We start from the raw sequence: 57,671 nt of genomic DNA, 5'->3' as shown, positions 1-57,671 counted from the left end.
GTTTTGCTGTTGCTCAGTTACTTTGGGGACCACTTTCTGACAAAATAGGTCGAAAACCTATTCTTCTTATTGGGTTAAGCCTTTTCTCTTTAGGCTGTCTTGGCATGTTGTGGGTTGAAAGTGCAACAGGTTTACTTGCGATGCGCTTCTTACAAGCTTTTGGTGTCTGCTCTGCAGCTGTTATTTGGCAAGCTCTTGTCATCGACCGTTTCGATGAATCTCGCGCTCAGCGCGTTTTTGCTTTAATTATGCCACTGGTTGCGTTATCCCCAGCACTTGCGCCTTTAATCGGTGCATCATTATTAAACCATGGTGGCTGGCGTATGATTTTCATGCTGTTAATGGCGGTAACTTTAGTTTTGATGTTACCGACATTAATGCTGAAAAACATTAAACAAACATCCGTCACAGATGCAAACCAATCTTCTGCCTCATTTATGACTTTATTAAAATCCCCGCTCTACACTGGTAACGTATTAGTTTACGCGTCTTGTAGTGCAGGTTTCTTTGCTTGGTTAGCTGGCTCACCAATCATTCTTGAAAAAATGGGCTACTCTCCGCAGGATATTGGTTTAAGTTATATTCCACAAACTATTGCCTTTATGGTCGGTGGCTATGGTTGTCGTATTCTACTATCAAAAATGACGGGTAAAACATTATTACCACTGCTATTAATTGGTTATGCTGTTAGTATGACTGCATTATACCTTGTTGCTAAATTCACTGAACCAACATTAACCACGATCTTAATTCCGTTCTGTATTATGGCCGCAATGAATGGCGCTTCCTATCCAATCGCTGTATCTAATGCTTTATCGGCTTATCCTGAAATCAGTGGTAAAGCAGCCGCATTACAAAATGCGCTACAACTGGGTCTTTGTAGTTTAGCAAGTTTTATCGTGTCTGCATTTATCAGCCAGCATCCCCTAATTAACACTACTGCAATTATGGCGTTAACAGCGATCCCAATGGCAGTTGGCTACTTTATTCAGCGTAATAAATCTGTTGTCAAACACACAGTTCAAGCAACTGAATAACCCCCCTTTTATTTTAAGATAATTCTTAAAACGGCTATTTTATAAAAAATGGCCGTTTTATTTTATAGAGAAAAATAATTCACATATCTATACTTATCTAAACGCTTAACTGCGCTTTATCTATTTTCTTTCGGATTTTGAGGCATTAAACAAATTATTCGCTGATTATGTGAGATTAGTTGTTTTATTAATTCTATCCGTTCAATTCATATTGAACACAATACTATTTTAATACTATCTATCTACGCACATTCTTTCTTAGTTTATGTCTCTAAACCCGCTTAGTTTACGCCGGAGAATTTATGAGTACATCTTGTGTAGAAGAAGGCCGAAAGACCTCCAATGATCCTTATAAAAGGATTGCTATCGAACTATTAACTCATGCTGATATTCGAGTTAATGGTTCAGAACCTTATGATATTCAAGTTAATAATCAAAATTTTTATAAAAGAGTATTACAGCAAGGTTCACTTGGGCTAGGTGAAAGCTATATGGATGGCTGGTGGGATTGTGAACGACTAGATATATTTTTTCATAAAATTTTACGTGCAGGCCTTGAAAACAAGCTTCCTAAAAATCTACATGATATTTTCAGAATTGCGACAGCACGCCTTTTCAATTTACAAACACAAAAACGAGCTTGGATGGTAGGTAAAGAACATTACGATCTCGGTAATGATTTATTTATCGCCATGCTTGATCCTAATATGCAATATTCCTGTGGATACTGGAAACAGGCCGATAATTTAGCCCAAGCCCAAGAACATAAATTAGATTTAATTTGCCGAAAATTAGATCTAAAACCAGGAATGACCTTACTAGATATTGGCTGTGGCTGGGGAGGACTTTCTGCTTATGCGGCAAAACATTTTGGTGTTTCTGTCACAGGGGTTACTATTTCTATTGAACAACAGAAATTGGCACAAGAACGATGCCAAGGACTTGATGTTAATATTATTTTAGAAGACTACCGCGATTTACATGAACAATTTGATCGTATCGTTTCAGTCGGTATGTTTGAACATGTAGGACCTAAAAACTATGAAACCTATTTTGATGTGGTTCGTCGTAACTTAAAGGAAGATGGTCTGTTTTTATTGCATACCATAGGTTCTAATCGCGATAAAGTGAATGTAGATAGTTGGATCAGTAAATATATATTTCCTAATGGTTGCTTACCCTCCATCCAAAAAATTGCAAGTGCGATAGACGGTAAATTCGTAATGGAAGATTGGCACAATTTCGGTGCTGATTACGATAAAACCTTAATGGCATGGTATCAACGATTTTTAGCCTGCTGGCCAGACATTGAGTCAAATTACACGCCTCGTTTTAAGCGCATGTTTAGCTATTATCTAAATGCGTGTGCAGGTGCATTTAGAGCCAGAGATATTCAATTATGGCAAATTATGTTAAGCCCTAAAGGACAGATTGGTGGCTTACAAATTCCACGTTGATTTTTTCTTAAAAAAGCCAGTTTAATCAATAAACTGGCTTTTTAGTACCCTTTTTAGCGCAACACGTTAATAGTTAATTATGTGCTTCTTATTCCTTATTTTCATTTTGTTCGGTTGCTACTAACAAAGCTTTCTGCTGTGCCTGTTGTGCCATAACGCGCTCTACTGTATCTACAATCGCCTGAGTTTGAGGATCAAGTTCAATATTGACCTTATCACCAAGACGCTTACAACCTAATGTTGTTCTATCACGCGTTTCAGGAATTAAGTGTACACAAAAACGGTTATTAACCACATCGCCAACAGTTAAACTGATCCCATCAATACCGATAAAACCTTTGTGTAAAATATACTTCATTAATGCTTTATCAAAGATACGGAACCAGATTTGTAAGTTATTTTCTGATGTAATAATTTTGGCAACTTCAGCCGTTGTCACAATATGACCAGACATCACATGCCCACCAATTTCATCACCATATTTAGCCGCTCGCTCAATATTTACTTCAGAGCCGACTTTTAATTCACCAAGGTTAGTTAAACGTAATGTCTCTTTCACTAAATCAAAGCTAATATGTGTGCCTTCAATTTTAGTAACCGTTAAACAGCAACCATTATTTGCAACAGAAGCACCTGTTTCTAAATTGCTGATTAACTCGTTGGGTAATTCAATGATATGGGTACGAAAATCGCCTTTATCTTCGATAGCAATAACCCGCCCTTTCCCCTGAACAATACCTGTAAACATCTTACATCTCCTTGGGTCGATAAACTGGTAAACTCAATTTAGGTTTTATGCTATTCAGGATAACATAGCTCGTATTAATCCAAAGGAACAATTACCGTATTTGTTCCTTATTAATTATTGCCGTTCAATATAGCGTAAAAACACCTAATAAATTATCAAAATTCTGTGTTTAAAAAGCCTAATTTCTTTCGTTGCTAATTAAACTTTTATCATTAGAATAAGCGGTCTTGAGGATCTCTTTACGTCATTTAACAACGCGACGTTTGTTCTCCCCCTTTCTCGTTTTCTTATAATAAATAAAGGTGTATGCGTGCAGAAGTATATAAGAGAAGCGCGTAGCTTACTTGCTCTCGGTATCCCCGTTATCATCGCGCAATTTTCCCAAACAGCAATGGGAGTGGTTGATACTGTCATGGCGGGTGCTGTAAATGCCACAGAGATGTCGGCAGTAGCAGTAGGTACGTCTATTTGGTTACCAACGATTTTATTAGGCCAAGGCATATTAATGGCTTTAACACCAATCGTTGCACAATTAAATGGTTCAGGACAACGAAAACACATTGCTAATCGTACACAGCAAGGTTTTTGGCTCGCCACTTTCTTATCAATCATGGTAATTGCAATTCTTTATAACTGCCGTTTTATTATTGAAGCGCAGCATGATATCGAACCTGAATTAGCCGAAAAGGCCATTGGATTTATCCATGCCATTATGTGGGGAGCCCCTGGTTGCCTCTATTATCAGGTACTAAGAAGCCAATGTGAGGGATTATCGAAAACAAAACCCGGCATGATCATTGGCTTTATTGGATTATTGATTAATATTCCTGTTAACTATGCCTTTATTTACGGTAAATTTGGTGCACCACAATTAGGAGGAATTGGTTGCGGTGTTGCAACGGCCTCTGTTTTCTGGGCGATGTTCTTAATGATGCGTTATTACGTGCGCCGAGCACCGACACAACGTGACGTTATGCCAAAGAAACGTTTAGTAAGCCCTGATTTCCACATAATAAAACGTATTACTATTTTAGGCTTACCCGTTGGCCTAGCCTTATTCTTTGAAGTAACACTGTTTGCCGTTGTTGCATTATTAGTTTCACCTTTAGGCGTTACTGCAGTGGCAAGTCATCAAATTGCACTGAATTTTAGCTCGTTAATGTTTATGTTCCCCCTATCATTGGGAATAGCGGCGACAATCCGTGTTGGTCACAACTTAGGACAACGATCTACAGAACAAGCCCGTACTTCAGCGATTACAGCACTTGCTGTTGGGTTAATGTTAGCAAGTTGTACCGCAATTTTCTCTATCATTTTTAGAGAAAAAATCGCGTTAATGTACAACGATAATATTGAAGTGGTGACATTAGCGTCTCATCTTATGTTATTCGCTGCACTTTATCAGTTATCAGATTCAGTTCAGGTTATTGGCTCGGGTGTATTACGTGGGTATAAAGATACGCGCTCTATCTTCTTTATTACCTTTATTGCCTATTGGGTCATTGGTCTGCCTTCAGGTTATATCTTAGGGCGTACTGATTATTTTGTTGAAGCGATGGGCCCTGCCGGTTTCTGGATTGGCTTTATTCTTGGTTTAACCGCATCCGCGATTATGATGGGTTCTCGTATTTGGTGGATCCAGCGTCAATCTGATGAAGTGGTGTTATTACGCTCAGAGCGTTAAACAAAAAAGGTTAATTTGGCAAGAGAATGACACAAATATCAACAAATAGCTTTAAATACGAGCAGTTGAGTATAAAATTGTGTTTTTCCTCTTGCCAGAATCAGATCATCTCGTTAATATTCGTTCCCGTTGTTACCCAGAATAGATAATGCGTCCATAGCTCAGTTGGTTAGAGCACCACCTTGACATGGTGGGGGTCGGTGGTTCGAGTCCACTTGGACGCACCATTTATTTTTCAACAACATCTCAATACAGTGCGTCCATAGCTCAGTTGGTTAGAGCACCACCTTGACATGGTGGGGGTCGGTGGTTCGAGTCCACTTGGACGCACCATTTATTTTTCAACAACATCTCAATACAGTGCGTCCATAGCTCAGTTGGTTAGAGCACCACCTTGACATGGTGGGGGTCGGTGGTTCGAGTCCACTTGGACGCACCATTTCTCTTTTTTCTAATTTTTACTCATCTTACCTACCCTACAAAATAATTAATTTTGCTTGCAATATTTTATTGCGCAACAAAACGTTTAAAAAACAAGCAGTCAGCACCGTATTTTGATCACATCACTTAAATTTACCTTTTTTCGATTTTCTTCATAGAAATTAACCTCTATAATACAAAACATAATTTTGTTGAAAGGTTTCAGCGTATTGATTTACGGGCATCTTTAGAAAACAGAACAAATGAATCGTGATAGACTATAATGTAAGATGTCTACCAACCTTCGATACAAAATAGTGACAAGTTTTTTATGATGTTGCTGAATCATTAACATGTTGCGCAACTTATCCATTAGAGATGAGTTTATATATTCTGTTTCGCACAGTTGATTAAAAATAGCGACATTAATCCTTATTCATCCATTACAATACAACCATTAAATAGACTGCCATGAAAAAGACAAAAATTGTTTGCACCATCGGACCAAAAACCGAATCTGAAGAAAAACTGAATCAATTACTGGACGCAGGCATGAATGTTATGCGTCTAAATTTCTCTCACGGTGACTATGAAGAGCATGGCAACCGTATCAAGAACCTGCGTAACGTTTGCGCTAAAACAGGCAAAAAAGCTGCTATTTTATTAGACACTAAAGGCCCAGAAATCCGTACCATCAAATTAGAAGGTGGTAATGATGTCTCTTTAGTTGCTGGCCAAACTTTCACTTTTACCACAGACAAAACTGTCGTTGGTAACAAAGACCGTGTTGCTGTCACTTATGAAGGTTTCGCTAAAGATTTAACTGTTGGTAACACCGTTTTAGTTGATGATGGTCTTATCGGCATGAAAGTAACTGCTGTAACTGATACTGAAGTTGTTTGTGAAGTTTTAAACAACGGTGACCTAGGTGAAAACAAAGGTGTGAACTTACCTGGCGTTTCTATCGGTTTACCTGCATTAGCTGAAAAAGATAAACAAGATCTTATCTTTGGTTGCGAGCAAGGCGTTGATTTCGTTGCAGCATCATTTATTCGTAAACGTTCTGACGTAGAAGAAATGCGTGCTCACTTAAAAGCACACGGCGGCGAAAACATTATGATCATCTCAAAAATTGAGAACCAAGAAGGTTTAAATAATTTTGATGAGATCTTAGAAGCCTCTGACGGTATCATGGTTGCCCGCGGTGACTTAGGTGTTGAGATCCCCGTTGAAGAAGTTATCTTCGCACAAAAAATGATGATCGAAAAATGTAATGCGGCGCGTAAAGTGGTTATCACTGCAACGCAAATGTTAGATTCAATGATCAAAAATCCACGCCCTACTCGTGCTGAAGCAGGTGACGTTGCGAATGCTATCTTAGATGGTACCGATGCTGTTATGCTGTCAGGTGAAAGTGCGAAAGGTAAATACCCAGTAGAAGCAGTGACTATCATGGCAACTATCTGTGATCGTACAGACCGTATTATGCAATCTCGCCTTGATTACAAACAAACAACTGCAAAATTACGTGTAACTGAAGCAGTTTGTCGCGGTGCGGTAGAAATGGCTGAGAACTTAGATGCGCCTCTGATTGTTGTTGCAACTTTCGGTGGTAAATCAGCGCGTTCTATTCGTAAATATTTCCCAACTGCACCAATCTTAGCTTTAACAAATAACGAAGAAACTGCACGTCAGTTACTATTAGTTAAAGGTGTTACCACTCAATTAGTTAACGAAATCGCTTCTACTGATGACTTCTACCGTATTGGTAAAGAAGCAGCATTAGCAAGTGGTTTAGCTCATGCTGGTGAGCGTGTTGTTATGGTTACGGGTGCTCTAGTTGATAGCGGTACAACAAATACTTCATCTGTTCACGTTCTGTAATTTAGTAGTACGTCAATAGCTCAAACGCCACGGTTATCGTGGCGTTTTTTCTTCTCTTCCTATATTTTCTTCTATTCTACTGATTTTTCCTCTCTTACTGTCCATATTTCTTCTATGCTTTTAATAAACTATTTTATTAATGTAAGTAAAATAAGGATGTAAAATGTCTGCAATAAATGCCCATGCTTTTGCTTGTACTACCCTTGCTATTAAAGACAAGAAAAATCGCATTTATCATGGTAGAACAATGGAATTTTCAGTCGACAAACCAGCCTCAATATTTGCATATTATCCTAAAGCTCATACCTTCCAACAAAATGCCCCCGATGGTACCCCAGGATTAAAATATGCCGTTAAATACCCTTTTATCGCCATTACAGCACCAATTAATTTAGAAGGAACAAAAGACGTACTTGAAGGAGTCAATACAGAAGGGCTTTCTTTTAGCTTGAACATGCTCCCTGATTCAAAACTCGATGATCTTAGTCCTGAAAACTACGCAACCTCAGTGCCTATCGCAGCAATTGGTGAATGGGCTTTAGCACAATATGCAACTGTTGAAGAATTAAAACAAAACATCCCTAAAACAGCATTTTGGTCACAAAAGTTACTTCTATTACACAATTTACCCAGCCCTTTCCATTATGCTTTTTATGATAAAACAGGAGCCTGCATTGTTGTTGAAATTTCAGAAGGGAAATTGCGTATTTATGATAATCCGACTTACTGTATGACTAATGGCCCATTATTTCCATGGCATCTGACCAACTTAAATAATTATACTCATCTTTCTAATATTAATATTTCCACCAGCACACTTGGACATATTAAGGTAAGACAACCAGATAGTGGAATTGCGTTAGCAACATTGCCAAGCTCTGATACTTCTGTTGATAGATTTATTCGTGCTGTCTACTACACAACGTATTATCATCAAGTTTTTGATCAAGACACACAACTTGTTGAACTGGCGCATATTATGAATCGTTTTGATCGCCCTAAAAATTCTACAATCGATCCTTTACTAGGTCATAACACATTAAAAGCTCTTCATACAAGTGAGTTTTCGGTATGGACAACACTCACCGATTTAGAACGAGGGATACTCTTCTTTAGGGGATATAACGATCTCAACTTCCAAAAATTTACACTTGAGTCGTTTAAAAATGAGGTAGAACCTATTTTCATAAAAGTAAATTTAGGTAGTACTTTATAGCGATAAAGGTAAGTGACAATAAAATAATGCAGATAAAATGTTTTCTATCAGACTTTTATGAATAAAAATCTTTTGTGAAATAACACGCATTTTTTGTACTGAAGATTTGCGTTTTAAGTGTTATTTTTTCTATTGTTCAACTAATGGTTCAGTAGAATGCGGTAAATAAATCCAGCATTTTCTTATATATGTGCCATACTTGTTAATGGTTTCATATAAATGCTACTTGTTCCTTTACACAAACTAATAATAGAGGTTGTAACTATGAAAGCGAAACTTGTACTAGGTGCGGTAATTCTGGCTTCAGGCTTATTAGCGGGTTGTTCTTCTAGTAATAATGCACAATTAGATCAAATCTCTTCTGACGTAAGCCGCCTGAACACTCAAGTTCAACAACTAAGTAGTGATGTACAATCTGCTCGCGCTGAAGCTAAATCAGCTTACGATGAAGCGGCTCGTGCAAATCAACGTTTAGATAACCAAGTCACCACTTATAAAAAGTAATTTGACACACCGATAGGCTGAAAGCAGCTTAAGGTTATCATTAATCACAAAGCCCTAACAGTGTTAGGGCTTTGGTTTGTATTTTATTCCAGATCGTAATCTTTGAGGTGTTTTTGACGTTGAGTATTTATTTTAATTTTATATTCTATTTTTTCCTTCATTTTTTCTATCTGTAACTCTAATTCATTTTTATATTTTTTATTCATATTTTTAAGTAACGTCATAGCCTTACTGTTTTCTGTCGATTCGCTATTACTTTCAATAGTAGGATTTTTTTCAAGTAACGTCATAGCGTTATCGTTTTCAGTCGCTTCGCTATTACTTTTAATAATCAAATTATTAATTAATTCCAGTATCTGAAATTTTAATGAACTGTTATTAGTATAATTATCTGCCTGTTGATACAATTGATATAGTGTCGCCAGCATTATATTGACTGAACTATCAGAGTAACCCTCAGTGATTGAGAGATTCTTATCAGGTTGATTTAAAAGTTCACTTTGGATAAGATTGAATAAATTATTGACATCTTTAGTCAATGTTTTATGGGTTAACCTAGTACTAATGCGCCCGCTACCACTATCATTCAATTTTGTTACGTTTAATCTTTCATCTTCATTATTTTCTGTTTGTGTTGAGATCCGACAAATAAACTCGCCACATATTTTATTAATATTCTGTTGTCTTTTCGCTTCACTTCCAACAAAAAAAGTTTGTGTACTATTTTTTAGTACAGTGATTACATCTGCTAATTGGCTATATTTTTTTTCAATATTAGAAATAATACGATTAAAAGTATTAGTCACATTAGAAGCAACATTTACATTACTTTGCATAATATCTATTACCTTATATCAATAAAGAATCTATTTACATTAAAGACAATAGCCTTGATTTAATGTCAAAAATACGCCTTTTATCTAATTAGTTTGTTTTAACCCTTCTCTTTACATAAAAAAACAGATATCTAACAATCTGTTTTTTTTATGTTTTTCTATAATCTTGCGAAAAATTTAATTGATAGTGACATCCACAGGTATACCCGAGCGACGAATAAGCTCTGCATTGGCTTTATCTTTATTGACTTTGCCACTTTCATACCAAGCATTAAATTGCTTCGTAAATGTAAAAGGCATGGTTTGCGGATCGTCATCTTCATTACGTGATAGTGGTTGATGAACTTCAATAAATTGTCTACCGTCTGCAGTTTCAGTAAATTTAATCGGTTTATTGATAACCTGAACACGACTTCCTTTAGGTACTACATTAAATAATGTCTCAATATCATTTGGACGTAAACGAATACAGCCTGAGCTTACTCTTAAACCGATACCAAAATCAGCGTTAGTACCATGAATAAGGTATTCGCCTCGACTATGTGCCAATCTTAACGCATAAGCCCCCATAGGGTTTTCAGGACCAGCAGGAACAACCGCAGGTAATGTTATCCCTTTTGCCGCATAGTTTTTGCGAATATTCGCCGTTGGTGTCCAAGTAGGATCTTTTATAAGTTGAGAAATAGAAGTTACCATTTCAGGTGTTTCTCGCCCTAATTGACCAATACCAATAGGGTAAACATCAACTGTACCACCTTCTTTGGGGTAATAATAAAGGCGCAATTCTGCAAGATTGATTACAATACCTTTTCGCACGGTGTCAGGCAAAATCATCTGTAATGGAATAGTTAATGTTTTACCTGCATCAGGTAAAAGAGGATCAATACCAGGATTTGCTTCCATCATATTGAGCAATCCCACTTGGTATTCAGACGCAATAGCTTCTAGTGAGCGTTTATCATCGGGAACTATATATGAAACGTTTTCACCAATAATACGCTGGTCATCAGCAGGTAGTAGATATTCTGTCGCATAAGATAAGTGGCTACTCATCCCTAACAGCGATACTCCCAAAAGAGTTAACCATTTTTTCATCGTTTATCCCGTGTGTTAGAAATAAAATAAACTGACTATTATAATGATAACATTATCATTGTTATACTTTCATATAATAAGTCAGTTTAGAACATTAATGCGGGATCAGGTAACATTTATGCTACAGCGTATTCTGAAAAACGCTTAATTAATGTCGTAACCATCGCATGTAAACCCTGCGTACGAGAAGGTGTTAAGTGGCTTTCTAGTGCTAATGATGAAAAATAATGTTTTACATCCGTCGCTAAAGCTTGCTCAACTGTTTTACCTTGAAATAAGATAATAACCAAGGCGACTAGCCCTTTAACAATGCCAGCATCACTATCGCCAGCCAATACCAGTTGCTTATTCTCATTAAGAGAAACAGCAATCCAAACTTGGCTTTGGCAACCTTCAATAAAGTTAGCTGAAATGCGTTGTTCATCTGTTAAAGGAAGGAGACGCTCACCTAACTCCATCATATAAAGATAACGCTGTTCCCAATCTTGGCAACGAGAAAAATTGCGTAATAGTTTTGCTTCATCTGGCAAATTGGCAACTGCCATGAATAACCTCTTTTTTAATCTTTAACCTAATAACATTTCAACACGTAATAGCGCATTAACCAACGCATCGATATCATTTTTATTGGTATATAAGCCAAGAGATGCACGACACATCGCAGGAACTTGATAATAATCCATAATTGGCATCGCACAATGATGCCCAGTACGGATCGCAATACCATAATTATCAAGAAAAGCACCCACGTCATAAGCGTGATGTTTACCTAAATTAAAGGCTATCACACCTTGGCGAGAATCATTGCCATACAGCGTTAATGATTTTACTTTTTGTAGCTGCTTTTGAGCATACTTCATTATATGATTTTCATACTCAGCAATATTATTCATGCCTAAATTTGAAAGATAATCTAATGCAGCACCCAAGCCAATCATTCCAATTATATTCGGTGTTCCCGCTTCAAAACGCCAAGGTGCATCTGCGTAGGTAATATCACCATTAATATGGACATGCTTTATCATTGCACCACCGCCTTCCCAAGGCGGTAATTCATCCAGTATCTCTTTTTTGCCATACAACAAGCCAATACCAGTAGGCCCATAAAGTTTATGACCGCTACAAACAAAAAAGTCACAATCAAGTTGTGAAACATTAATTGTTCGATGCATTGCACTTTGAGCACCATCAACCAATATATGTAACTCCCCTCCTTGCTCAATAGCATATTGGCGAGCATCACGAATAATTTGAGCGATGGGATTCACTGTGCCCAAGACATTTGATTGATGCGTAATGCTGAGTAATTTAGTTCTTTCGTCGATTAAACGAGGTAATTGAGCTAAATCGAGTGTACCATCTTGTAATAACGGTAATACACGAACATTAAAGCCGCATTGTTTTGCCAACATATACCAAGGAACAATATTTGCATGATGCTCCATTTCTGTGATGATGATATTGTCACCATCATTTAAAAATCGTTGGCTATAAACATTCGCAATTAGATTGATCCCTTCCGTTGTTCCTTTAACAAAAACAATCTCTTCTTCGCTATGGGCACCTAAAAAATCACAAGCTTTTTTACGGACATTTTCAACTAATGTTGTCGCATTTGCACTTAACGTATGAATGCCGCGATGAACCGCGGCATATTGTGTTAAGGCAAACTGCTTTTCATGTTCAATGACGCAAGCTGGTTTTTGAGCACTTGCGGCACTGTCGAGGTAGACCAGTGATTTTCCTTTCACTTGCTGTGAAAGAATTGGAAAATCATCTCGCGCTTTTTCAATGGAATGCGTCATAATGCCTTATTTTATACCTCTAATAAGCGCTGATTGATTCTGTCTAATACAAGCGATTTAATCACACTATTTTCTATCGATTCAGTTAATTCAGCAGCAAATGCATGAATAATCATTTTACGAGCATCTGTTAAAGAAATACCGCGTGAACGCAAATAAAATAGTTGTTCATCATCAATTCGCCCCACAGTGGCACCATGGCTACATTTCACATCATCAGCATAGATCTCAAGCTGTGGTTTAGTATCAATTTGTGCTTTATCACCCAACAACAGATTATTATTAGTCATTTGACCGTCTGTTTTTAATGCTTGTGGCGTAACAGTGATCATACCGTTAAATACGGCCTTTCCTGCATCCATAGCAATACTTTTATGCAATTGGCGACTTTGGCAATTTTTCTCACCATGAACCAACCAAGTACGAGTATCTGCAATTTCACCTGCTTTAGGTAATACAACGCTATTCATCGAAAGCACTGTATTTTCACCTTTTAGCGCAGAACTCGTGTGATGACGGCTGAGTTTAGCACCCAATAAAAAAGCATAACTATTAACACGAGCATCACGACCTATCGTCAGATCGTTATGAGCAAAGTGCTGACTTACGCCATTCTCAAAACCTAATTTAATATGGTTAAAAGAGGCATTATCACCAATCGCTGCTGTTAATCTTGCACCTGTAAAATGACGGTTTTCGTTGTCACTGCTGATATAGTGTTCAATAACCTGCATTTGTGTATTAGCACCCACATCAAGGTGAAAACGATAATTTGCGTTATTCACCTCTGCACCACGCTCGCCTTGTGTAATATTAAGGATATAAAGCGGTTTATCCGCAATAACACCGTTTTTCAGGGTAATAAGCAAAGGATGTGGCGCTAAACTTTCAACTAAATGCAGGAAAATTTCACCATTGACGGCCTCAGGTAACTCACTCTGATTATCAAGTAACGTCACTTGATAAGGGCCAAACTCTTCACTGCTTTCTATTGGCGAAAACGTACCATTTACCATCACAACACGATAGCAATCAAGCGTTAAAGCATGTTTAGCAATGAGACTTTGCACATCAAAAGGTGGCAACTGTTGATAGCTTTGGCTTAACGTCTCATCTAATGGCGTATAGTGCCAATCTTCATGACGATAAACAGGAAAACCGACTTTCTCAACTTGCAACCAATGATTGCGAGCATTGAGATTATCGTCACCTTTACGTTGATGATATAATTCAGAAAACGTCTTTAGTGCTTGTTGATTACGTAGTTCAACTTGGCGCTGTTTTTCACGCTTTTCATTGAGGGTCAATAAGCCAGCCATAACCTTGTTCCTCCAATTTTTGCGCTAATGAAAAATCACCTGATTTAATGATTTTTCCCTGATAAAGCACGTGTACAAAATCAGGTTTAATATAATCAAGAATACGTTGATAGTGTGTTACAACAATAAACGCACGTTTACCATCACGTAGGCTATTAACACCATTAGACACGATTTTTAATGCATCAATATCAAGCCCTGAGTCGGTTTCATCTAAAATGCATAGTTCAGGCTCTAGTGCAGCCATTTGCAAAATATCGTTACGTTTTTTCTCACCACCTGAAAACCCCACGTTAACAGAACGTGTTAACAAATCTTGAGGCATATCCAGTAATTTGATTTTATCTTCAATAAAATCTTCAAAATCAAAGCGATCTAACGGCTCTTGCCCACGATATTCTCTTACTGCATTCACTGAAGATTGTAAGAAAAATTGATTACTAACACCGGGTATTTCAACAGGATATTGAAATGCCATAAAAATACCTTCACCTGCACGTTCTTCAGGTTCTAATTCTAATAAATCTTTATCTTTGAAAGTAATAGAACCTTCATCTACTTCATATTCTTCACGACCGGCAAGTGTTGCAGATAAGGTACTTTTACCTGAACCATTTGGCCCCATAATCGCATGAACTTCACCTGCACGAACTTGTAAATCTAGTCCTTTCAGGATTTCATTGCCTTCAACACTGACATGTAAATTTTTAATATCTAACATAATATATGCCTTCGGTATCGTTATACCCAGAATTTGATTAATACTTAACCAACGCTATGTTCTAAGCTGATTGCTAATAATTTTTGTGCTTCTACAGCAAATTCCAGCGGTAATTCTGAGAACACGTCTTTACAAAATCCGTTTACAATCATTGAGATTGCGTCATCTTCACTTAATCCACGTTGACGACAATAAAACAGTTGATCTTCACCAATGCGTGACGTTGTCGCTTCATGCTCAAGCTGTGCTGAGTTATTCATTACCTCAACATATGGGAAAGTATGTGCGCCACATTGCGTACCAATTAACATGGAATCACATTGTGTAAAATTACGGGCATTTTTTGCACTAGGAAGAACTTTCACAAGTCCACGGTAACTATTTTGACTTTTACCCGCAGAAATACCTTTAGAGATAATGGTTGATTTGGTATTTTTGCCAATATGGATCATCTTAGTACCGGTATCTGCTTGTTGATTACCATTAGTTAGAGCAACCGAGAAAAATTCGGCAGTAGAATTATCCCCTTTTAAAATCACACTTGGGTATTTCCAAGTGATTGCAGAGCCTGTTTCTGACTGCGTCCACGACATCTTGGCGTTTTCACCTTCACAGATAGCGCGCTTAGTTACAAAGTTAAGGATACCACCTTCACTATCGCCACCAGAGAACCAGTTTTGTACTGTAGAATATTTTACTTCAGCATCTTTATGGATAATGACTTCAACCACAGCGGCATGAAGTTGATAACTGTCACGAACCGGCGCTGAACAACCTTCGATATAGCTGACATAGCTGCCTTCATCAGCAACCAGAATAGTTCGTTCAAATTGACCTGTTTGAGCCGCATTAATACGGAAATAAGTCGATAATTCCATTGGGCAACGAATCCCTTTGGGAATATAAACAAAAGTTCCATCAGACGCGACGGCGGCATTCAGTGCAGCAAAGTAGTTATCATGGCTTGATACAACTGTGCCTAAATATTGGCGCACTAAATCAGGATATTCTTGAATAGCTTCGCTAAATGAGCAGAAAATAATGCCATGTTCAGCAAGCTCTTCGCGATATGTTGTAGAAACAGAAACTGAGTCAAAGATGGCATCGACAGCAACGGCTTGTCCTTCTCTTACAGGCACTCCAAGTTGGTTAAAGGCGTCTTCAACTTCTTGAGTTAAATAATCTTGTGAGGCTTGTTTATCACCCACTACCGTCTCATTTGTGCCACCAGCACAACTGCCATTAGCACAACATGAACTGCAAGATGGTGCAGAATAGTAGCTATAATCTTGATAATTAAGCGATGGATAATCCGCTTTTAGCCAATGTGGCTCTTCCATTTCTAGCCAATGGCGATAAGCATCTAAACGAAATTCCAGCATCCACTCTGGCTCGTTTCTTTTTGCCGATATTGCACGTACAACCGCTTCATTTAATCCTTTTTCTAAGGTATCGGTTGATATATCGGTATAAAAACCTTCTTTGTAATGGTGATCGCTTAGCCATCCCTGAACTTCATCACCAATTTCAACATTGCTCTGAGACATAATCTAACTTCACTATGTTATACCCCGAAGCTCTCACCACATCCGCAGACATTTTGAGCTTTAGGATTATTAAATTTAAACATTTGATTAAGTCCTTCACGAACATAATCAACAACCAACCCATCGATAAATGGCATTGCTTTTAATGAAACAAAGAGTTTTGCTCCATTATGTTCATAAACAAGATCATCGTCATTTGGGGCTGTAGCGAGTTCAATAACATAACCATACCCTGTACAACCAGAGGGTTTAATACTTAAGGAAAGCCCTTGTTTTTCAGGGTTTTTCTCAACCAAATGACAGATATGCTTTGCCGCACTATCCGTTAATACAATGCCTTGCCAAGCTGTGTCATCAAGAGAAAAAGTTTCAACATTGTTTGTCATTTCTGACCTCATTTCGAAAGGAGATTGATATCTTTCCTGACACTAATGGTAATGATAACCCTTATCACTTCAACCATGTCTTTTGAAAGGATATTCCATAAATGTGTGTTTTTTGTTCTATTTTTGCAATTAATTTGTTAATGGAAAATGTTAACACCATGTAATATAACACTTTTCTGTTCTTTGATTACAAAAAATAAAACTTTTAATTTTTCTTATATTTCGCACAATACGCACATAAGTTGCAGTATAAATGCACTTTATATGTTATCACTGAAATTTAGATAAAAAAGCATAAAAATGTGTTTTTACATACAGCTTATTAGCTCTGTTTACATTCATTTTTATGCTTATCATAAGGGACAAGATAGCACCACTTATGTGATAGCCTCTTATTGGATTGTGTGCTCTTTGTACTTATTTATTGATAGTGATGGTTTGAATATATTTATTTGTACATTCAAGGGTTTGGCTATTTTTTTGTTTGTTCGATAGGCTATTGAAATTACTAATCAATTGTAGTTGCCATACTCGATTCGTTTTAAGATCAGCCGCTAAAATACCTTCATAGCTGACATTTTCTTTTGCATATTTTCCTTCAAAAAAGACATGTCGACTTTCCACATTTGGGATAGTTAATGGTTCTATTGATGTGGATATTTCATTCATACCATCTATTATCGCAATATTATCAACAATGCCTTGTGCGCCTGCATCCACATCGTAACTCATTACATCGATCATTTTAAAATAAACCAAACGAACCTCTGTCAAATCACAAATAGGTTCTGATTTATAAACCATCATTTCTGTTGTGACATCCTGAACATTATCTGGTAATGATTTGAAATAATTTTCAGTATCTTCTCTGCTCATTGTAAATGAAGTGGGATAAGCCATATTAAAGCCAGAAACAGTTTGTACTGGAATATTACTTATATCATTACTCGTTTTAACGGTAGAATTATTATCACACCCACTGATTAATAAACCTGCAATTAATAATACTGTGGTGTTTAATTTAGAAATAGTTAACATTATCGATCGTCTTATCTTTTATTATGAAGATAATGATTATCATTAAAAATAAAATCTAAATAAAGAAATAGTTTTATTTTCTCTCTCTATTTTTATTCTTTTTGATATTATCTATAAAAATAAAAACGCACAAAACGAGTATTTCACTTTGTGCGTATATTTTTTATTCTTTAAGAAATAACAGATGTTGTTAATCTAGAAATACACACTTGACGACCTTCATCATCAAATATTTCTATTGACCAGACTTGGTGTGAACGTCCTAAATGAATAGGTTTGCATACCCCTCTTACCTTGCCTTCTCTCGCTGAGCGAATATGATTCGCATTGATTTCTAGCCCAACAATCTTTTGTTCGCCTTCGGTACAAAGATAACCCGCAACAGAGCCCAATGTTTCAGCTAAAACAACAGAAGCACCACCATGTAAAAGGCCTAAAGGCTGCTTAGTACGATGATCAACAGGCATTGTTCCTTCAAGATAATCATCTCCAAGACATGTTAATTCAATACCCAAATGGCTCATCATATTATTTTGACCAATATGATTAAGATGCTCAATTGTCGTTTCACGTTTCCATATCATGGCATAATCTCCAAAAGTGCCTGTAGTGGGTGTTTTAGCTCAACATTATCAATACGCTTCACCTGACTACGACAAGAATAACCGGTACTTAAACAACGCATTGTTGGTAATGTTTTTAGTGCATTACCCCATGAAAGCTGATAAATGCCCAACGAGTTTTCATAATTATTTAGTTCATGTCCATAAGTACCTGCCATTCCACAACATCCAGTACTCACAAATTCTAGTTGCTGCCCATAATGTTGGAAAATAGCCTGCCACTGTTTCATACTTTGTGGTAGCGCCGTCACTTCTGTACAGTGCCCGAAAAGATACCATTTTTCGGTATCATCACGAACAGCTATTGGCTCAGATACCAATTGACTTAACCATTCATGAACAAGTTGAACATTGAAATCACCACGCTTATCACCCAGTATTTCACGATATTCATCGCGATAACAAAGTACTAATGCAGGATCAACTCCCACCATAGGGATGCCTAATTTTGCAACACGATTAAGCATGATTGACGTTTTTTGCGCTGTTTTACTAAATTGCTGTAAAAAACCTTTAATATGTTGCGCTTTACCGTTAGGTGAAAATGGTAACAAGACAGGTTTAAATCCAATCTTTTCAATTAGCTTGATAAAATCGGCAACCACTTTTGCATCGTAATAACTAGTAAAAGGATCTTGTACCACCAGCACATGATGACTGCGTTGCTTTTCTGATAAATGTTCTAAATCTTCTAGCGTCATATCTAACGCGCTGTGCCCTGCCAATTGCTGTCTCAATGTAGGTGATGACAGCAAAGGTAAATCGACCATTCCTATAGTGTGCTTACTTAATGTTTGCACCAACGGTTGCTTCATAAAAAAATTAAAGAATTTAGGTGCTTTCGCCATAATCGGCGTTGTTAATTCAACATTAGCGACAATATGGTCTTTTAATGGACGTAAATAACGCTGGTGATAAAGCTCAGTAAATTTAGAACGAAAAGATGGCACATCAATTTTAATCGGACATTGCGTTGAACAAGCTTTACAAGCCAAACAACCATTCATAGCCTCTTTTACTTCATGAGAAAAGTCATATTCACCACGTTTAGCTTTCCATGTATTACGTGTTTTCTCAATTAAACCTCTTAAGCTAGGTTTATTATTTTCAAGGCTAGAACTAAGTTGTTTTGGACTAACGCCTTGCTCTGTTAATAAGCGTAGCCATTCTCTTACGAGTGCTGCTCGTCCTTTAGGTGAATGAATGCGTTGCCCACTAATTTTCATGGAAGGACACATTGGACTTTTGGCATCAAAGTTAAAGCAAAGCCCATTACCATTACAATCTAAAGCCCCTTTAAAATCTTGACGGACAGATAAAGGGATAGTGCGATCAAAAGTACCTCGTTTGATCGTATCCACTTGCTTCATCGGTTCATCAACCTCTAAAGGAGGACATATTTTCCCAGGATTTAATCTATTTCGAGGATCGAACACCGTTTTGATTTGACGTAGCTCATGATAGAGTGTTTCTCCGAAAAATTCGGGACTGTATTGCGCTCTAAAGCCTTTTCCATGTTCACCCCAGAGTAACCCACCATATTTAGCTGTTAACGTGACAATGTCATCTGAGATAGATTTCATCAATAATTCTTGCTGTGGATCGCACATATCAAGAGCAGGTCTTACGTGTAATACACCTGCATCGACATGCCCAAACATGCCATAATTGAGTTGATGACTATCCAGTAACGCTCTAAATTCTGTAATATAATCAGCAAGATGTTCTGGTGGTACGCAAGTATCTTCCACAAAAGGAATGGGCTTTGCTTGCCCTTTTGCGTTACCTAATAAACCAACCGCTTTTTTACGCATGGCATAAATACGGTTAATATCTGCCAAGTCCTCACAGACTTGATAACCGATCACCCCGCTCTGACCCTCTTTCATTAATGAATCTAAGCGTTGGCATAATGAGGCGACTTGTGAAGCGATAAGATCTTTATCATCACCCGCAAATTCAACAATATTAAGGCCTTGCATATCTTTATCAGGTATATCAGTAATCAACTCTTTAACGGAGTGCCAAACAATATCTTCACGAGCGAGATTTAATACTTTGGAATCAACAGTTTCAACAGACAATGCATTTGCTTTAACTAAAAAAGGCGCATTACGCAATGCTGAATCAAAAGAGTCATATTTTACATTCACTAAGCTACGTTGTTTAGGAATTGGCGTGATATCCAACGTTGCTTCAGTAATAAAAGCCAGTGTGCCCTCTGAACCGGTTAAAATTCGGGTTAAATCAAAGCGTTTCATGTCATCACTAAAAACATGACGCAAATCATATCCGGTTAAAAAGCGGTTTAATTTAGGGAATTTTTCAAGAATAAGTTTTCGTTGCTCTTTGCAACGGGATAAAACAGTTCGATAAACCTTCCCAATAGCAGAGCTTTCTTGTGCAATATTCTCGGCTAATGCGGTATCCATAGCACGAGTTTCAAGAAGTTCGCCACCTAACAAGACCGCCCGAATACCAAGGACATGATCAGAGGTTTTACCATAAACCATAGAACCTTGCCCTGAGGCATCAGTGTTAATCATTCCACCTAATGTGGCGCGGTTACTGGTAGAAAGTTCTGGTGCAAAAAAGAAGCCATAAGGTTTTAAAAAAAGATTAAGCTCATCTTTTATCACTCCTGCTTCCACTTTCACCCAACGTTCTTCTGGGTTTATCTCAATGATACGTTTCATATAGCGAGATAAATCGACGACGATACCATCTGTTAAAGCCTGCCCATTAGTACCTGTACCACCCCCTCTTGGTGTCAAAGAAAGCGAATGAAATTTGGGTTCATCGACCAGACGTGCAACAATAGTTACGTCAGCTGTTGAGCGAGGAAAAACCACCGCCTGTGGCAATAACTGGTAAATACTATTATCTGTTGCCATAGTGAGTCTGTCAGCATAACTGCTGGAGATATCACCGGTGAAACCGTTTTTTCGAAGAGTATCAAGAAATTCTGTTGTGAGTTCACTAACTTGCGGTGCTTGCGATATACGTGGGATCATTTGTTATAGCTCTTTAATATAATTGTCCACATTGCTTAATTTTAGATGTTGAAATGTATACTAAGAGGTACTTCGCCTCATTTTGTACTTTCAGACCTATACCTGTTCACCTTATCATACAATTCTGGCAAATTGCGTAGTGATATAAACAACGTGATATTTGCAATGTTTATTCATCTGCTTCTAGCATTTTTATTCGTGTAGGGATTTAAAACCATGGAAAAACCGCAGATCCATACAGATATACCCAAAATTTTATTCACTGTTCTTTTTATTTCGTTTTTTATTATCGCCAGTTTTTGGATACTCAATCCCTTTATTGTGGGTTTTATTTGGGCTGGAATGATTGTTGTAGCAACGTGGCCTTTACTTCTTATTATTGAAAAACGAGTAAAATATCGTTGGTTATCAACCATGATAATGATGATTTTGATATTACTGATCTTCGTTATTCCTATTATCTTATTAATTAGTAGTGTCATTGATAATAGTGCCCCTTTAATTGAGTTAGCGAAATCACCTTCGAATATTCAGCCCCCTCAATTATTATGGCTTAATGATATCCCTATGATAGGGAGCTCACTTTATGATACATGGCACTCTATTCTTGTCTCTGGGGGCAATGCGTTAATCTCAAAAATCCAGCCTTATGTTGGACAAGCTGCAAACTGGTTTTTTGCTCAAGCCTTAAATATTGGTCGATTTGCCCTACATTTGGGTGTGATGTTGTTATTTTCAGGCTTACTATTTTTACAAGGTGAAAATGTCGTATCTTGGTTGCGCCACTTTGCTATTCGTTTAGCGGGTCAACGTGGTGATGCGGCAATCTTACTTGCATCTATGTCTATTCGCGCTGTCGCATTAGGTGTGGTTTTAACCGCCTTAATTCAAGCTATTGTTGGTGGTGTTGGCCTTGCGATATCTGGTGTGCCTTATGCTACGGTATTAACCGTCATTATGTTTATTTGCTGCCTTGCTCAAATAGGTCCTTTATTAGTATTAATCCCTTCAGTTTTATGGTTATTTTGGACGGGTGATACAACATGGGGCATTGTCATGGTAATCTGGGGTGGTGCTGTTGCAACAATGGATGGTGTATTACGGCCTTATTTAATCAAAATGGGTGCTGATTTACCTATGGTATTAATTCTTACGGGTGTTATTGGCGGGATTTTAACATTAGGTATGATTGGATTATTTATTGGCCCTGTTGTTCTTGCTGTTGCTCATAGCTTATTAAATGCATGGATTAATGAAGTACCAAAACCTAATCCTGATTTAACTGAAACAGTAGAATTTATGAATAAAAACTTTATCGAAAAAGAATAAATAATAATGGAGCATGTAAGTGTAGCTACTTACATGCTCTAAAATAACAGAGAAAAGTTTAATAAAGATTATCAATTTAGGAATAAAATATTATATTTTTATATTCAAACTTACATTTTGAAACAAATTACATTTTTTTAAACCTGTTTGTTACCAGCAAGTTATATTCACTTTTAAATAAACCAACAATCTTTTTATTGAGATAATTCTTAGAGCATAATTAACGCATTTCTCTTAATATAAATATCAACGAAACAAATGTTTCATCAAATTAATAATTTCGCCATTCATATTAATAAATTAATTGGCGGGATTAAAGAATATAAAATATTGCTGTGTGTAGTCTTTGCCTGTCAGCCCATGATAGGCTTTTTTTTTGCCTATTATTTATATAATTGTATAAAAAAAGCTCACATTATATTGTGAGCTTTTTATTTATAGCGATGATATTAATTCTATTGCGCTAATTTTACCCAAGTTTTAATTACAGTGTCTGGGTTTAAAGATAAACTATCAATTCCTTCTTCCATTAACCATTGTGCGAAATCTTCATGATCAGAAGGTCCTTGACCACAGATACCCACATATTTTCCATTACGTTTTGCAGCTTGGATTGCCATTGATAATAATGCTTTCACGGCATCATTACGTTCATCAAACAGTGAAGAAACCACACCTGAATCACGATCAAGACCTAATGTTAATTGGGTCATGTCGTTAGAGCCGATAGAGAAACCATCAAAATGTTCTAAGAATTTATCAGCTAATAAGGCATTTGATGGAATTTCACACATCATAATGACTTTTAAGCCGTTCTCACCACGTTTTAAACCATTTGCCGCTAATTCGTCAATCACCTCTTCAGCTTGGCGGACAGTACGAACAAATGGGATCATGACTTCAACATTCTCTAAACCCATATCATTACGAACACGTTTTACCGCTTCACATTCAAGCGCGAAACAACGACGGAAATCATCAGAAACATAACGACCCGCACCACGGAATCCTAACATTGGGTTCTCTTCATCTGGCTCATAGCGATCGCCACCCACTAAGTTGGCATATTCGTTAGATTTAAAGTCAGATAAACGAACAATAACGCGTTTAGGCCAGAATGCGGCGGCTAATGTTGCAATCCCTTCTGTTAATTTACTGATATAATACTCAACTGGAGATTCATAACCTGCCATCATTTCATTGATTTCAGCTTTCAGTGCTTCAGTTTGGTCATCATACTCTAACAATGCACGAGGATGCACACCTATCATGCGGTTAATAATAAATTCCAAACGCGCAAGACCGACACCATCATTTGGTAGACCTGCAAAATCAAATGCACGATCAGGATTACCGACGTTCATCATGATTTTGAGCCCTAATTCAGGCATATTATCGATTGCGGAGCTCTGAATAGAAAAATCAAGTTTGCCATCGTAAACAAATCCTGTGTCACCTTCAGCACAAGAAACGGTTACAACTTGCCCTTCTGTTATACATTCAGTGGCATCACCACAACCTACAACAGCAGGAATACCTAATTCACGAGCAATAATTGCAGCATGACATGTTCTACCACCACGGTTAGTCACAATCGCAGAGGCTTTTTTCATGATAGGTTCCCAATCCGGGTCTGTCATGTCAGTAACCAGCACATCACCCGCTTCAATTCTATCCATTTCATTTAAGTTATGAATAACTTTGACTGTGCCTGTACCAATACGATGACCAATAGCACGACCTTCAATGATGACAGAGCCATTTTCATTTAACTGATAACGTTCCATCACTTGCTGGTTAGATCGAACGGTTTCAGGGCGAGCCTGTACTATGTACAAACGACCATTATGCCCATCTTTAGCCCACTCGATATCCATTGGACGACCATAGTGTTGTTCAATCAATACAGCTTGTTTTGCCAACTCTTGAACTTCATTATCAGTCAAAGAGAAACGATTGCGCAGTGATTCTGGCGTATCTTCAATACGGACTTGTTTACCATGCTCTACACTGTCTGCGTAAACCATTTGGATCTTTTTAGAGCCAAGATTACGTCGGACAATAGAAGGTAAACCTTTTGCTAAAGTTGGCTTGTGTACATAGAACTCATCTGGGTTAACTGCACCCTGTACAACCATTTCACCTAAACCATAAGCTGATGTAATAAAGACAACTTGATCAAATCCAGATTCAGTATCGATGGTAAACATCACACCTGAAGAAGCAAGATCAGAACGCACCATACGTTGAACACCTGCAGATAATGCAACACCACGGTGATCATAACCTTGGTGAACACGATAAGAGATTGCACGGTCGTTAAACAACGAAGCAAATACGTGTTTAATCGCAACGAGAATGGCATCAATACCTTGAACGTTTAAAAACGTCTCTTGTTGACCTGCAAAAGAAGCATCAGGCATATCTTCTGCAGTCGCAGATGAACGAACGGCAAATGAAGCTTCAGATTCACCTTCACTTAATGTGAGATAAGCGTCGCGAATATCTTTTTCAAACTGAGGCGTAAAAGGTGTATCAATTACCCATTGGCGAATTTGATTACCCGCTTGAGCCAGTTGATGGACATCATCAACATCAACACTATCAAGTAATTCATAAATACGCTGATTGATACCGCTCTGTTCCAGAAAATCATTAAACGCTTGCGCTGTGGTAGCAAACCCATTAGGAACAGAAACACCCAGTTCCGCTAGGTTTGTGATCATTTCACCGAGGGAAGCATTTTTCCCACCAACACGATCAACGTCATTCATACCCAATTGGTTATACCAAAGCACATTGCACGGGGTGAGGCTATTGCTGGACATTGAGAACAATCCTTTTTTAAACAATTATGAGAGAGAGAAAAAAAGAAAAACCCGCTGTCAAAACGACAACGTAAATAAGCGTATCACAATGTGATGCTGAATATAGAAAGGTGAATCGATCAACCAGAAAACTTTATTTTTTTATCCTTTATAATCACTAAAAATGCTTTAGATAATATTGTTTGATTTGCTAATTCAGCTAAAAAAAGGTGAGCGTTATGATATTAAGCTTAAATTCTATTAATTGTGATAATAATGAACCCATTGATAGAACAGTCTTTTTTATCTCAGATGGTACAGCAATTACTGCCGAAGTATTAGGTCATGCGGTACTTTCTCAATTTCCATTAAAAATGAAAAGTTATACATTACCTTTTGTTTCTACTGTAGAAAGAGCTGAAGAAATAAAACAGAAAATAGCTGAAATTTATAAAAAGAGTGGTGCTAAGCCTCTTGTTTTTTATTCGATTATCAGTCCTGAAGTTAAACAGATAATAAATAGCAGTGAGGGTTTTTGTCAGGATATCGTGCAATCTCTCGTCATACCACTTGAAAAAGAAATGGGGATCAACGCATCACCAAAATTAAATAAAACCCATGGATTAACTGAAAAAAATCTTAGTAAATACGATGCTCGTATTGCTGCCATCGAATACACCCTTTCCCATGATGATGGCATATCATTACGTAATCTCGACCAAGCTCAAGTGATCTTAATTGGTGTTTCTCGTTGTGGAAAAACCCCCACCAGCCTCTACTTAGCAATGCAATTCGGTATTCAAGCAGCCAACTACCCATTTACTGCAGATGATATGGATTTCTTAAAATTACCTACGGAATTAAAAGAATATCAGAATAAATTATTTGGATTAACCATTGCGCCAGAACGTCTTGCAGCTATTCGTGGCGAACGTCGTGAAAATAGCCGTTATGCTTCAATTCGCCAATGTAGAATTGAATTAGCAGAAGTGGAAGCGCTTTTTAGAAAAAACAATATCCCTTATCTCAATACGACTAATTATTCGGTTGAAGAAATTTCAACCAAGGTGATTGATTCTATGGGATTAGCACGAAGAATGTTCTAACGCATTTTCGTCATTTTTTTATTGGTTTTTCACTGAGAAGACTGTGAAATTAGCTGAATTTCGTTTATTGTGATCTTAATCACTGGGTAGATTTACCCTGTATATTTATTGAGATAAATTATGTTAAAGACAGACGAACTACGGACTAAGGCTTTAGACAGTCTGGTAACACCAGAAACCTTAGCAAAAGAGTTCCCCATTTCTGATGAGATAATCCAAAACATCACATCGGCACGTAAACGAATTGAAGCGATCCTCACCGGTGAAGACAAGCGATTACTAGTGATTATAGGGCCTTGTTCTATTCATGATCCTAAAGCAGCTAAAGAGTACGCAACTAAGCTTAATCAGTTAAAAGACCAGTATCAGGACTGCTTAGAAATCGTCATGAGAACCTACTTTGAAAAGCCACGTACGGTCATTGGCTGGAAAGGTTTAATCTCTGATCCTTACCTTGATAACTCTTGCAATGTCAACGAAGGTATTCGCCTTGCAAGAAAACTATTAATTGAAATAAACGCGTTAGGTTTGCCCACTGCAACTGAATTTCTCGATATGGTCACAGGCCAATATATTGCAGATTTAATTAGTTGGGGTGCCATTGGTGCAAGAACAACAGAAAGCCAAGTTCATCGTGAAATGGCATCTGCACTCTCTTGCCCTGTAGGCTTTAAAAATGGCACTGATGGTAATACCCGTATTGCCATTGATGCTATTCGCGCTTCTCGAGTGGGTCATACGTTCTTATCGCCAGATAAAAATGGTCGTATGACGATTTATCAAACCAGTGGTAATCCTTATGGTCATATTATTCTACGTGGCGGCAAAAAACCGAATTATCACGCAAGTGACATTGCTGACGCAGTTGATGCACTAAAACAAGTAGATTTACCGGAACATCTTATTATCGATTTTAGCCATGGCAACTGTGAAAAAATTCATCGTCGCCAATTAGAAGTAGCCAGAAATGTTGCTCAACAAATTAAAGATGGATCACAAGCGATTGTAGGTATGATGGCTGAAAGCTTTTTACAAGAAGGCTCACAAAAAGTCGTGCAAAATAAACCACTTAATTATGGGCAATCAATCACTGATCCTTGTTTAAGCTGGAATGACACAGAACAACTTATTGAATTATTAGCACAAGCCGTTGAGAGCCGATTTAAATAACCACGTTATGTTACAGGGGATACTTTTTATCCCCTTTTTATTTTGCTCCCGCTATATTTTAATAAAAATATAACCTTACCTTTATTCCACTGTTCTAATTCTCATCGCATCACGCTTTATTATTCACAATATGACTTAATTTTACGTCTTTACGTTAAAAAAAGCTTGTCTAAATATTTTTGTTAACGATAATGATTATCATAATGATAACGCTTATTACTCTTAGTATGTTATGAATAAAAAAGCTCATAATTTAAATAGTTCTTCAATCAATCAGAACTCTCATTCTTCAATAATTCAATCCATTAATAGTATTGAATTATTGGGTAAAGATGGCGTAGTTTACATTCAACACAACGGAGAGTTGTATCAACTACGTCAAACAAAAGCAGGAAAATTAATCCTGACTAAATAATCATTTTCGACAATAACTTGCAAGCCACCTATTACCTCAGCTAGGCAGCCAGCTAAATAACTCCATATACAAGGATTTTTTATGGACATTTATGGTATGTGTATGCTGAAAAAACATTTCAAATACTCTAGTATTGCAACAGCACTTTGTTTGTTGTACTCCCCTATTGCCTCTGCACAGCTTGAAAATAATGGCACGGAAACGCTCACCGTTATTGACACAACAAATACAACTCCAGATTTTCATTCAACAATTGATACTACCACAGCAAAAGCACAGACCGCTGCTACAACAGGTGAAATGCTAAAAGATGTCGCCGGAGTTACTTTATCAGGGACGGGTATTACGAATGGCGCTAATATTTTAATGCGTGGGTATGACCAAAAAGGAGTAAAAATACTCATTGATGGTATTCATCAACCATCAGAAAACACCATGAATAATTTAGGTGGATTGTTTATTGACCCTTCTCTTATTCGTCGCGTTGATGTTAAACATGGTTCTTCTGCAGTATTACATGGCGAAGGCGCTATGGGAGGGGTTGTTTCTTTTAATACCCTTGATCCTCGATCAATATTAACAACTGATAGAAAATTAGGTGCGAAACTCTTTAGTTCGATTTCATCAGCAGATCGTCATTTTTCTTATGGTGGCATTGTTGCAGCTAGACATGATATTGCAGAAGGCTTATTGGCTTATACTCAACGTCAACGTGGTCCTATTCGCCTAGCCAATGGCGAAAAGATGGAAAACAATGAGCATATTAAAAACTTTTTTGCAAAAGCATATCTCTATCCAACTGAAAATCAAACAATTATTTTTTCAGCTCGCCATTATGATAATTCAGGTGAACAACGTGAAGTATTGCATCGTATGGGCGGATTTGGTAAGAACGAAAGCAATCAAGTACAACGTGATACTCAGCAAAAAAACTATTCTATCACGCACCATTATATTTCTGACACTAACTCATGGTTAGATTTAACCACTCATCTTTACTATTCGCAGTTTAATATTGATCAGACTTTCTTAACCGATACTAAACTAACAGCGTCCGAATTAAAAAAAAATATTCCAGGAAAAATAGGTAGATACGAATCACGAACACAATCAACCTATGGCATAAAACTAGAAGATCACGCTAATATTTTATGGACTGATACCCTCAAACAATCAATGACGATAGGCTCAGAAGCTTATCAGCAAAAAATGCAGTCAAATGAGCAAGCAAAAAACTTTCCTTTAGCGAAAACGAATTATATTGCAAGTTGGTTACAAAGTTCGCTCAGTACACCATTATTCCCAATCAACCTTACTGCTGGTATACGTTATCACTATTACAAAAATATACCTGGTAAAGGGATTGATCCTTTCTTTAGTAAGTTTTCAACTAAATCATTACAAGCCAAAAAACACCCATCGAGTTACCGAGGTACAACTGAAAGTATCACACTAACATTCACACCAACATATTGGTTACAGCTCTATTCCACTTATTCAACTGCATTTCGCATTCCAACTTTAAGTGAAATGTTTAATGATTCATTTCATTTTAAATTACTCTTCACTAATGCACATTGGGTTCCTAATCCTAATTTAAAACCAGAAAAAAACCGCACTTGGGAATATGGTGGTCAACTTGCATTCTCAAACTTACTTACTAAGCAAGATAAGTTATCAATAAATGCCGTTTATTTTGACACAAAATCAAAGGATTACATCACTTATGGTCCTTGGCATAATAAATCCATGGCAGGCATGCTTAACTTACAAGCTTTCAACATTCCTGAAGCCCTTATTGAAGGCGTTGATCTTAGTTTACGTTATTCCCATCCATTAATTTCTATTGGATTAGGCTATAACCGTACTCAAACCCTTGAATTAACTACGCATGAAACCATTTCGCCTGTTCGCCCTGAAGTACTCACAACCTTTATTCAACTGCCTATTGCTAAAACTCCTTTTTCATTAGGGTGGTCAGGCAAATTTGCCAGTGCAACAGAAAATAAAGGCACACACAAAGGACGAGCACCTCACGTAAAAGGCAAAACAACAAATCGAATGCAAGAGCTGATTACTCAATATCCGGGCTATGGCATTCATGATTTTTCAATCAGTTATCAATCTAAAAACAATAAAGATATTCAAGCCGCATTGGTACTCGCAAATGCCTTTAACCGAGAATATTTCTCAGCATTAGGTGTTCCACAAGAAGGCAGAAATATCAAAATGTCTGTCAGTTATCGCTGGTAGATGAGGAGCAATGATTTATATAACAAAGGGCTGTTTTTAACAGCCCATTAAATAACGGAGATCCATCTGCATGTCTCAGTCATCCCTATTATTTAAATTTAGTTTACTGGCTGTTACTGTTTATTCTGCTTGTGTGTCAGCACAAGAGAAAACACAAACTAGCGAGGAGAAAAAAACAGAAGTACTTACCGTTTATGCGACTGGTAATGAGCGTGATAATTTTACGTTACCCATGATGTCAACCGTTATTAAAAATAACAATGCGTTGTCAGCAACCGCAGGTAGTGCATCTGAATTACTTCGCCATGTGCCAGGAATTTCTATTTCTGGCGCAGGTCGTACTAATGGTGAAACCATCAGTATGCGTGGATACAGTAAAAATGGAATATTGACACTTGTAGATGGTGTACGTCAAGGAACTGACACTGGCCATATTGACAGTATTTTTGTTGATCCTCTTCTTATAAAACAAGTTGAAGTCGTTCGGGGTCCTTCTGCATTGTTGTATGGTAGTGGAGCACTTGGCGGTGTTATTGCTTACGATACCGTTGATGCAAGCGATCTACTTTCAAAAAACGAACAAGGTGGTGTGCGTGTCACTGGTCTTGGTAATACCGCGCAGCATAGCCAAGGTTTAGGTGTTACTGCTTTTGGTAGACACGATAATCTTGATGGTCTCGTGGCATTATCAGCTCGTGATAAAGGTGATATTCGTTATGGTGGTGGTTATCGTGCACAAAATGATGAAACCATTATTAACCTACTCTCCAAAGGGCGTTGGTTTGTTGATGATAGCAATACATTAAGCGGACAATTTCGTTATTATCATAACAATACAAATCAGCCCAAAAACCCTCAAGTTCCCTCAAATCCTACACTTGCTAATGTAGAAACTAATCGCACTACGACACAAAAAGATGTTCAGTTAACGTATCAATTTGATCCTTCAAATTCACAATGGATTAATTTGAAAACACAGGCTTATTACAGTGAAGTTGATATTAATGCCAAGACGGAACAAAAAGGGTTTGAAGGTCGAGAACAAAAAACTTATGGCGTAAAACTCGAGAACCGCTCACAAGTGGGTACATACAGCTTTGCATCACATGGATTGACTTATGGTGGCGAAATTTATAAACAAAAACAATCACCACGCCAAAATGCAGAAAGCTTCCCACAAGCCGATATCCAGTTTATGTCAGGTTGGTTGCAAGATGAAGTCACTTTACGTGATTTACCTGTTTCCTTTATTTTAGGAACGCGTTTTGACAAATATAAAAGCCAAAACGATCGTTATGATGATATTACCGCTAATAAATGGTCATCAAAAGGCGCAATCAGTATCACGCCAACGGATTGGTCAATGCTTTATACCTCTTACTCTCAGGCATTTAGAGCACCAACTTTAGGTGAGATGTATAACGATGCTAAGCATTTTGATGCCCCTTTCCCTGGCGTACCAACAAACTATTGGCGCCCAAATCCCAATTTAAAGCCCGAAACCAATTCAACTACTGAATATGGATTTGGTTTTCAATTCGACGACTTATTATCTAATAATGATAATCTGAAAATTAAAGCTGCCCATTTCAATACTCGCGCAAAAGATTATATTGATGCAGATGTCGCTATTTTTCAGGGATATACACAATCAACAAATATTCCAAGAGCAACTATTTGGGGATGGGATGTTTCTATGAATTACCAATCGAAATTCTTTAATTGGGATTTAGCCTACAACCATACCAAAGGGAAAGATAATGCAACTAATGCCTCAATAGTATCCATCGAGCCGGATACATTAACGAGTCGCTTAGATGTACCTGTGCCAAGTACCGATTTTTCTGTCGGTTGGGTTGGTCAATTTACCAAAAAAACGGACTTTACTAAACATAACCGTTTTAATCGCCCAGTCAATAGCCAACAAGCAGGTTACGGCGTTAATGATTTTTACCTTCGCTATGAAGGCAATGATGCCTCATTAAAGGGGCTAACAACCTCATTTGTACTGAGTAACGCATTTGATAAAACTTATTATTCTTCTGCTGGTATTCCCCAAGAAGGTCGAAATGCAAAAGTACTTGTGAGTTATCAATGGTAATCAACAATAAAATGAACGATATAATAGGAGTTTCTGTGACTAAACCTCTTTATGAGAGCTACCTGCAAGCAAAAATTGAAAAAAAAGCATCTTATGCGCGTGATTTAGCCGCTTATTTGAATGTTAGTGAAGCGGAACTAACTCATGCGCGAGTTGGGCATGATGCAAAACGTCTACGCAATGATGTACAAGAATTATTAAAAACCTTAAGTAAAGTCGGTGAAGTCAAAGCGATTACTCGCAATGATATTGCTGTTCATGAACATCTTGGTGAATATACCAATGCGCGTTTTAACGATCACGCAGGTTTAATCTTAAATCCACGTGCAATGGATTTACGCTTTTTCTTCGCTTATTGGTCTAGCATTTTTGCACTCGCTGAAGAAACCTCAAAAGGAATTCGCTATAGCATTCAGTTTTTTGATATGCATGGCGATGCACTACATAAAGTTTATGCAACTGACAATACCAATATGGATGAATGGAATACACTAATCCAATCATTCTTATCGGAAGAAAATCCAACTCTAGATATTACCCCTATCGAACCTTATTCAAACACACCTGTTAGTCATGAATTGGCAGAGCAACTTGAACAACAATGGCGTTCAATGACCGATGTTCACCAATTTTTTAAACTACTAAAAGAAAATAATTTGAGTCGTCAACAAGCCTTTAAAGCTGTTGCCGATGACCTTGCTTATCAAGTTGATAACAGTGCACTAAAAACCTTATTAACCCTCGCTAAAGAAGCACAAAATGAGATCATGATTTTTGTCGGAAGCCGTGGTTGTGTACAAATCTTTACGGGGCAGATTGACCGTTTAGTTCCTCATCAATTTGAGAATAGCGATCAAGTCTGGATTAATATTTTCAATCCTGCATTTACACTTCATTTAATCGAAAGTGAAATCGCTGAAAGTTGGATCACTCGCAAACCAACTCAGGATGGTTTTGTCACCAGTCTTGAAATCTTTGATAGCAAAGGCCAACAGATTGCCCAGCTTTATGGACAACGCACTGAAGGCACTGCAGAACAACAACAATGGCGCGAGCAAGTTAATACTCTTGCAAAAACAGCCTAATCGGAGAATGAGTTAATGAAAAAATGGCTTCTTTTGATCCTGTGTAGCGTCATGTCGTTTGTTAGTTCCGCCAATGAACGTATTGTCACTATTGGCGGTGATATCACAGAGATCGTTTTCGCGTTAGGCTCGGGTGAACAAATTATTGCAAGAGACAGCACTAGTTTAGTCCCTGAACAAGTGAAAGCACTCCCTGATGTGGGTTATATGCGAATGCTAAACCCTGAAGGTATCTTATCGGTCAAACCAACATTAATTATAACCAGCGAACTCGCTCGCCCTTCTTTAGCACTACGCCGAATAAAAGAGGCAGGAGTCACTGTTAAAACGATTACAGGTACACATTCATTAGAAGCCATTAATGAAAAAATAGACACCATTGCTACTATTTTAAATAAACAAAAAGAAGGTGATCAGTTAAAAGAAAAACTCACCCTATCTATTAGCCAAATACCCACAACCCCTATAGATAAAAAAGTCATTTATATCATGAGTCATGGTGGTGTTGTTCCTATGGCTGCTGGTCAAAATACTGCAGCAGATACCATTATTTCACTAGTTGGGGGTAAGAATGCAATGCAAGGCTTTACGAGTTATCGCCCTCTTTCTCAAGAAGGTGTCATTGCAAGCCAACCTGATATTTTGCTGGTAACTAAAGAAGGTATTAAAGGCATTGGCGGTATTGAAAAACTTTGGAATTTACCTGGTATAAAGTACACGCCTGCAGGTAAAAATAAACATTATGTCGTTGTCGATGATATGGGATTGTTAGGTTTTACGCTTTCAACACCTGAAGTTATGAATCAAATTCGTCAAGCGTTGGAGCAATAATGTCTCGTTTTCGTTCACCGTGGATGAATATTTTAGTTTTACTCTTTTTGCTCACCACTGTTACATTAATTTCAATGAATAGCGGTGCATTAGCCCTTTCATTTCATACATTATGGAATAGCTCTTTTGATGATATGAAATGGCAAATTTGGCTAGATATCCGTCTACCTCGCGTCTTATTAGCGATTCTTGTTGGCGGTGCTTTAGCAATATCGGGCGCGATAATGCAGGGGTTATTTAGAAACTCATTAGCTGATCCTGGTTTACTCGGTATTAGTAGCGGTGCAGCATTAATGGTTGCCATTGTAATTATTATACCCTTCTCTTTTTCACCCATCTTTACATTCTACAGTCATATTGTTGCCGCCTTTATTGGCGGTTTAATTGTGGCTATGATTATTTTCTCATTACATCAATTGAGTGATGGCAATTTAGCACGGTTATTGCTTGCGGGTATTGCTATCAATGCACTATGTATGTCTTTTATTGGTGTATTAAGTTATATCAGTACTGACCAACAGCTACGTCAATTCTCACTATGGATGATGGGCTCATTAAGCCAGATTGACTGGAAAACTTTATCTATTGCAACCCTTGTGATCATTCCTGTCAGTACCTTAGCATGTTGGCAAAGTCATAAATTAAACCTATTACAACTTGGTGATGAAGAAGCACATTATTTAGGGCTAAATGTAAGAAGAACCAAATTTATCTTATTACTTCTTAGCGCTATCTTAATTGGCTGTGCTGTCGCACTAAGTGGTGTTATTGGATTTATTGGACTTGTAGTTCCCCACCTTATTCGTATGCGTATTGGTAGTAATCATATATGGCTATTACCTGCCACTATTTTAGGGGGGGCAACACTATTACTCGCTGCTGACACATTATCACGAACACTGGTATCTCCAGCAGAAATCCCTGTGGGGCTCATTACAGGATTAATTGGTGGCCCTTATTTCCTTTGGCTTATCTTACGACAACCCGCAGGAAGAATGTCATGATTGAAAAACAAAAAGCGTCATTACTCTATGGAAAGAATTTAACTTACCAAATTGGTGAAAAAACTATTATTGATGATGTATCTCTTTCACTTAATGCTGGGGAGTTAATTAGCATTATTGGTCCGAATGGTGCAGGAAAATCATCATTACTACGTTTATTGACAGGTTATACGACACCAACACAAGGTGAATGCTATTTTAAACAAAAAGACTATTCACAATGGAATAGCCAACAATTAGCACAAAACCGTGCTGTTATGCGCCAAAATAGCCAACTCTCATTTTCGTTTTCTGTAGAAGAAGTGGTTGCCATGGGAAGAACCCCTCATGGACAGCAACATAAAAAAATAGCTATCGAAACGGCTCTACTACAAACGGATTGCTTAAAGTTTAAAGATAGAGACTATCGTCAATTATCAGGTGGTGAACAACAACGAGTGCAACTTGCCAGAGTATTAGCTCAATTATGGCACCCTACACCACAAGAAGCGGTGTTATTCCTCGATGAACCAACTTCAGCACTCGACCTTTACCATCAGCAACACAGCTTGCGCTTACTCAAGCAATTAGCAAAAACACAACATCTTATGGTTTGTTGCGTTCTACACGACCTTAATTTAGCCTCACTTTATGCCGATAGAATTTTATTATTGCACCAAGGAAAGTTAGTTTGTGAAGGTGCTCCACTCGATGTACTGACAACAGAAAATATCCAAAAATGGTATGGCGCAGATGTGAGTGTTGATACCCATCCAGAGCATTCGTATCCACAAGTTTTTCTTCGTCCATAAGTTATCTTAGTTTTACTCAGTTACCTTCTAGCATATGTTTTCTAGATTGTGACTGAGTTAATTTATTTTTATATGCTTATTTATTACAAATAAAACACACTAAGTAATACTCCTTAATTGATTAATAAATCTTATTTTTAAATTTCCCTATTTAGTCAAATAAATTGACTTTAAAATACACCTTAATCACTGATTAGCTTGTTAAACACACAAAAATATATAACAGCCTAAAGAATAAATGGTATAACAGTATTATCAAAGAAAAAATAAATCAATAAATTCAACAGAGTGAAAATCATTTAAAACGATTTTTTTAATCAAAAATATCTATTAAGCTCTACCTTACTTGAGATATATAGCTTCCACCTATTAATTTGATAATGATTATCAATAACAAAAAGCACTTTTTGCCTACCTGTTATTTTCGCCATGCTTAAAATAGGTTATAAATAACATACGTTACTATTCTATTTACTTGGGCACTGTGTCCCCACCATTTTTGTGGGAGGTTTTATGGCTGAAAATGTCGTTAATGATATTCTAAAATGGTTAGAAACTCAGTTACAACGTAACGAAGGTATAAAAATCGATACTATTGCGAGTAAAAGTGGTTATTCAAAATGGCACTTACAACGCATATTTAAAGATTTCAAAGGCTGTACATTAGGCGAATATGTCCGCAAACGTCGCTTATTAGAAGCGGCTAAATCATTACAAGAAAAAGATATGTCTATTTTAGACATTGCTTTAATGTATGGTTTTAGCTCTCAAGCAACATTTACTCGTATTTTTAAAAAACATTTTAATACTACACCCGCTAAGTTTAGAGAAAATGGCACAATGCCTGATACCCATTGTTTCATGTCATGCGAAAATCACTAATTGATTTAGCATCATATTGATGTTACTTATCATAAAAAAACCAGCTTCAAAAAGCTGGTTTTTTCTTTATTTTCAGAAAACTAAGCTATTGCCGTTATAAGCCATTCTTCAAGCTCATTAAGCTCCCCTTTATTATTAGGATAATGCTGTATAAGTTGCTGAATAATCTCTTTTAAAGACTCAGGTGTATAACGTTTGCCAACCAGCATATCTGATAATGCTTCTAATGGTGCGGGATCTAAACTGTCAGTATAGATTTGACTTCTGACTACATTACCACGCTCAATATCAAAATGTAGTTCAAGCCCCCCCCATTTAAAGCGATTATCTAACAAATGAGAAAATGCAGGGGCTTGTCCAAAATTCCATTCCCAACTACTTTGTTTAGCGAATGTCTCTTCAAAACTAGGTAAATCAGGTAATTTTTGCGGGGAAATAATCTCTGCATCGACCCGTTCACCATAGTATTCAAAAAAGCTTTCGGTGATTGTTTCACAAAGTTTTTCGTGAGTGATATCAGATTTGAGTTCGACCAAATTAGCCACTCGAGAGCGTACAGAAGTGATCCCTTTAGCTTGAAGTTTTTTCGGATCTGGATTGAGGTAATTGGCTAATCTAGATAAGTTAGCATTTATTAATAATGTGCCATGATGGAAACCACGATCTTTCGTCTCTTTATAAGCCGAGCCTGAAATTTTCCTTTCCCCCTCTTCTTGCGGTACGACTAAATCATTACGCCCTGATGCTGTTGCTTGTATACCAGCCTTCGATAGGCCATCAAGTATAATTTTAGTTGAGATCGTTTTATTATATTCTGGTTTTCCCGCCATAAAGGTAAAGCAGGTATTACCAAGATCGTGGAAAACAGCACCGCCACCACTTGAACGACGTGCTAATTTCACGCCATCTTCATCCATTTTTCGCGTATTACATTCTTTCCACGGATTTTGTGCTCGACCAATGACTACCGTATTATCGTTACGCCAAAGAAACAGTACGCGTTGATCTGCCGGCATTTGTCTAAAAATACACTCTTCAACAGCAAGGTTAAACCAAGGATCATAAGACTCGGAAATTAACAGACGCAATTTGCCAGACATAAGGAGTACCTATATGAAGAAAATAAGGTATAAGATACCATAACTCTCAATATATTAGGCTGTTAAATGGCACGAAACTACAATCGGCGAGCTTGCCAGAATGTTTTTTTCCAATAGACATTATCAAGAGAAGAACGAGTCACCCCTTTACTAGTTGATGCGTGAATAAATGTGTTGTCAGTATCATAAATACCAACATGAAGTCCATTTTCACCACCACCTGTTTTGAAAAAAACCAAATCACCCGGCATTAAATCGCTTTTACTGATTTGTGTTCCATATTTGGTTTGATCGATAGTCATTCGAGGCAATTTAATGTCAAAACGATCACTATACGTTTTATAGACAAACCCTGAACAATCAATACCTGAAGATGTCATTCCACCATAACTATAAGGTGTGCCATACCACTGCTCAAGTTGTGATTTGAGCTGCACTATCACCATAATAGGATCGGAAAGCTGTGTTTTTAAAGGAGGGGCTGGTGGAATGCGTTTTGATGGACTAGATGAACACCCAGCCAGCAGGATAATACAGAGTAAGAAAGGATAGAAAACGAACTTTCTCATTGCATCCACCATTATTATTACGAGAGATTTTAAAATTTATCTGCTTTTTTAAGCAAAAACAAGTTATTGAAGGTGAATGAATCAAGATTAATAGAATAAATCGCACAATAACCAACAAGGTACAAGAAATAAAACCCAAACTCTGAATTTAGTGTGGTGTTGACTCTTTGGGTTTCTGGCTAATCAACCAAACACCTATCATAATAAAAGCAACCCCCGCGGTTTTTGTCCATGATGGTGTTTCTTGAAACCAAGGTAATATCACTGCAAGAATATAAACAAACACATAACTTAAGCTGATCAGCGGATAGGCTTTATTTAAAGGAATGGTACGCAAAGTAAATAGCCAGCAAACCATAGAAAGGACATAACCGACAAGACCAGTAAACACAATGGCAAGTAGCATTGCATTGGCCCATAACCATGAGAAATCTAACCACTGTTTTTTGAGCTGTAAATCTGGTAGTTCGGACATACCAAACTTTAACAACAATTGAGCTACCGTCACTAATAGTGCACTTCCAATTGCCCATAGATAGCCTTTCATGCTTGCATACTCATCAATACAATGCCAACCATAATCGATGCGATACCAATCCAATGTTTCACATTAACAGGCTCTTTATAAACAAACTGGCCAATTAATGTCACCATTATAAAGTTAATACTTAACATAGGGTAAGCAATACTGAGAGGAAGGATTTGTAATAATCGTAACCAAAATAACATCCCAAAGCCAAGCATTGCAATGGCAATAAAAAGCCAGAAAATCGTTTTTCTGGCTTTTGTTAATGAATCACTTTGCCAGCTAACCACCGCTTGTTTTTGACATACTTGTCCTATACAAGTCAAAAAGCTCACGATTAGCAATAAAACAAAGGACATTAATTACGCTTCTCATATGTTAAAATAGCAACTCGATGATTTGTCACCAACTCTTCAGGTCTTGGCAATTGAGCTAACTTTTTCGGATCTTTAAACGTAATAACAACCGATACAGTACCTTCTTTTCTTGCTTGCTCTAACCATTGAGCAAAATTGTCAGGTTTAATTAATTTATGCTGAGAATCAGGATACTCTCTAATACCATAAGTTAACTCACCTGTTCTTTCATAAAGATAAATATCACTACGTTGTAATTCCCATGCCAATCCAGCACCAATACCCACACTGTTACTTACAATGTATTTGCTCGCATTGAGTGTATTAATATTTTGACGAATAAATTCTTGAGGTAGCTTTCCATCAACACTACTGTTAGGTATTGCCTGCCCAATGCACAAACTCACGCCTAACGAGCAAGATGCCGCCCATAACCAATGTTTACCATTAAGTGTAGAGCAAAGATAACCAATAATACCCCATAAAGAGAATGCGACGATGGCTAAAACCCATTTAGACCACTCATAAGGCATGTAAATAGGTTTTGAAGAGACAAGTTGGATAACTAAAATAGCGATAACAGCAGCAACACCAATAAAGATATTGATATAGCCGTTAATACGTAACGCTTTCATTCTAAATTTACGTGCACAATCTACGCCATATTTCGCCATTAGCATTGCTAGTGGTGCCATAAATGGCAACATATAAGTCGGTAGCTTACCTTTCGCAATACTAAAAAATAAGAATGGAATGACAAACCAACAGAATAAAAAGAATAATTCAGGACGTTTACGTCTTTTTTTCCAAGCGCCTATTAATGCGCCTGGAAGTAATCCAAGCCAAGGGATCACCCCTAATAAGACAACGGGGATATAGTACCAAAATGGAGAACTATGTTGAGCATCTTCACCCGAAAAACGCTGGATATGTTCAACCCAAAAGAAGTAGTGCCAATAATCAGGTTCTGCTTTTGCAACAGCTAATGCCCATGGCAAACTAATTAATGCTGCACTAAATACAGCAAGTAAGCCATAGAGCAACATTTGCGTGAATTGTTTTTGATGCAATGTTATAGGTATCATAACAATGACCGGAATAGCTAATGCTAAAAATCCTTTGGTCATAAATGCCATACCACATGCAAGCCCTAAAGTTATCCACGCTAATATTCGTGTTTTTACTGTGGTGGCTTTAAGCGCCCAAAAACAGCAAACCATGCTCGCGGTAATCCAAAGTGCCAACATAGGATCTAATACACTATAAGTGCCTACGCTAAACACTAAGAACATAGATAAATAGATTAAGCTAGAGACAAAAGCGACTTGGCGGTTACGCCACATCATTCTTGCCAATAAATAGACAAGTAATGTGCTTAAAAGAATAGAAATAACAGAGCCAAAACGCACAGCAAAATTGGTGTGACCAAAAATTAATTGGCTGACATTATTGATCCAATAACCGGCTATGGGCTTCTCAAAATAGCGAATGTCGAGCATATGAGGAACAATCCAGTTCCCACTCACTACCATTTCTCGGCTAATTTCCGCATAACGAGTTTCATCTGGTTGCCATAATAACCGGCTGTTCAATGGAAATAAGTAGGTAAGAACAAAAAAAAGAGCCAAGAGGATGGCCCCGATTTTACTCGCCCGGTTATTCAACATAGTTTCGTTAAACCTCTTGTTGGCATCCTAACCAGCCTTCTCGACCTGGAAAGTCAGATCGAACAACTTTACCCATCGGAAGCGTTTCTTTATCTTGTGGTAATAAATCGCTTAACGGACAGAATTCGATGCCTTCATTTGCAATCATTGCCAATAACTGCTCAAATTGAGCGGATTTTGACATTCCTTCAACTTCAGTGTGGATAGTATAAACAGGTATTCCACTATCTTTTTTGATTTCATCAATAATAAATTGATTAAAATCCTCATCCTTTACTTTTGTACCAACAACTTCATCATAAGTTGGTAATGTTACTGGAATTTGCACCGTACCGATAGAACCATTTTCTAAAATAGGCCTAAAAGGATACGTTCCTCGACAATCGCTATTGTAATCGAATTTAAAATTTTCTTTAACTGTTAATACGCGTTCATCTGCTCGCCATCCAGCAACTGCCGAACATTTTACAGGGTTTTCAAGTACTTTTTCCAGTGCTTCAACACCTAAACGAACTTGTTGCATTAATTCTTCTGTTGACCAGCGCCCAACTTTTGCTTGCCAACTTTGATGATCCCATGAGTGCAACCCAACTTCATGCCCCGCATCTTGGGTTTCTTTCATCAAATAACCTAAATTTTTAGCAATTTTTTTCCCCGGCCATGCAGTTCCTGCTAATAAAATATCTAAGCCATACAGTGATGCAGCATTAGATCTCAGCATTTTCCATAAAAATTTGGGTTTTAAAAGGCGCCATAAATGGCGCCCCATATTATCTGGCCCAACACTAAAGAAGAAGCTGGCATGAATGTTATGTCTAGCAAATACATCCAGCAGTTGTGGAATACCTTGTTTCGTTCCTTGATAAGTATCCACATCAACTCTCAAACCAACTTTCTTCATTATTTATTCCTATTTAGTGCCTAATTCTTCAACTGCGCCACGTAAGAAGAAATCTAATGTTTCTTCTACTGTTTGGCGAGTCTCGATACTTGGTTTCCAATCCAATAAACGCTCTGCGTTTTTAATGCTTGGCTTACGGTGTTCAACATCTTGGTAGCCTTTACCATAATAACTGCTACTTTCAATCTTTTTGAAGCCTGCAAATGGAGGGAAATGTCCACGCAACTCATGTTTTTCAAAGCAATCTAACAGCATTTCTGCTAATTCACGAATACTTGCTTCGTTAGTTGGGTTACCAATATTGATAATTTGACCGTCACATTTGTTATCACGGTTTTCAATGATACGGAATAAAGCTTCAATACCGTCATTAATATCAGTGAAACAACGTTTTTGCTCACCACCATCAACTAGTTTAATTGGTGAACCTTCAACTAAATTCAGAATCAATTGTGTAATTGCACGAGAGCTACCGATACGCGCTGAATTTAAGTTATCTAAACGAGGTCCCATCCAGTTAAATGGACGGAATAACGTAAATTTCAGACCTTCTTTGGCTCCATAAGCCCATATAACGCGATCTAATAGCTGTTTAGATACAGAATAAATCCAACGTTGTTTATTGATTGGGCCTACAATCAGGCGTGAGTTGTCTTCGTCAAATTCTTTATCATCACACATACCATAAACTTCTGATGTGGATGGGAAAATAATACGTTTATTATACTTAACACAATAACGTACGATTTTTAAGTTTTCTTCAAAGTCTAATTCAAAGACACGCAATGGATTACGGGTATATTCGATAGGCGTTGCAATAGCCACTAATGGCAGAATAACATCACATTTTTTAATGTGATATTCAATCCATTCTGTATGAATACTCACGTCACCTTCAATAAAGTGGAAACGTGGGTTACCAATAAAGCGTTCAATTGCAGAAGAACCGATATCCATACCATAGATATCATAGTTATCATCTTTCAATAGACGCTCTGTCAAATGGTTACCAATAAAACCATTTACGCCTAAAATAAGAACACGTTTACGACGTTTAACTTGTGCCGTTGCTTTTGGCCCAACACGAACATCCGTCACAATGCCCATTTCAGCCGCTAAACGACTGCCTTGAACATAAAGACCATTTTCACTTTGACCAGTAACGACTTCGATTGCACCTTTCGCACACGCAATGACTAAAGGTTCTGTTGAGATAACAGTACCAGGACGTTTACCTTGATTATCAGCAACAGCGCGTGAACGCCAGATAATCATTTTACGTTCACCTAAGAAAGTGAATGCGCCAGGGTATGGCTCTGTAACAGCACGCACTAAGTTGTGAACTGTTTTTGCATCTGCATTCCAGTCGATTAAACCATCATCAGCGCAACGGCGACCAAAATAAGTTGCTTGGCTTTCATCTTGTGCAGTTGTTGAATAATCACCTGATACAATATGTGGTAATGAACTCGAAAGTAACTTATTCGCTGCTTCTCTTACTTTTTCATGTAAAATCAGAGAAGTATCATTGTCTGCGATGGTAACTTTTTCTTGAGCAACAATATCACCCGCATCAGCTTTCGCTGTCATTTTATGCAGAGTAACACCTGTTTCTGTTTCACCGTTCACAATCGCCCAGTTAATTGGTGCACGACCACGATATTTTGGTAATAAAGAACCGTGTAAATTAAACGCGCCTTTAGGTGCCAAATTCAGGATCTCATCACTTAACATGTGACGATAATAGAAAGAAAAAATGACATCAGGTTTCATTTCACGAATACGTTCAATCCATAATGGGTGATTGACATTTTCAGGCGCGAATACTGTCAATCCCATTTCTGCACTCACACGAGCCACAGATGAGAAGAAATGATTTTCGTTTGGATCGTCAGTGTGGGTAAATACAGCTTGAATATCATAACCCGCTTTTTCAAGTGCTTTTAAACCAACACAGCCGATATCGTGATAGGCAAATACTATTGCTTTCATTAGTCTTTTTCCTGATCTTCGTTGGGTTTGTTAACACCAACCACTTTTTGGATAAAATACCGAGGACGCGCTCTTACATCATTATAAATCCGGCCTATATATTCACCTAATAAGCCCATTGCAACGAACTGCGCACCGATAAACATAAATAAGATTGCGAAAAGTGTGAATACACCTTCAGCGGCCCACATTGCACCGAAAATAATACGTAAAATAATCAACAATAAGGCTAAGACAAAGCCAGATACAGCGATCACACTGCCGACAATGCTTAATAAACGTAATGGTGCCGTGGTTAGACAAGTTAATAAGTCATACATTAAATTGATAAGCTTTAAAAAGCTGTATTTTGAATCGCCATATTCACGCTCTGCGTGTGCAACATCAATTTCAATGGTACGACGAGCGAATGTGTTCGCAAGAATAGGGATAAATGTACTTCTTTCGTGACACTGTAACATTGCGTCAACAATGTGGCGACGATAAGCACGCAACATACAGCCGTAGTCTCCCATAGAGCGACCTGTTGCTTTAGTGATCATTGAGTTAATCATTTTTGAAGCGGTTTTGCGAAACCACGAATCCTGGCGGTTACGACGACGAGTTCCGACAACGTCATAACCTTCTTCAGCCGTCGCGACAAGTCTTGGGATCTCTTCAGGTGGATTTTGTAAATCAGCATCCAATGTGATCACTAAATCACCATCAGCCTGATTAAAACCAGCCATAATTGCGGAATGTTGACCGTAATTACGGTTTAAAATAATTGCAATAACGTGATTTTCTTCAATTGCAGCCGCTTCTTCTAACATCTTAGCTGAATTGTCACTACTACCATCATCAACAAGGATCAGTTCATATTCTTGTTCTAATTGTTTACAGCTTTTAATTGTACGTTCTAAAAGCTGAGGAAGGCTCTCTTCCTCGTTATAAACGGGAATTACAACCGATACTTTCTTGATTTTATCAAATGTTGACACTTAAATATGCTCCGAAAGAATTTCATTGATCGCATCTACAACACGAATAACATCTTCATTATTCATATCAGGAAACAGCGGCAACGAGCATAACGTTGCAGAGTTCCATTCTGATTGAGGAAGGGATAAAGAAGGATAACGCTCACGATAATATTTTTGTGTGTGCGCTGCACGGAAATGTAACCCTGTACCAATATCTTTCTGCTTTAATTTTTCCATAAAAGCATCACGATCGATACCACAGGTATTTTTATCAACTCTCACCATAAATAGGTGATTTGCATGTAAATGTGGATATTCAGGGACACTCAACATTTTTAATGGAGAGTCTTTGAGTTTTTCACGATACAGCGCAACTAATTCGGCTCGTTTAGCATTCATTTCATCTAAACGTCTTAATTGCACCACAGCAATCGCTGCATGAATATCAGATAAATTATATTTGTAGCCAGGTTCAACAACTTCGGCTTGAGGTTTACGACCTTGAATTTGTCTATCAAAGGCGTCTACTCCTAAACCGTGGAATTTTAAACAACGTACTCTATTAGCCAACTCGTCATTATCAGTAACAACCAATCCACCTTCTGCACAAGTTACATTCTTAATTGCATGAAAAGAAAAAATGGCAGTTCCTTTTTCACCAATCCATTCATTTTTATAGCGAGTCCCTATAGCATGCGCGGCATCTTCGATAAGAGGAATTCCTGCATCTTGTGCAACTTTTCTTAATGCATCAAGATCGCAAGGTGCACCAGCATAATGAACCGGAATAATCGCTTTCGTTCTAGGTGTAATTGCTTTTTTGACATCTTCTGCACTTACCATCAAGGTATCACGGTCAACATCAATCATCACTGGCTCCGCACCAAGTAACGTAATGATATTCATCGTTGAAACCCAAGTTTGTGATGGTGTGATAACTTCATCACCAGCACCAATTCCCATCGCCATTAAAACAACATGCATACCTGCAGTGGCAGAGCAAATTGCGATAGCATGTTTGCTACCAAATTTTTCACAAAAATCTTGCTCTAATTGGTGATTTTGAGGGCCTGTTGTAATCCAACCTGAACGCAGTACATCCTCAACGGCTTTGATTTCTTCATCGCCAATCGCAGGGCGAGAGAAAGGAAGGAAGTGACTCATAAAAAATGTAGCCTAATTAATGAATGAATAAAAAACAATTATATACAAACTATTGTTCACCGACATCAGTCTTATTAAGAAAACATTAAAAAAACCTTAATAATTACTCAGGGATAAGCTTAACAATAGTCATATTATTGTAAAACTAACCAATCAATATGATCAACATCATTGATGCATTTGATATTTGTATTAAATGTAGTTGATAATAAATTTTCGTCCAATAAAAGTGCAGATGCGCCAGAATTGACCAAGTATCCATTTTTTATAAGTAAAACTCTGTCTGCTTTTTGGTAGGAATGATTCAAATTATGTGTACTCATAATAACGGCACCACCTTGTTGGCAAAACTTATCAACCCACTTGTCTAAAATAGCCAACTGTACGACATCTAAGTTATTCGTTGGTTCATCAAGTAACATTAATTTTCCTTTTAAATCATCACTTGACCATAATTGGATAAATGCGCCAACAATTCTAACCCTCTGCCATTCACCCCCGGATAAATGATGAATGTTTTTTGACAATAATTCATCTATTTTAAAATCATTTAACAGCATATTTAATTGCTGAACATCCATTTTCGACAATCTATGATATAATGAGAGATAATGAAAAACTGGCATAAATGACAAAGTTTCCAATTGTTGTATAACAATGCTCTGCATTCTAGAAAGATCATTATATTTATAATGTCTTATTGAGGTTTCGTTTAGAATAATCTCCCCACTAAATGGAAGCTCTCCGGCGATCGCCATTAAAAGTGTACTTTTCCCCGCACCATTAGCGCCAATTAAGTGGACACGTTCGCCATAGTTTACTTGTTCTGTAAATGTGTTAAGTCGGTCTTTAACACTTAAATTATCAAATTTAAGTAACGTCATATTACAAACGTCCCATCTCTTTTGTTGCCAATAACCAAATAAATAAAGGTGCACCAAGCGTTGCTGTAATCACCCCTATAGGAACTTCTGCACCATTTAAAATCAACCGAGATAGCAGATCAGCAAGTAATAGCAATCCACCTCCAGCAAGTGCACAAGCCGGTAGTAAGGTTTTATAATGCGTTAATCCACATAGTCTCAATAAATGTGGTACAACAAGCCCTACAAAGCTTATAGCACCCGCTAAAGCAACACTTAGCCCTATCAATAACCCAACCGCTAAAATAAACCAATTTCTCCATTGATTAACGGATATACCTAATTGCTTTGCTCTGAATGAACCTAGAGATAAATAATTAAGAACATCGGCTTGTAGAATAAGAATTAAAACAATGGGTATAAGAGTCCAAAATAAGATTTGATGACGCCAATCAATGCCACTAAAACTCCCCATCAACCAATACATTAATTGTCTTAAATCTAAAGCTGAACTGAAATAAACCAGCCAGGTCATTATCGCGCTTGCCATAACGCCTAATGCCACACCAATTAATAGTAACTGAGCATTAGACAGCTTTTTTATTCGAGTAAAAAACATTAATAAGAGAGTAATACCTAATGCACCGAATATCGCGGCACTACTTATTAACCAAAAGCTTAAATTAAATTGCAAAACAATGAGCAATACAACACACACACCCGCACCACTACTTACACCTAATAACCCTGGTTCTGCGAGTGGATTTTGGAATAAAGCCTGCATAATAGCACCTGCAATTGCTAAGCTGGCGCCCACTGTGATTACTGCAAGTATTCTGGGTAAACGGATCTGCCAAACAAATAAATGGGCTTCATCTGTTAGCCATTGATGTGGAAATAACGAAATCTCACCAACAGAGAGGGAAAAAATAAACAAGAAACATAATACTAACACCATTAGAAACAGCTTTTTTTTGTCGTCAATGCGCTGTCTTTTAGTAAATTTAATCAAAGGATTAATTTCTTTATTCATTTCATTCCCTATCCATGCAATAACAGCTCTACTATTTTTTGTTTATAAAATACTTTTTAGCAACATAACATGTTCACATTCAATGATGAAAAGCTAAATTTAGAACATGTAAGTTTGTCCCTAATAATGAAGAAAAAATTGAGATTAACTATCACAGTGTTGATGCAGGTAAGAGATTAAGAAGAAAAAGTCAAAATAAGAATAAAAAGTAATATAATGAAAAATAAAAACATTCCATCCAAATAGAAATATCCATTCAGACTATATTGATAATATAAACATCTCAATACGTTTATTATCAAAATTAGATATAGATAATCATGATAAAAAAACGGCTTTCAAAGAAAGCCGTTTTGGATGTTTTTTAAATCTTATTCTTTTGGTGTTGCGCTCTCAACCCGGCTTTTTAACTTTTGTCCTGGTCGGAAAGTAACAACACGGCGAGCTGTAATAGGAATGTCTTCCCCTGTTTTCGGATTACGACCAGGGCGCTGATTTTTATCACGCAGGTCAAAGTTTCCAAATCCAGACAGCTTCACCTGTTCTCCATTTTCAAGAGAACGACGCACTTCCTCAAAAAAGGATTCTACAAGGTCTTTTGCATCGCGTTTGCTAACACCAAGTTTTTCAAACAGATTTTCTGCCATTTCAGCTTTTGTAAGCGCCATAGGTCTAGTCCCTCAAGGATGCTTGGAATCGCTGTTTCAATGCTGCTACACAGTTACTCACTGTTGCAGCAATCTCATCTTCTTCCAGTGTATGCTCGATATCCTGCAAGATTATGCTAATAGCGAGGCTTTTATAGCCCTCTGCTACTCCCTTACCACAATACACATCAAATAAGTTTATGCCAACTATTTGATTTCCGCCAACTTTCTTACATTCAGCTAAAATATCCTCTGCAGCAACATTATTCGGAACAACTACAGCGATATCTCTACGATTCGAAGGGTAACGAGAAATTGCTTTTGCTTGTGGTAAACTGCGATTTGCAATTGCATTCCAACGTATTTCGAATACTACCGTACGGCCGTTTAAGTCAAGTTTACGTTCAAGCTCTGGATGAACAACGCCAATACAGCCAATATATTCATTTCTCAGATAAATCCCAGCACTTTGTCCCGGATGAAGTGCTGAATGATTAGCTGGTTTAAATGTAATTTCATCTAGCTGGCCTGTCAATTCCAGAATTGATTCAATATTACCTTTCAAATCAAAGAAATCAACAGTTTGCTTCTCTAAACTCCAATGTTCTTCATAACGGTTGCCCGCGATCACACCAGCTAACATAAGTTCCTGACGTATTCCATATTCTGCTTGATTATCAGGAACAAAACGCAGACCTGCTTCAAATAACCTAACTCTAGACTGTTGACGGTTCTGATTATAGACAGTCGTAGTCAATAACCCGGTTAATAGAGACAGCCTCATTGCTGACATATCTGCTGAAATCGGATTAGGCAGAATCAATGCTTCTTCATTTGGATGTAATAAAGATTGGATCTTCGGATCAACAAAGCTATAAGTAATTGCTTCTTGGAAGCCGTTATCTACTAGCATTGTTTTAACGCGTTTTAATGATAAGTTCGCTTCACGATGATTGGTCATCACCAAATCAGCGCGCAATGGTACATCTGGAATATTGTTGTAACCATAAATGCGAGCAACCTCTTCAATCAGGTCTTCTTCGATTTGAACATCGAAACGCCATGAAGGAACTATTGCTAACCAGCCATCACTTTCAACAGAAACTTTGAACCCTAAACGAGTTAATGAATCTAGAACTTGTGCATCATCGATCACATGACCTAATAAACGGTCTAATTTTTTACGTGTTAATTTGACCGGTGCAATATTTGGTAAATGTGCTTTATTGGTGACATCAATTACTTCACCAACTTCACCACCGCAAATTTCTAATAGTAACTTAGTTGCACGCTCAATTGCGTTGTATTGTAGTTCAGAATCAACACCACGTTCAAAACGATGAGAAGCATCAGTATGCAAGCCATAACGACGTGCACGACCTGTAATGGATAATGGAGAGAAGAATGCACACTCTAAGAAGACATTTTTCGTTTCCTCATTAACGCCTGATGATTCACCACCGAAAATACCAGCCAGACCTAATGCCTGTTTTTCGTCTGCAATAACTAATACATCTTCTTTTAATGTAATTTCATTGCCATCAAGTAAAGTCAGTTTTTCACCTTCTTTACCCATGCGAACAACAACAGCACCTTCAACACGATCAAGATCGAAGGCATGTAGTGGTTGACCCATTTCAAGTAAAATTAAGTTGGTAATATCAACAATTGGGTCAATAGAACGAATGCCACCACGGCGTAACTTTTCTTGTATCCATAAAGGTGTTTTTGCTTTCACATTCATATTAGTGAAAACACGACCTAAATAACGGGGACACGCTTCTGGCGCTTCAACACGTACAGGGAATGTTGCTGGAGATGTTGCCACAACAGGCGACATATCAGGTACTTGGCATTCCATTTTATTGATAACAGCGATATCACGAGCAACACCTAAAATACCTAAACAATCAGCACGATTTGGTGTAACACTAATCTCAATCGCATTATCATTTAATTTTAAGTATTCACGAATATCCATACCAATAGGTGCATCGGCAGGTAATTCAATAATACCTTCATGGTTTTCTGAAATGGCTAATTCAGAAAATGAGCACAGCATACCCTCTGATGGTTCACCACGTAGTTTTGCTGCTTTAATTTTGAAATCGCCTGGTAATACTGCCCCGACTGTTGCAACCGCAACTTTTAGGCCTTGACGGCAGTTAGGTGCACCGCAAACGATATCGAGTAATCTGTCACCACCGACGTTAACTTTTGTTACACGTAATTTATCGGCATTAGGGTGTTGTCCACATTCAACAACTTCACCTACAAACACACCGTGAAAATCACCTGCAACAGCTTCAACGCCATCAACTTCAAGACCAGCCATTGTTAATTGTTCAGAAAGTGCTTCGCTACTAATCGCTGGGTTTACCCACTCACGTAACCAAAGTTCACTGAATTTCATGAGATAATCCCACCTTATTTAAACTGTTTGAGGAAACGAAGATCGTTTTCGAAGAATGAGCGCAAGTCAGTGACACCGTAACGTAACATAGTCAAGCGTTCCATACCCATACCGAATGCAAAACCAGAATACACTTCAGGATCGATACCTACATTACGCAATACATTTGGGTGAACCATACCGCAACCCAACACTTCTAACCATTTACCATTCTTACCCATGACATCGACTTCTGCAGAAGGCTCTGTGAATGGAAAATAAGAAGGACGGAAACGAATTTCCATATCTTCTTCAAAAAAGTTTTTTAGGAAATCGTGTAGTGTTCCTTTTAAATTGGTAAAGCTAATGTCTTTATCAACAATTAAGCCTTCAATTTGGTGAAACATTGGTGTGTGAGTCTGATCGTAGTCATTACGATATACGCGACCTGGTGCGATGATACGAATAGGTGGCTGTTTATCTTGCATAGTACGAATTTGTACACCCGACGTTTGTGTACGTAATAAACGTTTAGCATCAAACCAGAAAGTATCGTGGTCGGCTCTTGCTGGGTGATGTGCAGGAATATTCAACGCATCAAAGTTATGATAATCATCTTCGATTTCAGGGCCAGATTCTACAGAAAACCCTAATTCGCCAAAGAAAGTTTCAATACGTTCAATTGTACGAGTTACTGGGTGTAGACCACCGTTTTCAATGCGGCGACCGGGCAAAGATACATCGATTTTCTCAGCAGACAAACGTTCGTTTAATAATGCTGATTCAAGATGGTCTTTACGAGTATTCAGCGCTTGCTGAACCTCTTGTTTAGCCTGATTAATGACAGCCCCTGCAGCTGGACGATCTTCCGCGGGTAAGTCGCGCAGCGTGGACATCTGAAGCGTTAAATGACCTTTTTTCCCCAAGTATTCAACACGAACCGAATCCAGCGCAGCAACATCCTGTGCCTCTTCGATAGCTGCTTTAGCTTGAGCAACGAGTTCAGCGAGATGTGGCATCGTTTCCTCTTCCTTTGACCTGTGAGGTCTATTAGTTGTTATCAATGATGACGAATAAAATTGCCTTTTTGGTTTCTAACCCAGTATTGAGATCTGAAAACAAAAAAGCCTCCATACTGGAGGCTCAGGCGCTACTTTTCGTTTCTTTTCTTACGCGCAAAAGCCCCCTTGAATTAGGCGCTAAAGTAAAAAAAGAAACGGAAAAAAGCGATATTTAACATTGATAATGTCTCTTAAATATTAACTTATTGAATTTATATCATTAAGCCACAAATTTAGACAAAATAAAAGAGGGAGAAAACTCCCTCTTCCATTGCTTAATAATAATTAAGCCAGAGCACCTTTCGCTTTTTCAACTAAAGCAGCGAATGCTACTTTGTCGAATACAGCGATGTCAGCCAGAATCTTACGGTCGATTTCAATGGATGCTTTTTTCAGACCATTGATGAAACGGCTATAAGACATACCGTTCTGACGAGCTGCTGCGTTGATACGCGCGATCCACAGCTGACGGAACTGACGTTTTTTCTGACGACGGTCACGGTACGCATATTGACCAGCTTTGATTACAGCCTGGAAAGCTACACGATATACACGTGAACGTGCACCGTAATAACCTTTAGCTTGCTTTAAAATTTTCTTGTGACGAGCACGGGCGATAACACCACGTTTAGCACGAGCCATATTAAACTCCTAAATGTCTATATTCTGTTAAAAAAATGATACTTATGCGTATGGTAAGCAAGCTACGACCAGACCTAAATCTCCTTTAGAGACCATGCCTTTTGGACGTAAATGACGTTTACGCTTAGTTGATTTTTTAGTCAGAATGTGACGGAGGTTAGCATGTTTACGCTTAAAGCCACCACCAGCAGTTTTTTTAAAGCGCTTAGCTGCGCCGCGTACTGTTTTAATCTTTGGCATTTCTATAATCCACTTCGCATTGTTAATAACATAAAATAATGAGGCGAATAGCAATCAGCCATTCAGGCTGACGCTATTACTTGAATTGCCCGACTATTTCTTCTTCGGCGCTAACACCATGATCATCTGACGCCCTTCAATCTTATTAGGGAAAGATTCAACTGCAGCCAGTTCATCCAAATCTTCACGGATACGGTTAAGCATCTCCATACCGATTTGTTGGTGTGCCATTTCACGACCGCGGAAACGCAGTGTGACTTTGGCTTTATCGCCATCTTCAAGAAAACGAATCAGGTTGCGTAGTTTGACCTGATAGTCGCCTTCATCTGTACCAGGACGGAATTTAACTTCCTTAACCTGAATAACTTTTTGTTTCTTTTTCTGTTCTTTGAGAGTCTTACTTTTCTCATAGAGGAATTTGCCGTAGTCCATAATACGACAAACTGGCGGCTCGGCATTAGGACTAATTTCAACTAAATCAGCACCTGCTTCCTCGGCTTTCTCAAGAGCCTCTTTCAGACTAACAACTCCAATCTGTTCGCCATCTAAACCAGTTAAACGAACTTCATGAGCGCGAATCTCACCATTGATGCGATTCTGACGCGTTGATTGAATTCTTTTTCCGCCTTTAATACCTTATTCCTCCAACTGATGAAGACTTCTGCTTCTAATTTCTTGCAGAAGCTTTTCTTTAAATTCGTTAACGTCGATACTGCCAAGGTCTTTTCCTCGACGAGTACGAACCGCCACTTTGCCTGATTCAACTTCTTTATCTCCACAGACAAGCATGTACGGAACACGACGTAAAGTATGTTCACGAATTTTAAAGCCAATCTTCTCATTTCTCAAGTCTGCTTTTGCACGAATTCCGGCATCTTGCAATTCTTTGACGAGTTTTTGTACATAATCAGCCTGTCCATCCGTGATATTCATCACGACAACCTGCTGTGGTGCTAACCAAGTTGGGAAGAATCCTGCGTATTCTTCGGTCAGAATACCAATAAAACGTTCTAAGGATCCTAGCACTGCTCGGTGTAACATAACAGGTACTTTACGCTCGTTGTTTTCGGCAACATAAGACGCGCCTAAACGACCTGGTAGTGAGAAGTCTAATTGTACTGTACCACACTGCCATGCACGATCTAAACAATCGTAAAGTGTAAATTCAATTTTAGGGCCATAAAACGCCCCTTCGCCTGGCTGATATTCAAATTCAATATTGTTATCAGTTAAGGCTTTTGCTAAGTCTGCTTCAGCAATATCCCATAATGCATCTTCACCGATACGTTTTTCCGGGCGAGTAGACAGCTTAACAACGATTTTTTCAAATCCAAAAGTAGAATATACATCATAAATCAATTTGATGCAGTCATTTACTTCACTTAAAATTTGTTCTTCTGTACAGAAGATATGTGCATCGTCTTGTGTAAAGCCACGAACACGCATTAAACCATGTAATGCACCTGATGGTTCATTACGATGGCAACTACCAAATTCAGCCATACGTAATGGTAAATCGCGGTAAGAACGTAAACCTTGTTTGAAGATTTGTACATGACCTGGGCAGTTCATTGGTTTGATACAATATTCACGATTCTCTGACGATGTTGTGAACATATTTTCTTTGTAGTTTTCCCAGTGACCTGTTTTTTCCCAAAGAACACGATCCATCATAAATGGACCTTTTACTTCTTGGTAATCATATTCTTTTAATTTACAACGTACAAATGTTTCTAACTCACGGAAAATAGTCCAACCATCATTATGCCAGAAAGCCATACCTGGTGCTTCTTCTTGCATATGATATAAGTCAAGCTGTTTACCAATTTTACGGTGGTCACGTTTTGCAGCTTCTTCTAAGCGATCTAAGTAAGCTTTTAACTGTTTTTTATCAGCCCAAGCTGTACCATAAATGCGTTGTAACATTTTATTATCGCTGTTACCACGCCAATATGCACCTGCGATTTTCTGTAACTTAAAGTTATGGCAGAAACGCATATTTGGAACATGTGGTCCACGGCACATATCAACATATTCTTGGTGATGATAAAGACCAGGTTGAGAATCTTGGCTAATATTTTCGTCAAGAATAGCAACTTTATAGTCTTCACCACGAGAAACAAAAGTTTCACGAGCTTCAGCCCAGCTTACGCGTTTTTTAATAACGTCATAATCTGTTTTCGCCAACTCTAGCATGCGTTTTTCTAGAGTTTCTAAATCTTCCTGTGTGAGAGAATGGTCTAAATCCACATCGTAGTAGAAACCATTTTCGATAACAGGACCAATCGCCATTTTGGTTTGTGGCCATAATTGTTTAATTGCATGTCCCAATAAGTGGGCACAAGAGTGACGAATAATTTCAAGGCCTTCATCATCTTTTGCGGTGATAATCGCCAGATTTGCATCATGTTCGATTAATTCACAAGCATCCACTAGCTCACCATTAACACGGCCAGCAATACATGCTTTCGCAAGTCCTGGGCCGATATCTGCAGCGACATCCATGACAGAAACTGCATTTTCAAATTGACGTTGGCTTCCGTCAGGAAGAGTAATAATTGGCATTTAAAATCCTTATTTACAGTGGTGACCCATACGCAAGATCACATGCAAACATCATTTTTCTTTAAAATTTAATACGTTAGTAGCATCTACTTGCTTCACACTGCAAGTTATGTACACCATTGTGTACACATTTAGCAAAAGTACCTCAAAATGCGTTGGTATACTGCTATAACTCGGACGCGATATTATCATAGTGAAAAAAAATTATATATCGTTAGTTGCATCAGCATCTTAATTCCCCCACCCTGCAATACTCTCCAAAAACTAACCGGATCTGTTATGAACCTCGCAAACCTAACTCAAGAAGAAAAAGACAAAATCAATGTCGATTTATCCGCAAGTGGCGTCGCATATAAAGAGCGACTCAACATGCCAGTTGTCGCGTCCGAAGTTGAACGACAACAACCAGCACATTTGAGAGCATACTTTAATGAACGATTAGCGTTTTATCGTGAGAGAAGTAAGAGGCTGCCTGACAGTAAATCGGTGCAGTATTTGAAGACAGAATAATTAATTATAGCAATACGTCATTTTCACCCAGCCCGTATTGCTCTTTCATCTCCTCTTCTTTTTGTCTACGCTCCTCTTCCGCTTTCTGCGCTTCTTCCATCTCACGCATTCTCACGTTATAGATTGATTGCTCTGGCATCTGTACACGAACAGAGATAAAACGTCCATCAGGGATATCAATCGGGTCGCCATCGCTATAACCGTCAATTTTATTGTTAGCAAATTCAGGCGCATTAGGGTGAGTACGGTGATAGGTTTTGACGAGAATAGAGCCGTCTTTGTTAACTTTAGAGTTAACCCATATCAGTGGTTGTTTATTTACATCGAGAGGAATTTCAATACCGCCATCGACACCACCCCATCCGGCATCTGAGTTAAAACCAAGTACGCCCTCAATGAGATATTCCCCCTGAGCTACTCGAGTAACCGTAGCGCCATCGGATTCGTCGTTAGTGGTGAATGTGCCGTCGGGATTGATGTCGATAATTGGAGAAGCTTTTTTGATGAAACCTTGTGGGTCTGTTGTGGTGTTACCAGTTCCCCATAAAACATTCCAAACTAATGATTCGCCATGTTTCGATGCAATAGTTGGAATACCTTTATCCCCACTATAGAAAACTTTAGTTGAATTTGTATCATTATATTTTAAATTTATTAATACTCCATATGTACCAAACCAATTGTCATTTTGCCCTCCACCTTGATGATATGTACCAGTTGGTGTTAGTGGGTTATTCAAACCTGAGCTATCTATATGTACGGTATTCCCCCCTACTCCATAGTCGCCGATTTGCATAAAGGTGCCACTAGAAGTCGGGAGTCTATGGATTCCCCAGCTAGAGTTTGGATATAATGATGTTATTCGTGGTCCATCCACATCGCACTCTAAATTAATGCTAGAACCATCCTTTACCCCACCCAATCTACCTTGAAGTGATTGAATTAATCCATCGACAGCTGTGTAACCTAATATTTCCCCACCTTTTTTATCAAATTTATTACTAATATCCCCCTGCATCTTCTTAATACTATCTAGCGTAACAATCTCCCCGTTCGGCATTTCAATTTTTGTCTGCCCTGTTTCAGTCATCCACGTATTCATCGCATCGAGAAAATATTGCGTGTATGCATTTATTGCGACCATGGTTCTAGCTGCATCACTATTATTATCGGGCTCAGTAATATGAATTGAAAATGCTGTATTTGTTGCAGTAGCTAATGCAGGATGTGCTAATACTAATTCAGTGTCGGAATTAACGGATTTAATCATATACGGAATATTAGTATTTCCTGATTTAATTAAAATCGTCATTCCGATATTAATGGCTGGATTATTATTTTTAAATTTAGTGCCAGTGCCTTTGACTATAGCA

At 37.9% G+C, this 57,671-nt stretch carries 51 protein-coding genes, 3 tRNA genes and 1 other annotated feature (1 of these 55 running past the window's edge); of the genes, 22 read left to right on the top strand and 32 right to left on the bottom strand.

The genetic code is table 11. The features are described 5' to 3' along the window. Both punC and cfa read left to right on the top strand, forming a co-directional pair. On the top strand, nucleotides 1-1,037 hold the 3' portion of the coding sequence (gene punC / locus DK861_RS12650) for a purine nucleoside transporter PunC (protein WP_109400340.1). It extends 181 nt beyond the left edge of the window; only the last 1,037 of its 1,218 coding nucleotides appear in the window; its start codon lies off the left edge, out of view; the stop codon is at nucleotides 1,035-1,037. 302 nt (nucleotides 1,038-1,339) lie between these two features. Further along, nucleotides 1,340-2,494: a cyclopropane fatty acyl phospholipid synthase gene (gene cfa / locus DK861_RS12645; RefSeq protein WP_006537049.1), complete on the top strand. Its 1,155-nt coding sequence runs from the start codon at nucleotides 1,340-1,342 to the stop codon at nucleotides 2,492-2,494. A gap of 88 nt (nucleotides 2,495-2,582) precedes the next feature. On the opposite strand, the gene DK861_RS12640 is transcribed toward cfa, so the two are convergent. Then, on the bottom strand, nucleotides 2,583-3,242 hold the full coding sequence (locus DK861_RS12640) for a riboflavin synthase subunit alpha (protein WP_109400339.1): 660 nt from the start codon (nucleotides 3,240-3,242) through the stop codon (nucleotides 2,583-2,585). A 310-nt stretch (nucleotides 3,243-3,552) separates the two neighbouring features. Between DK861_RS12640 and DK861_RS12635 the strand changes: the two genes are divergently transcribed. The 7 genes from DK861_RS12635 to DK861_RS12605 all read left to right on the top strand — a co-directional run bounded on the left by DK861_RS12635 (nucleotide 3,553) and on the right by DK861_RS12605 (nucleotide 8,950). Next, nucleotides 3,553-4,926, top strand: coding sequence for an MATE family efflux transporter (locus tag DK861_RS12635; protein WP_109400338.1), 1,374 nt, complete (start codon nucleotides 3,553-3,555; stop codon nucleotides 4,924-4,926). A 150-nt stretch (nucleotides 4,927-5,076) separates the two neighbouring features. After that, nucleotides 5,077-5,153, top strand: a tRNA-Val gene (locus DK861_RS12630). A gap of 29 nt (nucleotides 5,154-5,182) precedes the next feature. Then, nucleotides 5,183-5,259 (top strand) — tRNA-Val (locus tag DK861_RS12625). Between the two features lie 29 nt (nucleotides 5,260-5,288). Continuing rightward, nucleotides 5,289-5,365: transfer RNA gene (locus tag DK861_RS12620), tRNA-Val, on the top strand. Between the two features lie 452 nt (nucleotides 5,366-5,817). Beyond that, nucleotides 5,818-7,230: a pyruvate kinase PykF gene (gene pykF, locus DK861_RS12615; RefSeq protein WP_006537052.1), complete on the top strand. Its 1,413-nt coding sequence runs from the start codon at nucleotides 5,818-5,820 to the stop codon at nucleotides 7,228-7,230. 163 nt (nucleotides 7,231-7,393) lie between these two features. Next, nucleotides 7,394-8,446, top strand: a complete 1,053-nt coding sequence (locus DK861_RS12610) for a linear amide C-N hydrolase (RefSeq protein WP_109400337.1) — start codon at nucleotides 7,394-7,396, stop codon at nucleotides 8,444-8,446. A 264-nt stretch (nucleotides 8,447-8,710) separates the two neighbouring features. After that, on the top strand, nucleotides 8,711-8,950 hold the full coding sequence (locus DK861_RS12605; protein WP_069369313.1) for an Lpp/OprI family alanine-zipper lipoprotein: 240 nt from the start codon (nucleotides 8,711-8,713) through the stop codon (nucleotides 8,948-8,950). An 83-nt stretch (nucleotides 8,951-9,033) separates the two neighbouring features. Here DK861_RS12605 and DK861_RS12600 read toward each other — a convergent pair whose 3' ends face one another. The 11 genes from DK861_RS12600 to DK861_RS12550 form a co-directional block, all read right to left on the bottom strand. Next, the gene (locus DK861_RS12600) at nucleotides 9,034-9,786 is read right to left on the bottom strand and encodes a hypothetical protein (RefSeq protein ID WP_109400336.1); all 753 of its coding nucleotides are present in this window, start codon (nucleotides 9,784-9,786) and stop codon (nucleotides 9,034-9,036) included. Between the two features lie 177 nt (nucleotides 9,787-9,963). Continuing rightward, on the bottom strand, nucleotides 9,964-10,881 hold the full coding sequence (locus DK861_RS12595) for a L,D-transpeptidase family protein (protein ID WP_109400335.1): 918 nt from the start codon (nucleotides 10,879-10,881) through the stop codon (nucleotides 9,964-9,966). Nucleotides 10,882-10,997: 116 nt separating this feature from the next. Next, nucleotides 10,998-11,426 carry a cysteine desulfuration protein SufE gene (gene sufE / locus DK861_RS12590; protein ID WP_109400334.1) on the bottom strand — a complete coding sequence of 143 codons (429 nt, stop codon included), beginning with the start codon at nucleotides 11,424-11,426 and terminating at the stop codon, nucleotides 10,998-11,000. Between the two features lie 21 nt (nucleotides 11,427-11,447). After that, nucleotides 11,448-12,686 (bottom strand): cysteine desulfurase SufS, encoded by a 1,239-nt coding sequence (gene sufS / locus DK861_RS12585; RefSeq protein ID WP_204101270.1) that lies wholly within the window; start codon nucleotides 12,684-12,686, stop codon nucleotides 11,448-11,450. Nucleotides 12,687-12,697: 11 nt separating this feature from the next. Then, nucleotides 12,698-14,005 (bottom strand): Fe-S cluster assembly protein SufD, encoded by a 1,308-nt coding sequence (sufD, locus tag DK861_RS12580; protein WP_109400332.1) that lies wholly within the window; start codon nucleotides 14,003-14,005, stop codon nucleotides 12,698-12,700. Next, the gene (sufC, locus tag DK861_RS12575) at nucleotides 13,980-14,726 is read right to left on the bottom strand and encodes a Fe-S cluster assembly ATPase SufC (RefSeq protein ID WP_109400331.1); all 747 of its coding nucleotides are present in this window, start codon (nucleotides 14,724-14,726) and stop codon (nucleotides 13,980-13,982) included. Before sufC ends, sufD begins: the two co-directional genes overlap by 26 nt. Before the next feature lie 44 nt (nucleotides 14,727-14,770). After that, nucleotides 14,771-16,273, bottom strand: coding sequence for a Fe-S cluster assembly protein SufB (sufB, locus tag DK861_RS12570; protein WP_072062557.1), 1,503 nt, complete (start codon nucleotides 16,271-16,273; stop codon nucleotides 14,771-14,773). Nucleotides 16,274-16,290: 17 nt separating this feature from the next. Then, nucleotides 16,291-16,659 (bottom strand): Fe-S cluster assembly scaffold SufA, encoded by a 369-nt coding sequence (gene sufA / locus DK861_RS12565; RefSeq protein ID WP_072062558.1) that lies wholly within the window; start codon nucleotides 16,657-16,659, stop codon nucleotides 16,291-16,293. A 417-nt stretch (nucleotides 16,660-17,076) separates the two neighbouring features. Next, the gene (locus tag DK861_RS12560; RefSeq protein WP_109400330.1) at nucleotides 17,077-17,697 is read right to left on the bottom strand and encodes a hypothetical protein; all 621 of its coding nucleotides are present in this window, start codon (nucleotides 17,695-17,697) and stop codon (nucleotides 17,077-17,079) included. A gap of 170 nt (nucleotides 17,698-17,867) precedes the next feature. Next, the gene (gene menI, locus DK861_RS12555) at nucleotides 17,868-18,281 is read right to left on the bottom strand and encodes a 1,4-dihydroxy-2-naphthoyl-CoA hydrolase (protein ID WP_006537067.1); all 414 of its coding nucleotides are present in this window, start codon (nucleotides 18,279-18,281) and stop codon (nucleotides 17,868-17,870) included. Further along, the gene (locus DK861_RS12550) at nucleotides 18,278-21,334 is read right to left on the bottom strand and encodes an FAD-binding and (Fe-S)-binding domain-containing protein (RefSeq protein WP_072062560.1); all 3,057 of its coding nucleotides are present in this window, start codon (nucleotides 21,332-21,334) and stop codon (nucleotides 18,278-18,280) included. The genes menI and DK861_RS12550 overlap by 4 nt, the downstream gene beginning before the upstream one ends. Before the next feature lie 216 nt (nucleotides 21,335-21,550). On the opposite strand from DK861_RS12550, the gene ydiK reads away from it, so the two are divergent. Then, nucleotides 21,551-22,663: an AI-2E family transporter YdiK gene (ydiK, locus tag DK861_RS12545; protein ID WP_109400329.1), complete on the top strand. Its 1,113-nt coding sequence runs from the start codon at nucleotides 21,551-21,553 to the stop codon at nucleotides 22,661-22,663. 455 nt (nucleotides 22,664-23,118) lie between these two features. Here ydiK and ppsA read toward each other — a convergent pair whose 3' ends face one another. Next, nucleotides 23,119-25,491 carry a phosphoenolpyruvate synthase gene (ppsA, locus tag DK861_RS12540; protein ID WP_109400328.1) on the bottom strand — a complete coding sequence of 791 codons (2,373 nt, stop codon included), beginning with the start codon at nucleotides 25,489-25,491 and terminating at the stop codon, nucleotides 23,119-23,121. Nucleotides 25,492-25,709: 218 nt separating this feature from the next. On the opposite strand from ppsA, the gene DK861_RS12535 reads away from it, so the two are divergent. From DK861_RS12535 to DK861_RS12490, 10 genes are all read left to right on the top strand, one after another. Then, the gene (locus DK861_RS12535; RefSeq protein ID WP_072062562.1) at nucleotides 25,710-26,576 is read left to right on the top strand and encodes a pyruvate, water dikinase regulatory protein; all 867 of its coding nucleotides are present in this window, start codon (nucleotides 25,710-25,712) and stop codon (nucleotides 26,574-26,576) included. A gap of 120 nt (nucleotides 26,577-26,696) precedes the next feature. Beyond that, the gene (locus DK861_RS12530; protein ID WP_109400327.1) at nucleotides 26,697-27,746 is read left to right on the top strand and encodes a 3-deoxy-7-phosphoheptulonate synthase; all 1,050 of its coding nucleotides are present in this window, start codon (nucleotides 26,697-26,699) and stop codon (nucleotides 27,744-27,746) included. A 232-nt stretch (nucleotides 27,747-27,978) separates the two neighbouring features. Continuing rightward, complete coding sequence (locus DK861_RS12525) at nucleotides 27,979-28,161, top strand: hemin uptake protein HemP (RefSeq protein ID WP_072062564.1); 183 nt, start codon at nucleotides 27,979-27,981, stop codon at nucleotides 28,159-28,161. An 81-nt stretch (nucleotides 28,162-28,242) separates the two neighbouring features. After that, nucleotides 28,243-30,414 carry a TonB-dependent receptor gene (locus DK861_RS12520; RefSeq protein ID WP_109400326.1) on the top strand — a complete coding sequence of 724 codons (2,172 nt, stop codon included), beginning with the start codon at nucleotides 28,243-28,245 and terminating at the stop codon, nucleotides 30,412-30,414. A gap of 70 nt (nucleotides 30,415-30,484) precedes the next feature. Then, the gene (locus DK861_RS12515; protein WP_109400325.1) at nucleotides 30,485-32,515 is read left to right on the top strand and encodes a TonB-dependent hemoglobin/transferrin/lactoferrin family receptor; all 2,031 of its coding nucleotides are present in this window, start codon (nucleotides 30,485-30,487) and stop codon (nucleotides 32,513-32,515) included. Nucleotides 32,516-32,550: 35 nt separating this feature from the next. Continuing rightward, the gene (locus DK861_RS12510) at nucleotides 32,551-33,600 is read left to right on the top strand and encodes a ChuX/HutX family heme-like substrate-binding protein (RefSeq protein WP_239452180.1); all 1,050 of its coding nucleotides are present in this window, start codon (nucleotides 32,551-32,553) and stop codon (nucleotides 33,598-33,600) included. Nucleotides 33,601-33,615: 15 nt separating this feature from the next. Further along, on the top strand, nucleotides 33,616-34,431 hold the full coding sequence (locus tag DK861_RS12505) for an ABC transporter substrate-binding protein (RefSeq protein WP_109400323.1): 816 nt from the start codon (nucleotides 33,616-33,618) through the stop codon (nucleotides 34,429-34,431). Further along, nucleotides 34,431-35,435 (top strand): iron ABC transporter permease, encoded by a 1,005-nt coding sequence (locus DK861_RS12500; protein ID WP_109400322.1) that lies wholly within the window; start codon nucleotides 34,431-34,433, stop codon nucleotides 35,433-35,435. Before DK861_RS12505 ends, DK861_RS12500 begins: the two co-directional genes overlap by 1 nt. After that, nucleotides 35,432-36,226, top strand: a complete 795-nt coding sequence (locus DK861_RS12495) for a heme ABC transporter ATP-binding protein (protein ID WP_109400321.1) — start codon at nucleotides 35,432-35,434, stop codon at nucleotides 36,224-36,226. Before DK861_RS12500 ends, DK861_RS12495 begins: the two co-directional genes overlap by 4 nt. A gap of 513 nt (nucleotides 36,227-36,739) precedes the next feature. Beyond that, nucleotides 36,740-37,108 (top strand): helix-turn-helix domain-containing protein, encoded by a 369-nt coding sequence (locus DK861_RS12490; protein ID WP_109400320.1) that lies wholly within the window; start codon nucleotides 36,740-36,742, stop codon nucleotides 37,106-37,108. 80 nt (nucleotides 37,109-37,188) lie between these two features. Here DK861_RS12490 and DK861_RS12485 read toward each other — a convergent pair whose 3' ends face one another. From DK861_RS12485 to pheS, 14 genes are all read right to left on the bottom strand, one after another. Continuing rightward, nucleotides 37,189-38,208 (bottom strand): lipoate--protein ligase A, encoded by a 1,020-nt coding sequence (locus DK861_RS12485; protein ID WP_109400319.1) that lies wholly within the window; start codon nucleotides 38,206-38,208, stop codon nucleotides 37,189-37,191. A gap of 77 nt (nucleotides 38,209-38,285) precedes the next feature. Then, nucleotides 38,286-38,777, bottom strand: coding sequence for an NlpC/P60 family protein (locus DK861_RS12480; protein WP_109400318.1), 492 nt, complete (start codon nucleotides 38,775-38,777; stop codon nucleotides 38,286-38,288). A 148-nt stretch (nucleotides 38,778-38,925) separates the two neighbouring features. Next, nucleotides 38,926-39,324, bottom strand: coding sequence for a 4-amino-4-deoxy-L-arabinose-phosphoundecaprenol flippase subunit ArnF (gene arnF / locus DK861_RS12475; protein WP_109400317.1), 399 nt, complete (start codon nucleotides 39,322-39,324; stop codon nucleotides 38,926-38,928). Further along, on the bottom strand, nucleotides 39,321-39,662 hold the full coding sequence (gene arnE / locus DK861_RS12470) for a 4-amino-4-deoxy-L-arabinose-phosphoundecaprenol flippase subunit ArnE (RefSeq protein ID WP_109400316.1): 342 nt from the start codon (nucleotides 39,660-39,662) through the stop codon (nucleotides 39,321-39,323). Before arnE ends, arnF begins: the two co-directional genes overlap by 4 nt. Continuing rightward, nucleotides 39,662-41,326, bottom strand: coding sequence for a lipid IV(A) 4-amino-4-deoxy-L-arabinosyltransferase (arnT, locus tag DK861_RS12465; RefSeq protein ID WP_109400315.1), 1,665 nt, complete (start codon nucleotides 41,324-41,326; stop codon nucleotides 39,662-39,664). The genes arnE and arnT overlap by 1 nt, the downstream gene beginning before the upstream one ends. 7 nt (nucleotides 41,327-41,333) lie before the next feature. Further along, nucleotides 41,334-42,227: a 4-deoxy-4-formamido-L-arabinose-phosphoundecaprenol deformylase gene (arnD, locus tag DK861_RS12460; protein WP_109400314.1), complete on the bottom strand. Its 894-nt coding sequence runs from the start codon at nucleotides 42,225-42,227 to the stop codon at nucleotides 41,334-41,336. A 9-nt stretch (nucleotides 42,228-42,236) separates the two neighbouring features. Beyond that, the gene (gene arnA / locus DK861_RS12455) at nucleotides 42,237-44,219 is read right to left on the bottom strand and encodes a bifunctional UDP-4-amino-4-deoxy-L-arabinose formyltransferase/UDP-glucuronic acid oxidase ArnA (RefSeq protein WP_109400313.1); all 1,983 of its coding nucleotides are present in this window, start codon (nucleotides 44,217-44,219) and stop codon (nucleotides 42,237-42,239) included. Continuing rightward, nucleotides 44,219-45,199, bottom strand: coding sequence for an undecaprenyl-phosphate 4-deoxy-4-formamido-L-arabinose transferase (gene arnC, locus DK861_RS12450; protein ID WP_109400312.1), 981 nt, complete (start codon nucleotides 45,197-45,199; stop codon nucleotides 44,219-44,221). Before arnC ends, arnA begins: the two co-directional genes overlap by 1 nt. Next, the gene (arnB, locus tag DK861_RS12445) at nucleotides 45,200-46,345 is read right to left on the bottom strand and encodes a UDP-4-amino-4-deoxy-L-arabinose aminotransferase (RefSeq protein ID WP_072062578.1); all 1,146 of its coding nucleotides are present in this window, start codon (nucleotides 46,343-46,345) and stop codon (nucleotides 45,200-45,202) included. Between the two features lie 134 nt (nucleotides 46,346-46,479). Continuing rightward, nucleotides 46,480-47,229 (bottom strand): ATP-binding cassette domain-containing protein, encoded by a 750-nt coding sequence (locus DK861_RS12440; protein ID WP_109400311.1) that lies wholly within the window; start codon nucleotides 47,227-47,229, stop codon nucleotides 46,480-46,482. A gap of 1 nt (nucleotide 47,230) precedes the next feature. Then, entirely contained in the window at nucleotides 47,231-48,241 is a 1,011-nt protein-coding gene (gene btuC / locus DK861_RS12435) for a vitamin B12 ABC transporter permease BtuC (RefSeq protein ID WP_202611613.1), read from the bottom strand. Between the two features lie 371 nt (nucleotides 48,242-48,612). Further along, on the bottom strand, nucleotides 48,613-48,909 hold the full coding sequence (gene ihfA / locus DK861_RS12430; RefSeq protein WP_023582381.1) for an integration host factor subunit alpha: 297 nt from the start codon (nucleotides 48,907-48,909) through the stop codon (nucleotides 48,613-48,615). 4 nt (nucleotides 48,910-48,913) lie between these two features. Further along, nucleotides 48,914-51,301 carry a phenylalanine--tRNA ligase subunit beta gene (gene pheT / locus DK861_RS12425; RefSeq protein WP_109400309.1) on the bottom strand — a complete coding sequence of 796 codons (2,388 nt, stop codon included), beginning with the start codon at nucleotides 51,299-51,301 and terminating at the stop codon, nucleotides 48,914-48,916. 14 nt (nucleotides 51,302-51,315) lie between these two features. Continuing rightward, complete coding sequence (pheS, locus tag DK861_RS12420; RefSeq protein WP_006537109.1) at nucleotides 51,316-52,299, bottom strand: phenylalanine--tRNA ligase subunit alpha; 984 nt, start codon at nucleotides 52,297-52,299, stop codon at nucleotides 51,316-51,318. A 44-nt stretch (nucleotides 52,300-52,343) separates the two neighbouring features. On the opposite strand from pheS, the gene DK861_RS18490 reads away from it, so the two are divergent. Further along, on the top strand, nucleotides 52,344-52,517 hold the full coding sequence (locus tag DK861_RS18490; protein WP_006537110.1) for a hypothetical protein: 174 nt from the start codon (nucleotides 52,344-52,346) through the stop codon (nucleotides 52,515-52,517). Further along, nucleotides 52,398-52,521 (bottom strand) — a sequence feature (Phe leader region). Its footprint overlaps the gene before it by 120 nt. Nucleotides 52,522-52,626: 105 nt before the next feature. On the opposite strand, the gene rplT is transcribed toward DK861_RS18490, so the two are convergent. The 4 genes from rplT to thrS all read right to left on the bottom strand — a co-directional run bounded on the left by rplT (nucleotide 52,627) and on the right by thrS (nucleotide 55,788). Next, entirely contained in the window at nucleotides 52,627-52,983 is a 357-nt protein-coding gene (rplT, locus tag DK861_RS12415) for a 50S ribosomal protein L20 (RefSeq protein ID WP_006537111.1), read from the bottom strand. Nucleotides 52,984-53,025: 42 nt separating this feature from the next. Then, nucleotides 53,026-53,223 carry a 50S ribosomal protein L35 gene (rpmI, locus tag DK861_RS12410; protein WP_004263702.1) on the bottom strand — a complete coding sequence of 66 codons (198 nt, stop codon included), beginning with the start codon at nucleotides 53,221-53,223 and terminating at the stop codon, nucleotides 53,026-53,028. 93 nt (nucleotides 53,224-53,316) lie between these two features. Then, nucleotides 53,317-53,856 carry a translation initiation factor IF-3 gene (infC, locus tag DK861_RS12405; RefSeq protein ID WP_036937410.1) on the bottom strand — a complete coding sequence of 180 codons (540 nt, stop codon included), beginning with the start codon at nucleotides 53,854-53,856 and terminating at the stop codon, nucleotides 53,317-53,319. Between the two features lie 3 nt (nucleotides 53,857-53,859). Further along, nucleotides 53,860-55,788, bottom strand: coding sequence for a threonine--tRNA ligase (thrS, locus tag DK861_RS12400; RefSeq protein WP_072062583.1), 1,929 nt, complete (start codon nucleotides 55,786-55,788; stop codon nucleotides 53,860-53,862). Nucleotides 55,789-56,067: 279 nt separating this feature from the next. Between thrS and DK861_RS12395 the strand changes: the two genes are divergently transcribed. Further along, nucleotides 56,068-56,298 (top strand): DNA polymerase III subunit theta, encoded by a 231-nt coding sequence (locus tag DK861_RS12395; protein WP_109400308.1) that lies wholly within the window; start codon nucleotides 56,068-56,070, stop codon nucleotides 56,296-56,298. Nucleotides 56,299-56,302: 4 nt separating this feature from the next. Here the strand turns inward: DK861_RS12395 and DK861_RS12390 are convergent. Further along, a partial coding sequence (locus tag DK861_RS12390; RefSeq protein WP_109400307.1) for a hypothetical protein occupies nucleotides 56,303-57,671 on the bottom strand: 1,369 nt, incomplete at its 5' end.

This window comes from Proteus sp. TJ1640, assembly GCF_003144445.1.
In the GTDB taxonomy this organism is placed as follows: Bacteria; Pseudomonadota; Gammaproteobacteria; order Enterobacterales; family Enterobacteriaceae; genus Proteus; species Proteus penneri.
This window is presented reverse-complemented; position numbering and strand designations above follow the sequence as displayed.

What these genes read in the sequence shown, in the direction of transcription:
- cfa (WP_006537049.1), top strand. Translation starts at nt 1,340, where the DNA reads ATGAGTACATCTTGTGTAGAAGAAGGCCGAAAGACCTCCAATGATCCT.
- DK861_RS12640 (WP_109400339.1), bottom strand. Translation starts at nt 3,242, where the DNA reads ATGTTTACAGGTATTGTTCAGGGGAAAGGGCGGGTTATTGCTATCGAA.
- pykF (WP_006537052.1), top strand. Translation starts at nt 5,818, where the DNA reads ATGAAAAAGACAAAAATTGTTTGCACCATCGGACCAAAAACCGAATCT.
- DK861_RS12610 (WP_109400337.1), top strand. Translation starts at nt 7,394, where the DNA reads ATGTCTGCAATAAATGCCCATGCTTTTGCTTGTACTACCCTTGCTATT.
- DK861_RS12605 (WP_069369313.1), top strand. Translation starts at nt 8,711, where the DNA reads ATGAAAGCGAAACTTGTACTAGGTGCGGTAATTCTGGCTTCAGGCTTA.
- DK861_RS12600 (WP_109400336.1), bottom strand. Translation starts at nt 9,786, where the DNA reads ATGCAAAGTAATGTAAATGTTGCTTCTAATGTGACTAATACTTTTAAT.
- DK861_RS12595 (WP_109400335.1), bottom strand. Translation starts at nt 10,881, where the DNA reads ATGAAAAAATGGTTAACTCTTTTGGGAGTATCGCTGTTAGGGATGAGT.
- sufE (WP_109400334.1), bottom strand. Translation starts at nt 11,426, where the DNA reads ATGGCAGTTGCCAATTTGCCAGATGAAGCAAAACTATTACGCAATTTT.
- sufS (WP_204101270.1), bottom strand. Translation starts at nt 12,686, where the DNA reads ATGACGCATTCCATTGAAAAAGCGCGAGATGATTTTCCAATTCTTTCA.
- sufD (WP_109400332.1), bottom strand. Translation starts at nt 14,005, where the DNA reads ATGGCTGGCTTATTGACCCTCAATGAAAAGCGTGAAAAACAGCGCCAA.
- sufC (WP_109400331.1), bottom strand. Translation starts at nt 14,726, where the DNA reads ATGTTAGATATTAAAAATTTACATGTCAGTGTTGAAGGCAATGAAATC.
- sufB (WP_072062557.1), bottom strand. Translation starts at nt 16,273, where the DNA reads ATGTCTCAGAGCAATGTTGAAATTGGTGATGAAGTTCAGGGATGGCTA.
- sufA (WP_072062558.1), bottom strand. Translation starts at nt 16,659, where the DNA reads ATGACAAACAATGTTGAAACTTTTTCTCTTGATGACACAGCTTGGCAA.
- DK861_RS12560 (WP_109400330.1), bottom strand. Translation starts at nt 17,697, where the DNA reads ATGTTAACTATTTCTAAATTAAACACCACAGTATTATTAATTGCAGGT.
- menI (WP_006537067.1), bottom strand. Translation starts at nt 18,281, where the DNA reads ATGATATGGAAACGTGAAACGACAATTGAGCATCTTAATCATATTGGT.
- DK861_RS12550 (WP_072062560.1), bottom strand. Translation starts at nt 21,334, where the DNA reads ATGATCCCACGTATATCGCAAGCACCGCAAGTTAGTGAACTCACAACA.
- ydiK (WP_109400329.1), top strand. Translation starts at nt 21,551, where the DNA reads ATGGAAAAACCGCAGATCCATACAGATATACCCAAAATTTTATTCACT.
- ppsA (WP_109400328.1), bottom strand. Translation starts at nt 25,491, where the DNA reads ATGTCCAGCAATAGCCTCACCCCGTGCAATGTGCTTTGGTATAACCAA.
- DK861_RS12535 (WP_072062562.1), top strand. Translation starts at nt 25,710, where the DNA reads ATGATATTAAGCTTAAATTCTATTAATTGTGATAATAATGAACCCATT.
- DK861_RS12530 (WP_109400327.1), top strand. Translation starts at nt 26,697, where the DNA reads ATGTTAAAGACAGACGAACTACGGACTAAGGCTTTAGACAGTCTGGTA.
- DK861_RS12525 (WP_072062564.1), top strand. Translation starts at nt 27,979, where the DNA reads ATGAATAAAAAAGCTCATAATTTAAATAGTTCTTCAATCAATCAGAAC.
- DK861_RS12520 (WP_109400326.1), top strand. Translation starts at nt 28,243, where the DNA reads ATGGACATTTATGGTATGTGTATGCTGAAAAAACATTTCAAATACTCT.
- DK861_RS12515 (WP_109400325.1), top strand. Translation starts at nt 30,485, where the DNA reads ATGTCTCAGTCATCCCTATTATTTAAATTTAGTTTACTGGCTGTTACT.
- DK861_RS12505 (WP_109400323.1), top strand. Translation starts at nt 33,616, where the DNA reads ATGAAAAAATGGCTTCTTTTGATCCTGTGTAGCGTCATGTCGTTTGTT.
- DK861_RS12500 (WP_109400322.1), top strand. Translation starts at nt 34,431, where the DNA reads ATGTCTCGTTTTCGTTCACCGTGGATGAATATTTTAGTTTTACTCTTT.
- DK861_RS12495 (WP_109400321.1), top strand. Translation starts at nt 35,432, where the DNA reads ATGATTGAAAAACAAAAAGCGTCATTACTCTATGGAAAGAATTTAACT.
- DK861_RS12490 (WP_109400320.1), top strand. Translation starts at nt 36,740, where the DNA reads ATGGCTGAAAATGTCGTTAATGATATTCTAAAATGGTTAGAAACTCAG.
- DK861_RS12485 (WP_109400319.1), bottom strand. Translation starts at nt 38,208, where the DNA reads ATGTCTGGCAAATTGCGTCTGTTAATTTCCGAGTCTTATGATCCTTGG.
- DK861_RS12480 (WP_109400318.1), bottom strand. Translation starts at nt 38,777, where the DNA reads ATGAGAAAGTTCGTTTTCTATCCTTTCTTACTCTGTATTATCCTGCTG.
- arnF (WP_109400317.1), bottom strand. Translation starts at nt 39,324, where the DNA reads ATGAAAGGCTATCTATGGGCAATTGGAAGTGCACTATTAGTGACGGTA.
- arnE (WP_109400316.1), bottom strand. Translation starts at nt 39,662, where the DNA reads ATGTCCTTTGTTTTATTGCTAATCGTGAGCTTTTTGACTTGTATAGGA.
- arnT (WP_109400315.1), bottom strand. Translation starts at nt 41,326, where the DNA reads ATGTTGAATAACCGGGCGAGTAAAATCGGGGCCATCCTCTTGGCTCTT.
- arnD (WP_109400314.1), bottom strand. Translation starts at nt 42,227, where the DNA reads ATGAAGAAAGTTGGTTTGAGAGTTGATGTGGATACTTATCAAGGAACG.
- arnA (WP_109400313.1), bottom strand. Translation starts at nt 44,219, where the DNA reads ATGAAAGCAATAGTATTTGCCTATCACGATATCGGCTGTGTTGGTTTA.
- arnB (WP_072062578.1), bottom strand. Translation starts at nt 46,345, where the DNA reads ATGAGTCACTTCCTTCCTTTCTCTCGCCCTGCGATTGGCGATGAAGAA.
- DK861_RS12440 (WP_109400311.1), bottom strand. Translation starts at nt 47,229, where the DNA reads ATGACGTTACTTAAATTTGATAATTTAAGTGTTAAAGACCGACTTAAC.
- btuC (WP_202611613.1), bottom strand. Translation starts at nt 48,241, where the DNA reads ATGAATAAAGAAATTAATCCTTTGATTAAATTTACTAAAAGACAGCGC.
- ihfA (WP_023582381.1), bottom strand. Translation starts at nt 48,909, where the DNA reads ATGGCGCTTACAAAAGCTGAAATGGCAGAAAATCTGTTTGAAAAACTT.
- pheT (WP_109400309.1), bottom strand. Translation starts at nt 51,301, where the DNA reads ATGAAATTCAGTGAACTTTGGTTACGTGAGTGGGTAAACCCAGCGATT.
- pheS (WP_006537109.1), bottom strand. Translation starts at nt 52,299, where the DNA reads ATGCCACATCTCGCTGAACTCGTTGCTCAAGCTAAAGCAGCTATCGAA.
- DK861_RS18490 (WP_006537110.1), top strand. Translation starts at nt 52,344, where the DNA reads ATGATGACGAATAAAATTGCCTTTTTGGTTTCTAACCCAGTATTGAGA.
- rplT (WP_006537111.1), bottom strand. Translation starts at nt 52,983, where the DNA reads ATGGCTCGTGCTAAACGTGGTGTTATCGCCCGTGCTCGTCACAAGAAA.
- rpmI (WP_004263702.1), bottom strand. Translation starts at nt 53,223, where the DNA reads ATGCCAAAGATTAAAACAGTACGCGGCGCAGCTAAGCGCTTTAAAAAA.
- thrS (WP_072062583.1), bottom strand. Translation starts at nt 55,788, where the DNA reads ATGCCAATTATTACTCTTCCTGACGGAAGCCAACGTCAATTTGAAAAT.
- DK861_RS12395 (WP_109400308.1), top strand. Translation starts at nt 56,068, where the DNA reads ATGAACCTCGCAAACCTAACTCAAGAAGAAAAAGACAAAATCAATGTC.